Source organism: Providencia sp. UF-224 (assembly GCF_058245955.1).
Window position 1 is genome coordinate 1 of record NZ_JBSICC010000022.1, and the last position, 57671, is coordinate 57671.

At 42.2% G+C, this 57671-nt stretch carries 47 protein-coding genes (1 of these 47 running past the window's edge); 21 read left to right on the forward strand and 26 right to left on the reverse strand.

Annotated features, from left to right (window positions below; translation table 11 throughout):
- Window positions 1–154: 154 nt before the first annotated feature.
- The 8 genes from AC4IFO_RS17195 (at window position 155) to AC4IFO_RS17230 (ending at window position 6976) form a co-directional block, all read left to right on the forward strand.
- Window positions 155–457, forward strand: a complete 303-nt coding sequence (locus AC4IFO_RS17195; RefSeq protein ID WP_490736215.1) for a type II toxin-antitoxin system RelE/ParE family toxin — start codon at window positions 155–157, stop codon at window positions 455–457.
- Complete coding sequence (locus tag AC4IFO_RS17200; RefSeq protein WP_490736217.1) at window positions 454–738, forward strand: addiction module antidote protein; 285 nt, start codon at window positions 454–456, stop codon at window positions 736–738. Before AC4IFO_RS17195 ends, AC4IFO_RS17200 begins: the two co-directional genes overlap by 4 nt.
- 79 nt (window positions 739–817) lie before the next feature.
- Entirely contained in the window at window positions 818–1399 is a 582-nt protein-coding gene (locus AC4IFO_RS17205) for a HutD/Ves family protein (RefSeq protein WP_490736219.1), read from the forward strand.
- Between the two features lie 226 nt (window positions 1400–1625).
- Window positions 1626–2378, forward strand: a complete 753-nt coding sequence (loiP, locus tag AC4IFO_RS17210; RefSeq protein WP_490736221.1) for a metalloprotease LoiP — start codon at window positions 1626–1628, stop codon at window positions 2376–2378.
- A 217-nt stretch (window positions 2379–2595) separates the two neighbouring features.
- Window positions 2596–3237, forward strand: a complete 642-nt coding sequence (locus AC4IFO_RS17215; protein WP_490736223.1) for a lysophospholipid acyltransferase family protein — start codon at window positions 2596–2598, stop codon at window positions 3235–3237.
- Window positions 3234–4178: a phosphatidate cytidylyltransferase gene (locus AC4IFO_RS17220; RefSeq protein ID WP_490736225.1), complete on the forward strand. Its 945-nt coding sequence runs from the start codon at window positions 3234–3236 to the stop codon at window positions 4176–4178. The genes AC4IFO_RS17215 and AC4IFO_RS17220 overlap by 4 nt, the downstream gene beginning before the upstream one ends.
- A 395-nt stretch (window positions 4179–4573) precedes the next feature.
- Entirely contained in the window at window positions 4574–5551 is a 978-nt protein-coding gene (gene pfkA / locus AC4IFO_RS17225; protein ID WP_490736227.1) for a 6-phosphofructokinase, read from the forward strand.
- A gap of 411 nt (window positions 5552–5962) precedes the next feature.
- Entirely contained in the window at window positions 5963–6976 is a 1014-nt protein-coding gene (locus AC4IFO_RS17230; protein ID WP_490736229.1) for a sulfate ABC transporter substrate-binding protein, read from the forward strand.
- A gap of 140 nt (window positions 6977–7116) precedes the next feature.
- Here AC4IFO_RS17230 and AC4IFO_RS17235 read toward each other — a convergent pair whose 3' ends face one another.
- The 5 genes from AC4IFO_RS17235 to AC4IFO_RS17255 form a co-directional block, all read right to left on the reverse strand.
- Window positions 7117–8073 carry an OmpG family monomeric porin gene (locus AC4IFO_RS17235; protein WP_490736231.1) on the reverse strand — a complete coding sequence of 319 codons (957 nt, stop codon included), beginning with the start codon at window positions 8071–8073 and terminating at the stop codon, window positions 7117–7119.
- Window positions 8074–8186: 113 nt separating this feature from the next.
- Window positions 8187–10067, reverse strand: coding sequence for a glycoside hydrolase family 3 protein (locus AC4IFO_RS17240; protein WP_490736233.1), 1881 nt, complete (start codon window positions 10065–10067; stop codon window positions 8187–8189).
- Window positions 10068–10492: 425 nt separating this feature from the next.
- Complete coding sequence (locus AC4IFO_RS17245) at window positions 10493–11437, reverse strand: autotransporter outer membrane beta-barrel domain-containing protein (RefSeq protein WP_490736235.1); 945 nt, start codon at window positions 11435–11437, stop codon at window positions 10493–10495.
- A 305-nt stretch (window positions 11438–11742) separates the two neighbouring features.
- Window positions 11743–12513 carry a triose-phosphate isomerase gene (tpiA, locus tag AC4IFO_RS17250; RefSeq protein WP_219245045.1) on the reverse strand — a complete coding sequence of 257 codons (771 nt, stop codon included), beginning with the start codon at window positions 12511–12513 and terminating at the stop codon, window positions 11743–11745.
- Between the two features lie 178 nt (window positions 12514–12691).
- Window positions 12692–13306 carry a DUF1454 family protein gene (locus AC4IFO_RS17255; RefSeq protein WP_490736238.1) on the reverse strand — a complete coding sequence of 205 codons (615 nt, stop codon included), beginning with the start codon at window positions 13304–13306 and terminating at the stop codon, window positions 12692–12694.
- Window positions 13307–13357: 51 nt separating this feature from the next.
- Here AC4IFO_RS17255 and AC4IFO_RS17260 point away from each other — a divergent pair, with 51 nt between their 5' ends.
- Entirely contained in the window at window positions 13358–13777 is a 420-nt protein-coding gene (locus AC4IFO_RS17260) for a DUF805 domain-containing protein (protein ID WP_490736240.1), read from the forward strand.
- 46 nt (window positions 13778–13823) lie between these two features.
- On the opposite strand, the gene fpr is transcribed toward AC4IFO_RS17260, so the two are convergent.
- A complete protein-coding gene (fpr, locus tag AC4IFO_RS17265) occupies window positions 13824–14570 on the reverse strand; it encodes a ferredoxin--NADP(+) reductase (RefSeq protein ID WP_490736242.1) in 747 nt (248 codons plus the stop codon).
- 438 nt (window positions 14571–15008) lie between these two features.
- Here fpr and emrD point away from each other — a divergent pair, with 438 nt between their 5' ends.
- Complete coding sequence (emrD, locus tag AC4IFO_RS17270) at window positions 15009–16193, forward strand: multidrug efflux MFS transporter EmrD (protein WP_490736244.1); 1185 nt, start codon at window positions 15009–15011, stop codon at window positions 16191–16193.
- Window positions 16194–16229: 36 nt separating this feature from the next.
- On the opposite strand, the gene AC4IFO_RS17275 is transcribed toward emrD, so the two are convergent.
- The 4 genes from AC4IFO_RS17275 to AC4IFO_RS17290 all read right to left on the reverse strand — a co-directional run bounded on the left by AC4IFO_RS17275 (window position 16230) and on the right by AC4IFO_RS17290 (window position 22521).
- Entirely contained in the window at window positions 16230–17474 is a 1245-nt protein-coding gene (locus AC4IFO_RS17275; RefSeq protein WP_490736246.1) for a hypothetical protein, read from the reverse strand.
- Window positions 17456–19933: a hypothetical protein gene (locus AC4IFO_RS17280; RefSeq protein WP_490736248.1), complete on the reverse strand. Its 2478-nt coding sequence runs from the start codon at window positions 19931–19933 to the stop codon at window positions 17456–17458. Before AC4IFO_RS17280 ends, AC4IFO_RS17275 begins: the two co-directional genes overlap by 19 nt.
- A 197-nt stretch (window positions 19934–20130) precedes the next feature.
- Window positions 20131–21657: a glycerol kinase GlpK gene (glpK, locus tag AC4IFO_RS17285; protein WP_490736250.1), complete on the reverse strand. Its 1527-nt coding sequence runs from the start codon at window positions 21655–21657 to the stop codon at window positions 20131–20133.
- Between the two features lie 3 nt (window positions 21658–21660).
- Window positions 21661–22521, reverse strand: coding sequence for an MIP/aquaporin family protein (locus AC4IFO_RS17290; RefSeq protein WP_206085966.1), 861 nt, complete (start codon window positions 22519–22521; stop codon window positions 21661–21663).
- Between the two features lie 310 nt (window positions 22522–22831).
- Here AC4IFO_RS17290 and zapB point away from each other — a divergent pair, with 310 nt between their 5' ends.
- Window positions 22832–23071, forward strand: coding sequence for a cell division protein ZapB (gene zapB / locus AC4IFO_RS17295; RefSeq protein WP_004265299.1), 240 nt, complete (start codon window positions 22832–22834; stop codon window positions 23069–23071).
- Between the two features lie 359 nt (window positions 23072–23430).
- On the opposite strand, the gene rraA is transcribed toward zapB, so the two are convergent.
- The 7 genes from rraA to priA form a co-directional block, all read right to left on the reverse strand.
- A complete protein-coding gene (gene rraA, locus AC4IFO_RS17300; RefSeq protein ID WP_273804800.1) occupies window positions 23431–23952 on the reverse strand; it encodes a ribonuclease E activity regulator RraA in 522 nt (173 codons plus the stop codon).
- Window positions 23953–24072: 120 nt separating this feature from the next.
- Entirely contained in the window at window positions 24073–24996 is a 924-nt protein-coding gene (locus tag AC4IFO_RS17305; protein WP_219245037.1) for a 1,4-dihydroxy-2-naphthoate polyprenyltransferase, read from the reverse strand.
- Between the two features lie 186 nt (window positions 24997–25182).
- The gene (gene hslU / locus AC4IFO_RS17310) at window positions 25183–26517 is read right to left on the reverse strand and encodes an ATP-dependent protease ATPase subunit HslU (protein WP_353244369.1); all 1335 of its coding nucleotides are present in this window, start codon (window positions 26515–26517) and stop codon (window positions 25183–25185) included.
- An 11-nt stretch (window positions 26518–26528) separates the two neighbouring features.
- Window positions 26529–27059 carry an ATP-dependent protease subunit HslV gene (gene hslV / locus AC4IFO_RS17315; protein WP_004265304.1) on the reverse strand — a complete coding sequence of 177 codons (531 nt, stop codon included), beginning with the start codon at window positions 27057–27059 and terminating at the stop codon, window positions 26529–26531.
- A 166-nt stretch (window positions 27060–27225) separates the two neighbouring features.
- Window positions 27226–28041, reverse strand: coding sequence for a cell division protein FtsN (gene ftsN, locus AC4IFO_RS17320; RefSeq protein ID WP_490736254.1), 816 nt, complete (start codon window positions 28039–28041; stop codon window positions 27226–27228).
- Window positions 28042–28114: 73 nt separating this feature from the next.
- Entirely contained in the window at window positions 28115–29143 is a 1029-nt protein-coding gene (gene cytR, locus AC4IFO_RS17325; RefSeq protein WP_219245034.1) for a DNA-binding transcriptional regulator CytR, read from the reverse strand.
- A 349-nt stretch (window positions 29144–29492) separates the two neighbouring features.
- A complete protein-coding gene (priA, locus tag AC4IFO_RS17330) occupies window positions 29493–31691 on the reverse strand; it encodes a primosomal protein N' (RefSeq protein ID WP_490736256.1) in 2199 nt (732 codons plus the stop codon).
- Between the two features lie 218 nt (window positions 31692–31909).
- Between priA and rpmE the strand changes: the two genes are divergently transcribed.
- Window positions 31910–32125: a 50S ribosomal protein L31 gene (gene rpmE, locus AC4IFO_RS17335; protein ID WP_430263186.1), complete on the forward strand. Its 216-nt coding sequence runs from the start codon at window positions 31910–31912 to the stop codon at window positions 32123–32125.
- Window positions 32126–32232: 107 nt separating this feature from the next.
- On the opposite strand, the gene AC4IFO_RS17340 is transcribed toward rpmE, so the two are convergent.
- The 3 genes from AC4IFO_RS17340 to metJ form a co-directional block, all read right to left on the reverse strand.
- Window positions 32233–34404: an autotransporter domain-containing protein gene (locus AC4IFO_RS17340; RefSeq protein WP_490736259.1), complete on the reverse strand. Its 2172-nt coding sequence runs from the start codon at window positions 34402–34404 to the stop codon at window positions 32233–32235.
- 544 nt (window positions 34405–34948) lie between these two features.
- Complete coding sequence (locus AC4IFO_RS17345) at window positions 34949–35692, reverse strand: hypothetical protein (RefSeq protein WP_490736261.1); 744 nt, start codon at window positions 35690–35692, stop codon at window positions 34949–34951.
- A 210-nt stretch (window positions 35693–35902) separates the two neighbouring features.
- Entirely contained in the window at window positions 35903–36220 is a 318-nt protein-coding gene (gene metJ, locus AC4IFO_RS17350) for a met regulon transcriptional regulator MetJ (protein WP_004265315.1), read from the reverse strand.
- A gap of 315 nt (window positions 36221–36535) precedes the next feature.
- On the opposite strand from metJ, the gene metB reads away from it, so the two are divergent.
- The 3 genes from metB to ppc all read left to right on the forward strand — a co-directional run bounded on the left by metB (window position 36536) and on the right by ppc (window position 43192).
- Complete coding sequence (metB, locus tag AC4IFO_RS17355) at window positions 36536–37696, forward strand: cystathionine gamma-synthase (RefSeq protein ID WP_490736263.1); 1161 nt, start codon at window positions 36536–36538, stop codon at window positions 37694–37696.
- 11 nt (window positions 37697–37707) lie between these two features.
- Window positions 37708–40149, forward strand: a complete 2442-nt coding sequence (locus tag AC4IFO_RS17360) for a bifunctional aspartate kinase/homoserine dehydrogenase II (protein WP_490736265.1) — start codon at window positions 37708–37710, stop codon at window positions 40147–40149.
- A 403-nt stretch (window positions 40150–40552) separates the two neighbouring features.
- Window positions 40553–43192: a phosphoenolpyruvate carboxylase gene (ppc, locus tag AC4IFO_RS17365; RefSeq protein WP_490736267.1), complete on the forward strand. Its 2640-nt coding sequence runs from the start codon at window positions 40553–40555 to the stop codon at window positions 43190–43192.
- Between the two features lie 247 nt (window positions 43193–43439).
- Here ppc and gadC read toward each other — a convergent pair whose 3' ends face one another.
- Both gadC and gad read right to left on the reverse strand, forming a co-directional pair.
- Complete coding sequence (gadC, locus tag AC4IFO_RS17370; protein WP_490736269.1) at window positions 43440–44987, reverse strand: glutamate/gamma-aminobutyrate antiporter; 1548 nt, start codon at window positions 44985–44987, stop codon at window positions 43440–43442.
- Between the two features lie 101 nt (window positions 44988–45088).
- Window positions 45089–46489, reverse strand: coding sequence for a glutamate decarboxylase (gene gad / locus AC4IFO_RS17375; RefSeq protein WP_490736271.1), 1401 nt, complete (start codon window positions 46487–46489; stop codon window positions 45089–45091).
- A 667-nt stretch (window positions 46490–47156) separates the two neighbouring features.
- Here gad and AC4IFO_RS17380 point away from each other — a divergent pair.
- Window positions 47157–47438, forward strand: coding sequence for a hypothetical protein (locus tag AC4IFO_RS17380; RefSeq protein WP_490736273.1), 282 nt, complete (start codon window positions 47157–47159; stop codon window positions 47436–47438).
- Between the two features lie 231 nt (window positions 47439–47669).
- Here the strand turns inward: AC4IFO_RS17380 and metF are convergent, their stop codons facing one another.
- Together metF and argE are read right to left on the reverse strand one after the other, a co-directional pair.
- Window positions 47670–48554, reverse strand: coding sequence for a methylenetetrahydrofolate reductase (gene metF / locus AC4IFO_RS17385; RefSeq protein ID WP_490736275.1), 885 nt, complete (start codon window positions 48552–48554; stop codon window positions 47670–47672).
- A gap of 232 nt (window positions 48555–48786) precedes the next feature.
- Window positions 48787–49941 carry an acetylornithine deacetylase gene (gene argE / locus AC4IFO_RS17390; protein ID WP_490726793.1) on the reverse strand — a complete coding sequence of 385 codons (1155 nt, stop codon included), beginning with the start codon at window positions 49939–49941 and terminating at the stop codon, window positions 48787–48789.
- Between the two features lie 102 nt (window positions 49942–50043).
- On the opposite strand from argE, the gene argC reads away from it, so the two are divergent.
- The 4 genes from argC (at window position 50044) to argH (ending at window position 54558) form a co-directional block, all read left to right on the forward strand.
- Window positions 50044–51048 (forward strand): N-acetyl-gamma-glutamyl-phosphate reductase, encoded by a 1005-nt coding sequence (gene argC, locus AC4IFO_RS17395; RefSeq protein WP_490736277.1) that lies wholly within the window; start codon window positions 50044–50046, stop codon window positions 51046–51048.
- Between the two features lie 12 nt (window positions 51049–51060).
- The gene (argB, locus tag AC4IFO_RS17400) at window positions 51061–51837 is read left to right on the forward strand and encodes an acetylglutamate kinase (RefSeq protein ID WP_490736279.1); all 777 of its coding nucleotides are present in this window, start codon (window positions 51061–51063) and stop codon (window positions 51835–51837) included.
- A gap of 44 nt (window positions 51838–51881) precedes the next feature.
- Window positions 51882–53102, forward strand: coding sequence for an argininosuccinate synthase (locus tag AC4IFO_RS17405; protein ID WP_490736281.1), 1221 nt, complete (start codon window positions 51882–51884; stop codon window positions 53100–53102).
- 79 nt (window positions 53103–53181) lie between these two features.
- The gene (argH, locus tag AC4IFO_RS17410) at window positions 53182–54558 is read left to right on the forward strand and encodes an argininosuccinate lyase (protein WP_490736283.1); all 1377 of its coding nucleotides are present in this window, start codon (window positions 53182–53184) and stop codon (window positions 54556–54558) included.
- 66 nt (window positions 54559–54624) lie between these two features.
- Here the strand turns inward: argH and AC4IFO_RS17415 are convergent, their stop codons facing one another.
- A complete protein-coding gene (locus AC4IFO_RS17415) occupies window positions 54625–54972 on the reverse strand; it encodes a YmdA family protein (protein WP_490736285.1) in 348 nt (115 codons plus the stop codon).
- A 79-nt stretch (window positions 54973–55051) separates the two neighbouring features.
- On the reverse strand, window positions 55052–55384 hold the full coding sequence (locus AC4IFO_RS17420) for a YmdA family protein (protein WP_490736287.1): 333 nt from the start codon (window positions 55382–55384) through the stop codon (window positions 55052–55054).
- Between the two features lie 1517 nt (window positions 55385–56901).
- Here AC4IFO_RS17420 and oxyR point away from each other — a divergent pair.
- Window positions 56902–57671: the 5' portion of a DNA-binding transcriptional regulator OxyR gene (gene oxyR, locus AC4IFO_RS17425; RefSeq protein WP_219245017.1), read on the forward strand. 136 nt of this gene lie beyond the right edge of the window; the window shows 770 of its 906 coding nt (coding positions 1–770); its start codon is at window positions 56902–56904; its stop codon lies off the right edge, out of view.

The following is a 57671-nucleotide window of genomic DNA, read 5'->3' on the forward strand; positions in this document are numbered from 1 at the left end:
ACTATAAAACGCCCAATGAAGTTCATCGGGCGTTTTATGACTGAAAAGTTGTCAACCTATATCAGGACTAGTCATAAATAGGTTGGATGTTAACTATAGTTGACAATTTATTGAGGGCGATTAAGATACAGGTATCAAGACAAGGAGACGTCTTATGATAACAGTATTAACGACCGATCTATTCGACAACTGGATACGGGATCTCGAGGATTTAAGGGCGAAAACCAAGATTCAAGTGAGAATTCGGCGACTAAAAAATGGAAATTTTGGCGATATTGAACCGATTGGTGATGGCTTTTCAGAGCTGAGGATACATGAGGGGCAAGGGTATCGTGTTTATTTAAAACAGAAAAATAACGTTATGGTTATTTTGCTCTCCGGTGGGAGCAAAGGTACCCAGCAAAAAGATATCATCAAAGCCAAACAGGTCTTTAGTCAAATTGAAGGTGAATTATGACCGTTAAATTAAAAGAATATGATATTGCTGAGCATTTAAATAGCGAAGAAGAAATCCAATTGTATCTTAATGAGATCTTGGAGGAAGGTGATCCTGCTTTAGTATTATCAGCCCTCGGGGATATAGCAAAAGCTCGAAATATGAGTCAACTAGCTAAAGAGGTAGGGATGAGCCGTGAAGGTTTATATAAAGCATTGTCAGGTCAAGGTAATCCTACATTCAATACAATAATAAAAATAGTTAACTCTCTTGGTTTGAAGCTACAATTTAAAAGTATTTAACACTCTATTTTTATTGAAATAAATGTTTATTATTTCAATACCTTGCTATTACCTCTCTACTAAAAAATAGGATAACGTTATGGTTCACGTGTTAACCGCTCAGGATTATCGCAGTATGCCTTGGAAAAATGGACAAGGCGTCACGTTAGAAGTGGCGAGAAGCCATGGCGAAGGGCTTGATGATTTTGACTGGAGAGTCTCTATTGCAGACGTGAAAGCAGCGGGGCCTTTTTCTCATTTTTTAAATCGCCAACGTATTATTGGTGTGCTGGAAGGGGAAGGAATGGTTTTGCATGTGGATGACCAGAATCCAGTGACGTTACGGCAAAAAGCGTTTTTTGCCTTTAAGGGTGAAAGTCATGTGCATGCAGAACTGGTCAAAGACGCTATTCGTGATTTCAATTTGATTTATAACTCTGAAAAATATTCAGCACGCTTGCAGTGGATTTGTTCATCGTCAGGCACTTCATGGATTAGCGATGCAGCCCAGATTATCATTTTCAATACTGCGCCAAGTCTGAGTATGAAAGTGAACTCGCAACCATTTGTTTTAAATCATTTTGAAACGTTGTTAGTGAGGGATAATATCCAGCCGCTGCAATTTTCAACTACTCTGCCTACAGAACAGGATTTTTGCATAATAGAGTTATTTATTAAATAGTTAGATTTTTAATGCTATTTATCGGGGTAATTTTGCAATATTTTTAATATCAATTCGTTTTTAAGATGGAATATTGCTCTGTCGATTACGCGATTTCAGTAAAAATGTTATCAAATTCATAGAACACGTAATTATGGCTTTATTCCTATTGTTATTTTCCTCAGAATTTATAGTCTTTAGCGTCACTAAAAAAATAATAACGGTATTTTTAAAGGAAAAATATTCTATGAAAATGAAAGCGCTTGTAGCAGTTGCTGTTTCTGCTGTGATTTTGACAGGTTGTAAAAATATTGACCAAGGAATGCTGACGAACTCTGGGATGCAATTATTCCAAGCAGCAACACTGAGTGATTCAGATGTTAAGCAATTAAGCGACCAATCTTGTAAAGAGATGGATGCACAGAACAAAATTGCACCTGCATCAAGCAAATATTCCAAACGTTTAGATAAAATCGCTAAAGCTCTGGGTAACGAAGTTGATGGTACCCCAGTTAACTATAAAGTTTACATGACTAACGATGTGAACGCATGGGCGATGGCAAACGGTTGTGTACGTGTATACAGCGGTTTGATGGATGTGATGAACGACAACGAAGTTGAAGGCGTACTGGGCCATGAAATGGGTCACGTTGCATTAGGCCATACTCGTAAAGCAATGCAAGTTGCTTATGCAGCTGTTGCAGCGCGTACAGCGGCAGCATCAGCGGGTGGCGTAGTTGAACAACTGAGCGCTTCTCAAGTTGCTGCGCTGGGTGAAAAACTGATCAACTCTCAGTTCTCTCAACATCAAGAAAGCGAAGCGGATAACTTCTCTTATGACTTACTGAAAAAACGCGGTGTGAAAACTGACGGTTTAGTCACTGGTTTTGAGAAATTAGCAAAAATGGGTAGCCAAGAGACAAGCATGTTTGACTCTCACCCGCCTTCAAGTGAACGTGCACAAAACATCCGTGACCGTATTGCAGCTGACAAAAAATAATTTTTAATTATTTTTGATAATAAGGTGTAACAGTGTAAATAGGCACTGTTGCACCTATCGTTTATTTCTTACCAATATTCCTATTTCAGCGTTAGAAATCGGAACTTACCCCGTTGTGCTTCCCTCAATCACTCACTATCTTATTCCTTAAACAAGATTCAGGTTTTTTCAGAGTGTTGCAGTTTTACGTTTGATAAAACGCTAGCAAGGAAAAATGATGGAAAAAGTACAGAAAATTTCCCTTCTTGCGAAGGGGATGGGAATGCTGTTATCGGGTACTTGCCGTTTATTAACAGGAGTTCGTACTCGTTGGGTTGGTTGCCAGCCTGCCATAACTCCGCGTATTTATTATGCTAATCATTCAAGTCATCTTGATGGGTTGGTTATTTGGTCTGGGTTACCGCCGCTGATGCGCCACTTTGTTCACCCTGTCGCAGCGAAAGACTATTGGGATAAAACACCCTTTCGCCGTTATTTAGTGAATAACGTTTTTCGTGCTGTTCTTGTGGATAGAAAAGGGGACAAACCTGCGCAAGGTAATATCTTGGAGCCTCTTGAATCCGTTTTAGCCGCTAAACATTCATTGATATTTTTCCCTGAGGGAACTCGCGGTAATGGCGAGGAGCTAAGCCAATTTAAGAGTGGCCTGTACCATTTAGCTAAAAAATACCCCGATGTTGAAGTCGTCCCTATTTACCTAGAAAACCTTAACCGTGTATTGCCTAAAGGGTCAAAATTAGTCGTGCCGGTTATTTGCTCTGCGGTCGTCGGTAAACCTATCGCTCCTTTAACTGAAAATGAAAATAAAACTGAATTTTTACAACGCGCGAAAGAAGCATTAGAGGAGTTGATACCATGAGCCTGTGGGACAGCGAATTAGCTTTATTATTATCCGGTGTATTTGGGATATTGGTTTTTGCGAGTGTAGTGGGTGGAATTTTGGCCTACCGTTACTCTGGTGATAAAAGTAATCCAACGATTGATAACCTGAATGCTCGTATTCGGGCATGGTGGGTGATGTGTATCATCTGTGTATTAGCGGTCGTACTTGGCAATATTGCAGTTGTTATTTTATTTGCGTTGATATCCTTCTTTGCACTGCGCGAGTTTATTACGTTAACGCCAACGCGGCGAAGTGATCATGAAGCGCTGTTTTGGTGTTTCTTTGTTTTCATACCGTTGCAGTACCTTCTTGTCGGCATCGAGTGGTATGGGATGTTTTCAATTTTTGTGCCTGTATTTGTTTTTCTCTTTTTACCTACACGTATTGCACTTGCTGGGGACACTTTCCACTTTCTTGAACGTACCGCAAAAATTCAATGGGGAATGTTGGTAACAGTTTTCTGTTTAAGCCATGTTCCAGCACTGTTGATGCTGAAGATTGAGGGTTACGAAGGGGAGGGTGTGAAATTATTGCTCTTCTTAATTATCGTGACGCAAATTTCGGATGTATTACAGTATGTATTTGGCAAACTAATGGGTAAACGGCCAATTGTTCCAAAATTAAGCCCAAACAAGACGGTTGAAGGCTTTGTCGGCGGTGTTTTATCATCGGTGCTGATTGGGATTTGCTTGTACTGGGTCACTCCATTCAGTTGGTGGGTGGCTGGCTTAATGTCACTGGCGATCACTATTATGGGGTTTGTGGGCGGGCTATGTATGTCAGCCATTAAGCGAGATAGCGGAATTAAAGATTTTGGCGCAATCATTGAAGGCCATGGCGGAATGCTAGACCGAATAGATTCACTGTGTTTTGCTGCACCCATTTTTTTCCATTTAACGCGTTATTATTACACTTAACGGCGTTTAACTTTCGTTTTTGTTCGTTCACTAAGATAAGGCACCAAATGGTGCTTTTCTTTTGCTTTGTGGCTACAGCACGCAATGAATTAAAGTGGTATTATCTGTACTTAATTTGTGTTTCAAACTAAGGCACCTGTAGTGTATTGTTGCTTTAATTTATTTAGAACCTCTTTTTAGAGGGGAAAAGTTTACCTATTGAGGTCATTGACTAGAATTATGTAAACTGGATCACAATAAAACACAAAAGCTTGATGGAAAGCAGATGCATAATCTTAACTTTGCCGTATTATGCCATTTGTTGAATCAATTCAGCTTTGGGTTTTAAGCGAGTTATGTGCGGTCGAGCGGTTTTTATAGATTTGCAATTTTATGTTCATTAATCAGAGGTCATCATGGTCAAGCAGATTAAAAGAATTGGGGTTTTAACGAGTGGTGGCGACGCACCAGGCATGAACGCAGCAATTCGCGGCGTAGTACGTGCTGCTTTAGGTGAAGGCTTAGAGGTGATGGGTATTTTTGATGGATACCTCGGGCTATATGAAAACCGCATGAAACAATTAGACCGATACAGCGTATCGGATATGATTAACCGCGGTGGCACCTTTTTAGGCTCAGCTCGTTTCCCACAATTCCGTGATGAAGAAGTGCGTGCAATTGCCTTTGAAAATCTGAAGAACAACCATATTGATGCGCTAGTTGTAATCGGTGGTGATGGCTCTTATTTGGGAGCGAAAGCGCTAACAGAAGCGGGCTTTCCTTGTATAGGTCTACCTGGCACAATCGATAATGATGTTGCAGGAACGGACTATACAATCGGTTATTTTACCGCTCTTGAAACCGTTGTTGAAGCGATTGACCGCTTGCGCGATACCTCTACATCCCATAAACGAATTTCTATCGTCGAGGTTATGGGGCGTTACTGTGGTGACCTGACACTGTCTGCGGCGATTGCAGGTGGTTGTGAATTTTTAGTGTTACCAGAACAAGAAATGCCATTCGACCGTGAAGAATTATTATCTGAAATTAAACAAGGTATTGAAAAAGGCAAACGCCATGCGATTGTTGCCATTACCGAGCATGTTTGTGACGTTGATGAGTTAGCTAAATATATTGAGCAAGAAACCAAACACGAAACTCGAGCCACAGTGCTAGGCCACATTCAACGCGGGGGGTCACCTGTCGCGTATGATCGTATTTTAGCATCACGTATGGGAGCCTACTCAATTCAATTATTGCTTGAAGGCTACGGTGGTCGTTGTGTGGGGATCCAAAATGAAAAATTGGTTCACCATGACATTATTGATGCGGTAATGAATATGAAGCGTGTCTTTAAGAAGGATTGGTTTGAGACAGCTAAGAAACTTTACTAGCATCTTCTTCATATTCCAAACTGTAGGGGTGTTGGCTACGCTCACTAACCCTAGTCACATACTTATGTATGTTCCTAGGGATTAGCTTTGCTTCCTGCCTACCTACAACTTGAACTATTTAGAAGATGGATCTTCGTCATACTTTGAGCTGTGACGTTGTTGGCTGCTCTCGGCTACTCGGGTCACATACTTATGTATGTGACTCAAGCTATCCTCGTTTGCTGCCTAGTTACAACTCAAATTATTTAGAAGATGGATATTTGTCCATTAACCCAATCCTAGTCACAACTAAACCTCCCTCTTGCCTGTTCATATATTCCCCATAAGCATAAGTTTTTCTTTTTAATTATTTCCAGTAACTGATGCTATCTGTCAGCCTCATCCTATCGACAATTTGATGAGGAATCGATGATGGCAAGTTCATGGCAGGTCAAAAAATCGCAACTAACAACGGCATTGTTATTGGTATTGGCAACAGGGGCTTGGGCGAAAAATATTCAATTGTTGAATGTGTCTTATGATCCTACGCGTGAGTTCTACCAACAGTACAATCAGGCGTTCAGTGATTACTGGAATAAAAAAACAGGGGATACCGTTACAGTACGTCAATCCCATGGGGGCTCTGGTAAGCAAGCTATTTCAGTTATCAATGGGTTAGAGGCGGATGTTGTTACGTTAGCCTTAGCATATGATGTGGATGCGATAGCGCAAAGCGACCGCATAGATAAAAACTGGATAGAAAAACTTCCTGATAACTCAGCCCCTTATACATCAACGATTGTCTTTTTAGTGCGTAAAGATAATCCGAAGAATATTCGAGACTGGGATGATTTAATTCGCAAAGACGTCTCCGTGGTGACGCCTAATCCAAAAACATCAGGCGGTGCACGCTGGAATTATTTAGCTGCGTGGGGCTATGCATTAAATAAAAATCAGCAAGACCCTGAAAAAGCGAAGCAATTTGTAAAGCAACTTTACCAAAATGTCGAAGTGTTAGACTCGGGAGCTCGAGGAGCAACAAATAGTTTTGTTGAACGTGGGATTGGTGATGTTTTGATCGCGTGGGAAAATGAAGCACTACTTGCTATCAATGAATTAGGCGAAAATGGTCAATTTGAAGTCGTGACACCAAGTATTTCCATATTGGCAGAGCCGACAGTGGCAGTCGTCGATAAAACGGTTGATAAACGTGACCGCAGAGAAGTTGCAGAAGCTTATCTAACACACCTTTATTCGCCAGAAGGGCAAGAAATTGCCGCTAAAAATTATTATCGGCCACGAGATAGTGAAGTCGCAAAAAAATATCAGCAACAATTCCCTGAGTTGAAGTTGCTAACAGTTGATAAAGATTTTGGGGGCTGGCAAGCCGCGCAAGCAACGCATTTTGCGAATGGAGGGGTGTTTGACGAGATAATCCAACGCTGATACTCGTCATATTTCAATTTGTAGAGGTGTTGGCTTCGCTTACTAACCCTAGTCACATACTGGTGTATGCTCCTAGGGTCGAGCAAGCAAACAAACTTCCCTAACCTGTTAGAAGTAGGCTAGGGGAGTGATTTATCAGTTTACTGCCATTGGTATTTAACACCTAATTGGCCCAGGTAGAAGGTTTGACGATTATTGCTACCGGAAGTAATACCTGCATTTTTTTCATTTTCCCATGTACTTGGCTCAACAGCAAAGCCTCCCCATAAGGTCAGTTTCGGTGTTAGGTTGTAGAAAACTTGAGTTCCAACTCGATAACCCTCTTTCACTTTTTGAGTCGTGCGTTTGTTGCTGTCATAGTTATGTTCGTTTAAATAGTAACGAAAATAAGGCATGACACTCCAATCTTGATTAAGTGTAATTGGGAAATAGCCACGAATTTGGTTTTGTTCCCATGTTTTGTTGAAATCTTTATCCCATGTCCAGTCAGTATACATATAGACTTTTGCTGTCGCTGAATCATTGATTTTATAAACTAAACCGTGTTCAGATTCCCACTCGTAGCTATTTGGCGCGTGAAAATTATCATAGTGATACACCGCATCCCAGAAGTTAAAGGCCCATTTATTTGTAATATTGTAAGTACCACTCGGCATCAACCAGAACATGGTATTGGATGGTCGGGCCTGAGTTCCAGGGGCTGAGTCATTAGATTCTTTTCGATAAGTGACATTCAGATTGAATTGGCCAATATCACTGGCATACATTTTTCGAGTCGCACCAATTTGTGTACGGTTACGAATAAATGAGTCTTTAGATGTCGAAAAGTCGTGGTTATAGCTTCTTAATGATTCTTTGTGTTCAAGGAAGAAGCTCCACTTTGATTCAGGATTAACTAAAAAGAGTTGCCCCACCATGGTTGTTTTGTCATAAACTTTGCGACCACTGGTGTTATGGTGCCCTTCAAATTTCTCTAATTCCATATAAACGTTAGATGATATGCGCCAGTAATCATTTGTGGCGGGTTCTGCGGCGAAAGCGGTGATACTTAGTCCAGATAGCGTAACAAGAAGTAAACCATTCAATGAAGTTTTCATTTTAACCCTTTAATTTTTATCTATTTTTGTTTTTTTATGCCTTCGTGAAGGCGTAAGTATCTCGCCTTTACTCTGTGGTGACATAAAGGCTAATTAATTGATGATTAAAGTCATTACTGTGCAGTGTGGTAAGTTTCACCATGGCCATAAGGGAAGAGAATTTTGTTCCCTTGTGGATTTTTGATATTGACGGGTAATAAGCCTTTAGGTGGATTTAGTGGCTGAGAGTGGCTATCGGCAAACAAGGTACGCAGTCCACTACGAATGTTGGTTTCCAATGAGTTACGGTTATTATTAGTAATATCAAACCCAGTGATCCCGTAAATCGCGATATTTGCTTTGACGCCGTTTAAATACGCGATGTCGTAAGGGTTACGAGAGGAAATCACGACCAACGGTGTCTTGGTTTTATTTGCTGCATCAATGATGAACTGGGCATTTGTGGGGGTATCTTTTAGGTTATAGGTTGTGAGTAAAATTAAATCTTGATTGGCAATGAGTTGCTCAGCATCACTTTTTGACAGTGTATTTTCATTCAGCTTTACAATGTGCTCATTACTTTTGATGTTAACGCCTGTTTCAGCGGCGATATCATGTAAGTGTTTTTCGATAAGCGTATTACGTGGTTTTTCGTCAGAAATGACTAAAATACGATTTTGTGGTTTCAATATGTAAGGCAGTACGTTGTCATTTTTGATCAATGTGACAGCTTGCTCTGAAACCATATTTTCAAGGTCTTTATGACTTTTAGACGCAACAACGTGTTCAGCTACATTGATATCAACTGGCTGTGCGGTAATTTGTTGCTGAAGTTTTTTCAGAACGACACGTTTTGCTGACTCATCAATTCGTTTTTGTAGTTCTGGATTTTTCGCAGCTTGTACCTCTAAATAACGGTACATGTTATCAAGACGTGTGACTGCTTCTGTATCCCACATTTTGATCGGCATTAGCACAATATCGGAGCCCGCAAGCAGCGAGGTTTCTACTGCCCAATTAATATCGAAATTATCCGCAATGGCACCCATGTCCATCGCATCCGTCACTATCAGCCCCTCAAATTTGAGTTCATCACGTAAGATGCCATGTAAAATAGGTTTTGATAATGTTGCCGGTATACCTACTTTTTTGCCTGTTAGCGTGGTGATTTTATTATCATCAAGGGCAGGAACAATAATGTGCGCGGTCATCACCGCATCAGAACCATGAGCAAGAGCATATCTAAACGGCGCTAATTCGGTAGAACGCCAAGTTTTGGCATCAGAGTTTACAATAGGTAAATCAACATGAGAATCAGAGGAAACATTACCATGACCAGGGAAATGTTTAAGAGAAGTCAATAGGTTATATTTATGGATCCCTTTGATGTAGTTAGTGGATAAGGTTTCAACTAACTCTTTGTTGTCAGAGTATGAGCGAACACCGATTACTGGATTATTTTGGTTATTATTGACATCGACAACAGGGCCAAAGTTGATATTGAACCCAAGGCTGGCGAGCTCATATCCATGGATCATTCCCGTCAGTTCGGCGAGTGCTGGGTTGCGAGTTGCGCCCAGCGCCATGTTTCCCGGCATCTCAGTACCAACTCGTAGGCGAGTGACATATCCGCCTTCTTGGTCGGTACCGATGAAAAGAGGTAAGTTGCTACGTGATGACTGCAACTGATTGATTAATTTAATGGTTTGTGGTGTATCAATAAGGTTTTCACGAAATAGGATGACAGACCCGAGATGATATTGGGAAATAACTTTAGCAACCTCATCATTCATGGCAAGAAATGCAGCAGGTTCTCCATTGCTGTCCTTGTTCCAATATCTAAAGTCCAGCATAAATAACTGACCAATTTTTTCCGCTTCTGACATCTTGTTAACGATTTCATCAGCAGATTTTTGTTTATCTTTCCATAGCTCATTGAGCTGAGCTTGAGTTATTGGATCAGCCATGGATAACGCGCTAAAAAGGCAAGCGGTGAGTAGGGTAAGCTTTTTCATATTATTCTCTCTAAGTTATTTTTCGAGGAATAATAAGTACCCGGGTTTATTTATGATGTGAGTAGAATCACAGTTGGTGGTATTCTTGATTTGTGAATAATAAGAATACAAGATAAATACGGACTTATAAATACCTGATTTATTTGCATGATATTAAAGGATAATTAAAACGGAATGGTTTGATTTGAACTGGAATAATTTCATTTTGGTATTATTTGGTTATGTGATCGATTACTTAAATATAGTTAAACAATATTTTTTATTTAAATTAATATTTTTTCTTTGATTTAATTTTACCCAATTTCAATATTGTCATATTTGATGTTGTTAAAATATAAAACGATAGTACAAAACAAAATAAGTCACATCTTGCTGCGTGTGACTTATTTTTTTTAGAAAAATAACTGAAGCTAATCAATTGACGTTTACCAAAGGTATTTTACACCAATTTTTCCAATATAAAGCGTCTGCTTATTACTATTGCCGGATGTCGCACCGTTCTCTTTTGGGTTTTTCCATGTTGAAGGTTCATAGGCAACACCTCCCCATAGCGTTAAGGATGGGGTGGCTTGGTATTCGACGTTGGTGCCTAGGCGAAAACCGTTATTAATTTTTTGAACAAGATAGAAATGTTTATCATAAGTATCTTCTTGTATCGCGTAGCGAATATAAGGTGTGATATGCCAATTGGACTTTAAGGTAAAAGGCAAATAAGCACGAATTTGTGATTGTAGGAATCGAGTGCTGAAATTTTTATCCCATGCTTTGTCGTAATAAAAAGTCAGCTTTGCTTTTAAATTGTCTGAGTGTTGGTAAGTCGCTCCAAATTCAGTTTCTGCTTCATGGCTATTATTATTAAAATAATTACTGTAATAATAATAAGAAAGCCAAAAATTAAAGGACCATTTATCATTAAAATAATAGTTACCCGCTGGTGTTAGCGCATATAAGCTACTGGAGGAGCGAACTTTTGTTTCTGGTGGGGAGTCATTGGATTCTTTTCGATACCGTGCACCAATTTCGAGGTCAGTTTTCGGCGTTTTAATAAATTGTTTTGTGATATCGAGCTGAGTACGGCTACGAAGGTAGGAATCACGTGAGGCACTGAAGTTACGCCCATGGTTTCTCATGGATTCACGGTGTTCTAAATTAAATCGCCATAGAGACTCTGGGTTTGTTAGGGCTAATTGGCCCACGGTACTTAGCTTATCGTAGACTTTATTTTTATATGCATCTCGCTGCCCTTGGTATTCTTCTATTTCCATATAGACATTGGTTTTAATGCGCCAAAAGTCATTATTTATTTCGGGAAAGCAAATAGTCGGGAATATAATTATGATGCTATATATTAAACTAATTATATATTTCATTTTTATCCTTTGGAGTAATCTTTATTAAGTTTTACTGATTTGTTAGGCAGGATAAATTTGTATTAAACTTTGCGTGGTGTCTATTGTTATTATTTGATAGAGGATAACCTGAATGGGTGAAAATAATATTTATAAATTTGAATTTTAAGGTTTTTATTTTGTTTTTATTTTTGTGATATTATGGGGCTCTCAATCGTTTGATTTTAAATTTGATATTAATTCAAGTTATATTTATTTAATTACATCGATAATTAAATAAAAAACCGCCAATAAATGGCGGCTAATTATAAAAAAGTAAAATAAGTTTATTTTGCTTTTTTTGCTTCCGCAGCGGCTTTAACAATCACAGCAAATGCATCAGCTTTCAAAGATGCACCACCAACTAGCGCACCGTCGATGTCTGGCTGTGTAAACAGTTCAGCAGCATTGCTTGCATTCACTGAGCCACCGTATTGAATGATGACTTGTTCAGCAATTGCAGCATCTTTCTTCGCAATATGGGTACGAATGAATTTGTGGATAGCTTGTGCTTGTGCTGGTGTTGCAGATTTACCTGTACCGATAGCCCAAATTGGTTCGTATGCGATGACGGCGCCTTGGAATGCTTGCGCACCTTGGGAGTTCAACACTGCATCGATTTGACGAGCGCAAACTTCTTCAGTTTTACCCGCTTCGTTTTCAGCTTCGGTTTCACCAATACACAGAACAGGAATTAAGCCTTGTTCTTTAAGTACAGCAAATTTTTGAGCAACAAATTCATCGCTTTCTTTGTGATAAGTACGGCGCTCAGAGTGGCCAATAATGATGTATTTTGCGCCAACATCTTTCAGCATTTCAGCTGATGTTTCGCCAGTGAATGCGCCAGACAGATTGACGTCAACGTTTTGTGCACCTAATGCAATGCGGCTGCCCGCCAGAGCATGTTTTGCTTGAGTCAGGTAGATTGCTGGTGGTGCGATAGCTACATCACAGCCATCAACGCTGCTCAGTTCGTTACGCAGACCAGCGATCAGGTCATTGACCATATGGGTGCTGCCGTTTAATTTCCAGTTACCCATTACCAATGGATGTCGCATGTTATTTCCTCCAACCAGAGAGTTTGAATGATTAATCAATAAGTTATTCATTGCGCATTAATGTTGCCGGCGCAACGTGACAGTTTTGTCGCCATTCACCTTAAGTATTATAAGAACATTAAGGCATAATAGCTTTGCTTTTCATCATGCTTGTTCTTAGAGCGTGATCACAGTCTGTTTAGGGTGTTTGTTGTTCTAGCTTAATCGGTTCAACAGCAAAAGTAAGCACATTATTGTCACTTTTTACTAAAATATATCGCAGGCCGCCTAATCGAGCCTCTTCCGCATGAGTTGGGTTTTGATCCGCCATAAATTTATTTAAGGCAGTGGTCAGCTCAGGGGCTTTATCTAAAGAAACATCTGGAGCGAATTGATGGATAATCGCAAGGGTATAGCGCTCCATTAATTGACGATTTTCTTGGGCTTCTTGTGCGTTATCTGTTGGGAGCAAGGTGATTTGTAAGCTTTTTATTTTTTCGCTACCGCGCTCAAGCACTGCAGAAGAATAGATTTGTTGGTTGATACGTGATGCCGCACGAATATAAGGTGCGGCAATATCTTGGCTCGCAATGACTTTATATTCATGAAGATATAAATCTTTATAGGCTTGGTTAAACTGATTGCGTAATTCAGGGATGGTGAGATCAAAAGAAGCGGCGTCGGGGGCTAAGTAAGCCACTTCAAAGTCAGTATCAGGCAAGGTCGGCACTTTTTGCGCGATTGCCAAAGGTGGCGCACTGAGTACAAAAATGGTTATGATGGCGGATATCGAACGAATTAAGGTTTGAGTCATTTTTTTGCCACTCATTCTTTGGGTTTTCACATTGTATCAGGATTATAGGTAATGACATTACAACAATGGGCTTTTTCCTTCAAAGGTCGTATAGGCCGTCGGCCATTTTGGGCGGGTATTGCTGCCAGCTTTATTTTAGTGACCGTGATTGTCCTGCTACAGAATACATTTTTATTACCTGAAATGGTTACATTATTTCTTTTTGTCCTTTTGCTTTATCCTTTAGCGGCTATTTTTTCAAAGCGCTTACACGATAGAGGAAAATCAGGTGGGTGGTTCGCATTAGTTATATTGGCATTTGCGTTGTATTCCATGGATGTCAGCCAGTTTGACCCTGTTTGGCAGTGGGGGATTGGGCGGTTTTTGCCCTTATTTATATCGATGATTATGCTACTGGATTGTGGTGTTTTTGTGGGAATGGATAGCGCAAATAAATACGGTGAAAAAACAGAGCCGGTGAATTATTTATAAGAGTGCAAACTACCCTGAAATGACTCAGGGTAGTGTTTAGCTCTATTTACCAGTATTGTTCGCTGGAAATATGACCCGGTTTGCGACGTAAATGCTTAATCATACCGTGACTATTTTTTAGCATATCCCGTGTGTCACGCACCATTTCAGGGTTACCACATAGCATTACATGGCACGTTTCTGGTGAAAGGGATAAACCAACGGCATTTTCGAGCGCATGGCTTTCGATGAGGGCGGGAACTCGGCCATGCAAAGATGTTTGTGTTTGTTCACGGCTGACTACTGTGACAATTTTTACTTTCCCTTGGTATTGTTGTTCAAGTTTTTGCATTAATGGCAGATAGCTCAAGTCTTTTTCATATCGAACAGCATGTAATAAAACGATTTTTTCAAAACGTTCGAGGTCTTTGCCTTCTTGTAGGATAGATAAGAATGGGCCAATAGCAGTTCCTGTCGAAAGCATCCATAAATTTTTGCACTCTGGAATTTCATCTAAGACAAAGAAACCAGCAGCTTCATCGGTTATTTGCAATGTATCGTTAGGTTTCAGTTGCGCTAATTTAGGGCTAAGCTTGCCCTCGGGAACAATGACAAAATAAAACTCAAGTCGGTTATCGCTGGGGGCATTCACATAAGAATAGGCGCGTTGAACTCGTTCTCCCTCAATTTCAAGGCCAAGTTTTGCATACTGTCCTGCGGTAAAAGGCTTAATGGGGGCGTCGATGACAAGGCTAAACAATGTATCCGTCCAAAACTTGGCTTCAATCACTTTCCCAGTTACCCAATTTGCCATAAATCCACCTCTTATTATTCCAAAATCAATCCTACTAAGTGGGTGATGTTTCACCTTAATTAGTTAGGGCATCGCTCATTAGGATTTAATACTAAAGCAGTTCACTATTTATGCTTATCGATAACGTGTTCCAGTGATTTATTCTTAATAATAGTTATTTCTTAATTTTAATGTACAGTTATGTTGACAGGTGTGGCGAATATGGCTGCCATTGATATATAAACTAAAATGTCGAGCTACTTAGAAAAAGTCGTAAATTTTGCTATCTTAATCACATTAGAGCAAAACGCATTATTTGCTGTTTATCTGAGTCAGCGCTAATACGTAAAACAACATTTAAATATTCGTCATTAAATTCCAACATTCGGTTTGTATTATTAATCGTTAATAATACAAAGTTGCTGTGTGTCTGGAGTTTTTGCTGTATCCGAGAGAAAAATGAGAAAGCTGGAACATTTCAATCTGTTAATAATGCTTATTGCATTGGCGGCTGTCGGCCAAATGACACAAACTATTTATGTCCCTGTAATTGCTGAAATTGCAGTCTACTTTAATGAGCCTTCTGGAGCTGTTCAGAAGGTGATGGCGGCATACTTATTTTCATATGGTTTTTCGCAATTATTATATGGCCCACTATCTGACCAAATTGGTCGTAGACCCGTTATTTTAGCAGGGCTAACCATTTTCTTATTTTCGACAATAGTGGCGATTTTTGCGCCAACTTTAAATACGCTCACTATCGCAAGCGGTATGCAAGGGCTTGGCACTGGTGTTGCGGGTGTAATGGCGAGAACCATGCCCCGAGATTTATATAAAGGCACCGCATTACGCTATGCAAATAGTTTATTAAATATGGGGGTGCTAGTTAGCCCATTATTAGCGCCGATGTTCGGTGGAATATTGGCACACTTTTTTGGCTGGCATGCTTGTTATATTTTCCTGTTTATCCTCGGTGGGAGTGTGTTATTTAGCATGTACCGATGGCTACCAGAAACACGCCCAGTATCACCAGAAAAACGTAAGATGCTGGCGTCATACCGTGAATTGCTCTCTAATGGCGCTTTTTTATCTTACTTAGCTATGTTAATTGGTGCGCTGGCGGGGATTGCCGTTTTTGAAGCGAGTAGCGGTGTTTTAATGGGCGGCGTATTAGGCCTCAGTAGCATCACCGTCAGTATCTTATTTATATTACCAATTCCTGCGGCTTTTTTTGGAGCGTGGTATGCAGGGCGTGAAGGAAAAACGTTTTACAACTTGATGTGGCAATCCGTATTAATTTGTTTGCTGGCAGGTTTAATGATGTGGATACCGAGTTGGTTTGGCATCATGAATACGTGGACGTTGTTAGTCCCTGCAGCGGTATTTTTCTTTGGCGCAGGTATGTTATTTCCCCTCGCCACCACAGGGGCAATGGAGCCATTCCCGTATTTAGCCGGCGCGGCAGGCGCGTTGGTAGGCGGCTTACAAAATGTCGGTTCTGGTGTGGCAACATGGGTTTCCTCATTAATGCCACAGCACGGGCAATTTAGCCTTGGTTTACTAATGTTTTTAATGTCGGCCTTAGTGCTTTTATGTTGGTTGCCATTGGCTCGCCGTATGGGGCATTCAGAAAGAACGGTTTGATATTGAAAAATTAGGCGGAGCTCTCCGCCTAATGGGTTATCGAATAGGCGCACTGATTAAGCGTGATTCGGGTGTGGGTATGTAGGATGGTGAAACTACCATATGTGTTTCCTGTTCTGGAAACGCAGATATAAGCTCAGCTTGATTGGCGTGCGAGTTAAAAACAACAGGGCGGTCATAGTTTAAAAACGTTTTATCTTCCGCTAGGTGAGCGCTTTTATCTTGTACAAGCCAAATTTCCCTTGCTTGAATACCATCTTGTAAATGCTGATCGACATGGATAACAATATCAGTGCATTCTAATTCCGGTGTGCTGTCAATAGTTCCTCTTACTGTTAATGTCATTCCTTCACGTGAAAAATACCAATTTTCTAACGGTGCCCTCTCTTGTTGTTCGCCATCATTATCAACCATTCGCAATGTTACCCAATATCGGTATTCCCCGTTTGGCAATGATAAGTTAGTAATATCAATCTTCTGGTGGATATTCATGTCGGATATTAATTGTTGTTCAGCACGGACAGCAATGGATTCAATTTCCTGTGATGTTTCTATTTGCTTATCGAGGTGATTTATTGGAGTGAATGATTGGGAGGTATAAACGCTATCTTTTTGACCAAATGGGTCGGATAAAGAAAAATAGTGTTGATGAAGTTTGCCATTTGCTACCCAAGTCGCCTTTAGCGCACTCAGGGGCGTGATTTCTTGCGTATTGATTTTCCCTGTTGAAATATCGACTACGTTTTCCTCTGTGCTTGCCCAAAAGAGTGCATTGCCTTGCCAATAATTATCAAGAATGAGTGTATCTGGTAATTCATCGATATGACTATTGGCAAACACTCTATTTGCCAATGAAGAAGGGGTGGTATATTGGGCTATCTCTTGCCCCAGTTCTTTGTGTGGATTGAGTTGGTATAACGCGAATTTAACCAGCTCACCTTTATCGGCAATATTTAAGCTAATATCATTCTCGTGCACTTTTACTTGGAATTTTTCTGTGATTAAGCCACTCGGTGTTGCATAAGTCACTACAATTGCATGGCTATGATAGGGGAAATAAGCACGACCTGTGCCAGTTTCTAAATTATGGTAATCAGCGGGTAGATTGCCTACTGTGCGGTCAACCATCAGCGTATTATAAGGATGAGGAATACCTTCATTGATTGCGAGCTGACCGCGCAGCCAGTATATAGGCACATCTCGCTGATGAGGCCATTCATCGATATTTTCTTGCGGATAATATTGGGCGAAATTACCTTGTCTTAAGGTTTCCCACTGCATTTCCGATTCATGCCAGCGTTGGTAAAAACCGTCTCCCGCAAAACCACATCCTCAGTATCTTCCCCTTTAATACGATTAGGTTGCCAGCGTGTTTTTTGGCTTAAAAACTGCTGAATGCGCCGATTAAAATAATCGGAGTGTGGCAAAAAGGCATTATATTGCTCGCTAGTGAAATAAGTATGTGTGGCGTACATCGTTGGCTTAAGGTTGGGAATATCACCTGAGGATTTATAAGTAACATAGTGCTGCCGATGTTGGTTATAGGCAGGGTTTGGACCATGCGTTGTGGGGTTATAGGGGTATGCTGTATCTTTAATATTGGTATGGGGCAAGCCAAACCCATGACCAAAAATTTCATGCCATAACGTCGTTGGTTCATGTAACCCGCCCCCTGCATGTGGTATCGCTAAACCGAGAGTATGGTAATAGAGCGAAGCGGTTAACGGTTGAATCGCCGTATAGTGGTAAATTGAATCGGTGCGATTTGCATGGTGAAATTGTGAACTGTTTAAATATGCCCAACTGATTTGCGAGTCGAGGTGATGAGGGATGTTTTCTGGGGCATCGTATTTCGGGTGAATTAAGCTTTTTGCATCATAATAAGGGGTAATGTAAGGGTGCACGCTGGGGTTTCGTGTGGTTGCGGGGAAGCTATACAGGGTGAGTTGCTTAATTGGCAATATCGCCACTGCTTCTTGCCCCCAGCTCAGTGGTGAATAGGCATAAATTCCATGCCCCTGTTGATATAGGCTATGGTTATCAACATAGGCGGTGATATGGCTATCTAATGTGACATTAGGTGAGATAAAACCATCTGAGCTGGTTTCTTGAGTCGTAATGGGTTGGTCGTTTATGACTATCTGAATAGAAACGCCAGGTTGTACCCATTCCCCCTTTATTGGTGCAGTAAAGCTTTGAGCGTGCTGGTGGTAGGCTAAAGGATTCGAAGTATTAGGGAGTGGCGTTAATTGAGAGGGTAGGTTATCAGGCCCCGTCAGAATGATTTGCTCTAATATTTCATTTTTTCTATTGCTGACAATGGCCACTAAATCAGGAGAACTCGCTGAATAGGGATGCGTGATATCCACTTTGAGCAGTGCCCAGCGGTTAGCCGTAAGGCTAAAATAAGGGTCATTTGGTGACTGCAAGTGAGTTTGTGCCAGTTGAATACTATGAACATACATATCATCAGGTGTAGGGTGATAACGCCGTTTGGGAGCTTTGTAAATCGGATCTGAAATGGTAAAAGTTCGCTTCCCAGGAATAACAACTTGGGGGGCTTCATTCGTTTGTAGATGAATAGAAATCGGCTCGGATTGATAACCATCATGGCTAATCGCGACAACGTCAAACTGATCTGCATTTGATCTCAATAGGGCTTCATGGGGGATATAGATCCACTCTCCAGTTTGTTGATCGATGACCACATCACCAAATTTAGCCTGCTCAAGAATTTGATATCGCAAAACATTATCATGTTGAGCCAATTTCCCTGTTACGGCGCCAATAATCAGCTGATTGGGAAGTTGGTGGGGGTTTTCAGCCACTAAAATCGGTAGTACTTGCTCCCCTTGTTGCTGTTTCAACTGAAATTGAGAAAAAACAACCTGCTTTCCTGTCATCTTCAGCATGTTATTTTGATATCTCACGGTGATGGGGCTTTGTTGTAACGCTGCCATCTCTTGATTAACTCTTGATTCAATTGCTTGAGCTATAGCATCCCATGATAAGTGGTGATCAAGGGCAATATCGTGCTGAGAGATAAGCGGATTACCATCAACATCATGAATGATGATTGAAAAATATTGCGTATCTCCCAATAGCTCATCGGTTAATTTCAGTGAGTTGATTGAGTTAGGGGGAAGTGTGATGGTTTGTTGAAAACCGCGATATTTCGTTGATGACAGTTGAATGTTATGGGGCTCAACAGGGGTTAATTCAGCGATTAATTTCTGTATCGATGGCGATGTTTCTTTTTGGCGGTCTTTAATAATTAATACGCTACCCCCTGTTAATTGCAGGTAGTGGCGAACCAGCTCAACCTGTTTGTCATTGGCGCTTTGCGATAAAACAACGGTGTCATAGTGGCGATGCCATTGGCCGCTGGGTAGCAGCAAATCGGCAATTTGCTCTTGAGGGTGGGGTTCACCTTCACGCCATTCATGGGGTGAATTAAAACTCTCAACAAACAGGCCTTGTTGTGGGTGAAAATTAAAACCAGAAAATGATTCTTCAGATAGGGTGCTCAGTATAAAGTGATGCTTAGTTTCTCCAATCATTCTCGGCTTATCTATTAGCCAGCTAAATAGGTCATATGATTTCTTTACGCTTTGAGATGCTGAGGGGGCTTTTTGTAATGAAGTCAACCATGGCGAACCCGTATCTAACACTGCGACTCTGCCTTTATTCCGATACAGTCCTAACTGTAATACATCCTGTTGTTTTTTTGGGTTATCCATAACCTTTCCTATTGTTAAAACTTGTCACTTTATGAGTGTATAGCGCAACGATTTTAAACAAGGAAATAGAGCCTTTCTAATTTATTATTAGTCTGATTATTGTGTTTCTATTTATTAGCGAATTGATTTTATGGAAATAAAAAAGGCGGCACCGAAGCACCACCTTTGTGACAACGAGATAAATTTTCAATCAATAATTACGCTTTATCTTCCCACTCTTGGGCACGTGCGACCGCTTTTTTCCAGCCTTCGTATTTGAAATTACGTTCAGTCGTTTCAATGCCCGGCTTAAAGACGCGTTCAATGGTCGCTTTGCTTTGCAGCTCATCGAGGTTATTCCAGAAACCCACCGCTAAACCAGCAAGGTAGGCGGCGCCCAGCGCAGTACTTTCACGCACTTCAGGGCGTTCAACTGGTGTGCCTAGAATGTCAGATTGGAACTGCATCAAGAAATTGTTTGCTACGGCGCCACCATCAACACGCAGTGCTTTTAAGCGTTCGCCAGAGTCGGCTTGCATCGCATCGAGCACATCACGAGTTTGGTAAGCGATAGACTCCAACGTTGCGCGGATGATGTGGTTACGGTTAGCGCCGCGTGTTAATCCGAAAATCGCTCCTCGGGCGTACGGGTCCCAATATGGTGCGCCTAAACCAGTGAAAGCAGGCACAACATACACGCCGTTACTGTCTTTGACTTTGGTAGCGAAATATTCAGAGTCTGTGGCTTCATCAACCAGTTTTAATTCATCACGCAGCCACTGGATAGATGCACCGCCAACGAACACCGCGCCTTCTAGGGCATAGTTCACTTCCCCTTTTGGCCCGCAAGCGATAGTGGTTAACAGACCATGGTTAGAACGAACCGCAGTTTCCCCTGTATTTAGCAGTAAGAAGCAGCCTGTTCCATAGGTGTTTTTCGCCATACCTGGTTTTACGCACAGTTGTCCATACAGTGCTGCTTGTTGGTCACCCGCCATACCTGAAATAGGAATACGTGTTCCACCTTTACCCCCAATGTTGGTTTGGCCATACACTTCAGACGACGGGCGAACTTCAGGCAACATAGCTCGTGGGATATTCAACGCTTTGAGGATTTTATCATCCCACTCTAAGTTGCGGATATTAAACAACATAGTACGAGACGCGTTAGTGTAGTCGGTCACATGTATGCGGCCTTGGGTCATTTTCCAGACTAGCCATGTATCGACGGTACCAAACAGTAATTCGCCTTTTTCAGCTCGTTCGCGAGCACCTTCGACGTGGTCTAAAATCCACTTAACTTTCGTTCCTGAAAAATAGGGGTCAACCACAAGGCCAGTATTTTGGCGAATATACTCTTCTAAATCTTTTTCATTTTGTTTGAGGTGGGTACAGAAATCCGCGGTACGGCGGCACTGCCACACAATGGCATTATAAATCGGTTTACCTGTCGCTTTTTCCCAAACAATGGTGGTTTCACGTTGGTTGGTGATACCAATCCCTGCAACTTCATCGGTACGAATATCCGCTTTGGCTAATACTTCAACCAGTGTTGAACTTTGTGATGCCCAAATTTCCATTGGGTCGTGTTCTACCCAGCCCGGCTTAGGATAAATTTGGGTGAATTCACGCTGTGAAATGCTCACAATATTCGCATCGTGGTCGAGTACGACAGCTCGAGAACTGGTTGTGCCTTGATCAAGTGCAACGATATATTTTTTTTCAATGGTGGTTTCAGTTGTCATAATTTAAGCCTGTTCCGAGGATTTTGGATTTTTGACGGATAATTTTTCTGCTTTGGTCTCTTCTTCACATACCATGCACGGTAAGTGGCGACCGATTAATTTGCGATAACCGAAGGCTCCTAGCAGACCACCGACAATCGGTGCTGTCAATGGGACAAGGAAATAAGGGATATCGCGGCCACCTGTAAAGGCGATGTCACCCCATCCAGCGAGATAAGCGACAACTTTAGGGCCGAAATCACGCGCTGGGTTGAGGGCGAAGCCTGTCAATGGGCCGAATGAACCGCCAATAACCGCGATTAAGATACCAATTAATAGTGGGGCGAGAGGGCCACGGGGTACACCATTGCCATCGTCAGTTAAGCCTAAGATTAAGCAAACGAGAATGGCGGCGATGACGACTTCAATAAAGAATGCGTGGAAGACACTAATTTGCGGAGCAGGGTAAGTCGAAAATACCCCTGCGGTGAATAAACTTTCTTGCGTACCACGGATAATGTGGTGAACTTGTTCGTAATCGAAAAAAACAGGGGAGTACATGGCGTAAACCAATGCAGCAGCACAAAAACCGCCTAGCATTTGCGCAATGATATATGGCACAACTTTGCGCTTATCAAAGCAAGCAAATAGCCACAAAGCAAGGGTTACAGCGGGGTTAAGGTGAGCGCCTGAGATACCTGCGGTGAGGTAAACGGCTAAAGCGACGCCAAACCCCCAGATAACACTAATTTCCCAGAGGCCAAGCTGCGCCCCTGCTATTCTTACGGCGGCAACGCAGCCTAAACCAAAAAATACCAGTAATGCAGTCCCTAAAAACTCCGAGATGCACTGACCAGTGAGTGATGTTGAGGTCATTTGGCTCATATGTTCTATCCTACGAAAATGAAAATGAAAATTATTGTAATGTTTTTTTAAGTTAAGATTTTCTAATCGAAAACCCTTGGCTGTAAATTTATCGTTAAAGAACATAAACGAGAAATATCGAAATTGAAAAATGCGTGTTACATCACTAAAGCGAACAAAAACAAACAAAAATAGTGATGGAATCGACCTTTGTGATGTGATCCGACCAGTGTTTTTGCAACAACAATATGCGGAATCAGATGGATGGCGCTGGACACAGAGGATCATGCTACTTACAATCGTGTTAAAGCTGATAAGGGAGACCAGAAACATGTCATTTGAAGTATTTGAGAAACTCGAATCCAAAGTTCAACAAGCGATTGATACAATCACCCTGTTACAGATGGAAATCGACGAATTAAAAGATAAAAACGGCGCATTGAGCCAAGAATTAGAAACTGCAAAATCAGGGACCGATTCATTAGTGCGTGAAAATGAGCAACTGAAACAAGAGCAACAAGCTTGGCAGGAGAGGTTGCGGACTTTGCTAGGTAAGATGGAAGAAGTGTAATTTCTCGTCATACTTCGCGTTGTAGGGGTGTTGGCTTCGTCTCTTCGCCCTAGTCACATACTTATGTATGCTCCTAGGGTCTTATCGACTTGCCGCCTACCTACAACACGAATTATTTAGAGAAATGTTTGTTATACCTCACGTTGAAGAGCGCTGGCTTCGTTTGGATACCCGAATCACATACTCGTGTATGCTCATCGGGATATCCTTCACTTGCCGCCTACCTGTGACTCGAATTATTTTGGAGTAAGTTTTCTGAGAGATGTGAAAAGTGAGTGAAAAAACAGAAAGCGGAAGACAGAACAAAAAAGAAAAAGGCAGATGTTGGAATCTGCCTTTTTTATTGAATTTGATGGGGCTTATTCGTCAATCTCTTCGTCAAATTCACTCTCTGTCGTTTCTTGGGTGAGGGGTTCTTCAGACAAAATCATACCGGTATTATCCGCATACAGATAATCACCCGAGAAGAACGTAACGCCACCAAAGTTAACGCGGATATCGCTTTCGCCGATACCTTCATCAGGGCAGCCCGCTGGCATCGCAGCGATGGCTTGAATGCCAAGGTCGAGTTCCATCAGAGCATCAACTTGACGCACGGCACCATAAACCACAATGCCTTCCCAATGGTTATCAACAGCTAACCTTGCCACTTCGGCATCGATTAACGCTTTACGGACAGAACCGCCACCATCAACGAGTAGAATACGGCCAGCGCCTTCTTCTTCCAGCAAATCATACAGGAGGCCGTTATCTTCAAAGCACTTCACTGTAATGATTTGACCGCCAAATGAAGTACGTCCACCAAAGTTGGAGAAAAGAGGTTCTACCACGTTAACGCTTTCTTGGTATATATCGCAGAGTTCGGAAGTATCATATTTCATAGGATTTAGGTCTTTTTTTGCTGCAAGAGAATACCAGTATATCCCTTTTGATCCGCACTTGGCAAAATTCCCCGCCTAAAAATAGGCGGAAAAAGTCAAAAAATGGTCAAATAACGCAGGTTATTTACTCATTACCACGCCAATAGCGAATAAAACGTTCGTCACAAGGGCGGCTTTAACCATGTTCTCAAGAAGAGGGCGCATCCCTTCTGGGGTCGGATCGGTTAGAACGCGACGGAGGTGATTGAGCAGTACTGGAACTGCCAATAAGAATAACCAACCACTCCACCCTGATAGGTAGATAAGTTTAAATAACACTAAACACAAGATGGCAACGATGATAATAATTGCATGGTAAATACGTGCACCTTGTGGCCCTAAACGCACCGCTAAGGTGTTTTTCCCTGCTTTGATATCATTTTCAATATCACGCATATTGTTGATATTTAATACGGCGACAGAAAGCAGTCCACATGCTGTTGCAGGCAGTACGGTGATGATGTTGAATGTATTGGCTTGCAAATAATAGGTGCCAATAACACTTAGCCAACCAAAGAAAATTAAAACAGAGATGTCGCCTAACCCCAGATAGCCATAGGGTTTTTTGCCCACGGTATAGGTAATCGCAGCAACAATCGCCACGAGGCCTAGCGCAAGAAAGCCAAAGGCATCTTCGGGCTTTTCGCAGGCGACAATAATCAACAATAAGCCAGATAAGCAGGCGGCGGTGATATTAAGTTTCAGCGCTTTTTTCATATCCGCTTGGGTAATCACCCCTTTTTGCATTCCACGTAGTGGCCCAATGCGCTCAGCGGTATCTGACCCTTTCACAGCATCGCCGTAATCATTCGCAAGGTTCGATAAAATTTGCAATAAGCCTGCTGTAATCAGCGCAAGCAGGGCGACAGGCCATTTAAAGTTACCTGTTAGATAGGTGAGTGCAGAGCCAGTGACAATGGCGATAACCCCGAGAGGTAGGGTTTTAGGGCGAAGACTTTCAATCCAAGCTTGTTTACGACTTATTGTTGTGGATGTCGGCTGCATGCAGTTACCTATAATTCAAACTCTTTGAGATGCGTTTTTATCAATGTAATAACCTACTGCATGAAGGAATATCTGGGTATATTCAATGCAATGGGCTGAATATTTCATAGAAAAAAGTGCAGCGATAAAAGCTGCACTTTAGTCGATGTATATTAAGGATACATGAAAACCTGATAATTAATAAGATTATAAAATAAATCTGCTCAAGTCTTCGTCCGCAACTAGCTCATCTAAGTGCTGTTTCACGTATTGCGCATCAATTTGGATGGTCTGGCCATTACGGTCGCTCGCATCAAAAGAGATGTCTTCCATTAAACGCTCAAGCACTGTATGCAGGCGGCGTGCACCGATGTTTTCGGTAGACTCATTGACCTGCCATGCCGATTCCGCAATTTTACGGATACCGTCAGTTGTGAACTCAATATTCACGCCTTCAGTCGCCATCAGCGCTTTATATTGTTCCGTTAAAGAGGCATTTGGCTCCGTTAAGATACGCACAAAATCTTCAGTGGTCAGTGCTTGTAACTCAACACGAATTGGCAAACGGCCTTGCAATTCAGGAATTAAATCCGACGGGCTAGAGACTTGGAACGCACCAGAGGCAATAAACAGGATATGGTCAGTTTTTACCATACCGTGTTTAGTGGAAATAGTACAACCCTCGATAAGTGGCAGTAAGTCACGCTGTACCCCTTCACGAGAAACATCAGGCCCTGAGCTTTGCCCACCGCGTTTACAGATTTTGTCGAACTCATCGATAAACACGATACCGTTTTGCTCAACGGCTTCGATAGCTTGTTCTTTTAACTCTTCTGGGTTAACGAGCTTGGCCGCTTCTTCTTCCACCAGCAGTTTGAATGCCTCTTTGATTTTCATCTTACGAGGTTTCTGTTTTTGTCCTGCGAGGTTTTGGAACATTGATTGCAGCTGGTTGGTCATCTCTTCCATGCCGGGAGGTGCCATAATTTCAACGCCCATTGGCGATGCAGCGACTTCAATCTCAATTTCTTTATCGTCTAACTGACCTTCACGTAATTTTTTACGGAAAGTTTGGCGTGCTGGCGAATGCTCGTCTGTTGGTTCAGATTGGCCCCAGTTGTTTTTCGCGGGTGGAATTAATACATCCAGAATGCGCTCTTCCGCCATTTCTTCCGCGCGATAGCGGTTTTTTTCAATGGATTGCAGACGCACCATTTTCACTGCGGAGTCAGTTAAATCACGGATAATGGAGTCGACTTCTTTACCCACATAACCGACTTCAGTAAATTTGGTTGCTTCAACTTTGATAAATGGCGCATTGGCTAATTTTGCAAGGCGGCGGGCAATTTCAGTTTTACCGACCCCTGTTGGGCCAATCATCAGAATATTTTTCGGTGTAACTTCATGGCGTAACACTTCGTTTAACTGCATACGGCGCCAGCGGTTACGCAGGGCTATCGCAACAGAACGTTTAGCTTTGTTTTGGCCAATAATATGATTGTCGAGTTCGCTGACAATTTCGCGTGGAGTCATTTCGGACATGCTAACAATCCTTATGATTTTGAAGAAATTTCTTCAAAGTTGACATTATGGTTGGTGTAAATACAGATATCACCCGCAATGGCGAGTGCTTTTTCCGCGATTTCTTTCGCGCTTAAATCTGTATTTTCTAACAGTGCACGTGCGGCAGATTGTGCATAAGGACCACCTGAACCGATAGCGATCAAATCGTTTTCTGGCTGAACGACGTCACCATTACCAGTAATGATGAGGGAGGTATGTTCATCCGCTACGGCAAGCAGTGCTTCCAGCTTGCGTAGCATACGGTCTGTGCGCCAATCTTTAGCGAGTTCTACGGCCGCTTTGGTTAAATGGCCTTGGTGCAGTTCGAGTTTGCGTTCGAACAGTTCAAAAAGCGTGAATGCGTCTGCGGTGCCACCGGCAAATCCGGCAATGACTTTATCATTATAGAGACGGCGAACTTTGCGGACATTGCCTTTCATGACGGTATTACCCATCGTCGCCTGTCCATCACCACCAATTACGACCTGGCCATTACGGCGAACACTTACGATTGTTGTCATGAGTTAGCCCCTGGTTTTATTACAAAAAAATGCAGTTGAGTTTTATTTTCGAGAGACAAAACCCAAGTGATAGTTGTTGATTAGCTATCACTTGGACTAGGTTGAAGATAAAAACAACCGCTCATGAGTGCGTTAAAACAGTAGATGGGGTGGGGGATGGGGTTTTTCAACCCCCTGATGCACGAAGAATACAACCGGAAACGCCAACACCTGCTGCGCGGTCGCGCATTTTCTCTGCGGTTGACTTGGAATAAGGGCCAAGAACAATGCGATGCCAGCCACCACCTTCGGTCACTCTGCTTTCAATCCCAGCAAACGCTAATGTTGCACGAACAGACTCCGCTTGGTCGGCAGTACGGAATGAGCCACATTGTACCAACATGTTTTGCATGTTATTGGCAGGTTTTGGCTCCGCGGGTGTCGCTGGCTGTACTGGGGCAATTGGCGCGGCAGGGCGAGTTTCTGGTTTCGGTTCAGTATTCACAATGGGTTTGCGTTGAACAGGTTCAATCGGTTGAGCTGGCTCATTAATGATCACTTGCGAACGTGGAACAGGCTTGCCATTGGACGGAACCTCTTGCAGGTTTGTCACGGGTTGGCGCCTATCGGAGTCCATTTGCTCTAATAGCTGGCGTTGTTCAGGGGTTAAATCTGAAGGGCGCAGAATATTATTACCCGAGCTAGGTTGCTGGGTACTTGGCAAATCAACGCCGCGGCGTTCTAATTCTTTAATATAGCGCCAGCGTTCTTCAGGTTTAGGAGGAAGCGTGCTACCCGCAGGTGCTGAAGGCGTGGCAACTTGCGGCTGCGGCGCATCCTTTTTATTGTGGGTGATATAAAACAGGCCGCCAACAAATAGCACAACAATCGCGACTGCAACAACCAATGTGGTCATTGGTAGCCCTTGTGCTTTTTTTGATTTCCCTTTGCCTTTTTTACGGGCGGCTGACCGCCCTCGAGCTACATAATCTTTTTGTGCCACGCTATTAATTCACTAGTTATCAATTGTTAGCCATCATTTGGATTAACATGTTACTTAACCTGAACAATTTTGACTAGCTTTTAGGCGCTTTTGTGCTCTCTCTGATGATTAAATCAGAATCTAGGAGACGCGAACCCGGTGTTACGTTGTTGCCATGGATCTGTTCGAGCAATAATTGCATTGCATGATGACCAATTTCTGCGCGAGGTTGGTTCACGGTAGTTAATGCAGGCAACGTATATTTTGCTTGCTCTAGATTATCGAAGCCGACAAACGATAAATCATCCGGTAGGGTTAAGCCCATTTTTTTGGCTTGCCACATTGCGCCAATCGCCATGATATCACTTTGGCAAAAAATCGCAGTGGGTGGCTCAGGGAGTGATAACAGCGACTTCACCGCTTCAGCACCGCCTTCATGGGTAAAATCACCGCGAATAATATATTCTTCCCGCAGTTTTTCCCCTGTTCTCAGCATCGCTTTTTTGTAGCCTTCTAAACGGTATTGGCTCAGTGGCATATGCGATGGGCCTGCAATACAGGCGATCAGCTTGTGGCCTTGTTTTTGCAGGTAATGCGTCGCATTAAATGCCGCGGTTAAGTTATCGATATGCACCGTAGGCAGTTTTAATTCAGGGGCAAACTCATTCGCCATCACAATTGGTGGGAGGTTTTTTTGCTCTTCCGTCGAAATATCGAACGGGATATTAGAACCGAGCAACACCATGCCATCAATTTGTTTAGTAATAATCAGATTAATAAAGGCATTTTCTTGTTTTTCTTGGTGCTTACAGTCACCAATCAACACAAAATAACCTTCTTGCGCGGCAATTTCTTCAATGCCACAGACCACATCACTAAAAAATGGGTCACGGATATTGGGAACGAGTACAAGAATCGTTTTTGATTCATTGCGTTTATAGCTTCTTGCTAAGTTGTGAGGATAGTAGCCAACATCCATAACCGCTTGTTCGACTTTCTGGCGGGTCTGTAGGGAGACCTTTTCAGGGTTCATTAATGTTCTGGAGACCGTCGCTGTCGAAACGCCCGCGGCACTAGCAACATCTTTCATTGTTGCCGTGTTATTGTGTTTTTTACTTTCCACAACGCCTTCCTTAGATTGATTTAATCGTTTGCTTTTTTGAATGGCGCAAGCACGTCATTATTTATGATTAGAAGTTATTCTAATTAGATTCTCAATAATATCTGTTACCTAGTTTGCATAAAAAGTGTGACACGCATCATTTTTTAGAGCTGCTTCGCAAATTTCAAAAATAATTTAAGGGATTAAAAGATAAGTGAATCTCAAGTTGGTCGAAATTCACACAAAACAGGGCGTTTTATACAAAAAAAAGATAGTTCACAATATCAACAAACTGGAAGCGGAAAAGCGAAAGATTACTTATTGGACACTAAGGGTAAAATAAAATTTACCCTTTAAATTCGGTAATGCTTTAGCCATCCGTTGGGTCGACATCCACATTCCATTTTACTTTGCGGCTTTCTGGCTGTTTGAGAATTTCAGGTAATAATTGCGCCATAAAGTGTTGTAAGTAAGGGCGTGATGGGTGCTGTAGCAGGAGCTGCCAGCGGAAACGACCACCCCGTTTTGCTTGAATCGACGGAGATGGCCCTAAAATCCACAGTTTTGTATCACTTTGTGGGTGCTCAGTGATGTACTGACGGACATTTTGTAAGAATTGCCGCGAGTCTTGGTTATTGTGATCTTCAGAGCGGATCAAAATATGGTTGGTGTAAGGCGGGAGCATTGCCACATGGCGCTCTTCCATTGCTTCTTGAGTAAATGCATCATAACCACTTTCCAATAACGTCAGCAGCAAAGGGTGCTCGGGGTGGTGCGTTTGTAAAAAGACTTCCCCTTGCTTGCCTGCACGACCGGCACGTCCTGAAACCTGTACATATAGCTGAGCAAAACGCTCCGCGGCGCGAAAATCACTGGAAAACAACGCACCATCGACGTCCAGTAATGCCACTAAAGTGACATCGGGGAAATGGTGCCCTTTCGCTAACATTTGCGTGCCAATCAAAATACGTGCACCGCCTTCGTGTACTTGGTTTAAGTGCTGCTCAAGTTCCCCTTTTCGGCTGGTCGTGTCACGGTCAATACGTGTGACAGGGGTATCTGGGAACAGCTCGGATATGCCTTCTTCAAGCTGTTCTGTTCCCATCCCAACAGGCACTAAATGTGTTGAACCACATTGTGGGCATTGCCGAGGCACTGGGCGCTGGCTATCACAGTGGTGGCAGCGTAGCTGGTGGAAGTTTTGGTGCAACGTATAGTAATGGTCGCAGCGTTGGCACTCGGCAATCCAGCCGCATTCATGGCAAATCAAAGCGGGGGAATAACCACGGCGATTTAAAAACAAAATCACCTGATTATTTTGTGCTAGATGCTCTTTGATGTGCTGGATAAGTAAGTGTGAAAGACCAAATTTCAGTGGTTGGCCTTTTAAATCAATTAAATGCTGCGTTGCAGGACGAGCATTCCCCGCACGAATGGTCAGATTAAGCTGGCGGTATTTTTGCTGCTTCACATTGAGCAAGGTTTCGAGTGAAGGGGTTGCGGTACCCATCACAATGGGGATGTTATTTTTTTTCGCGCGAAAAACGGCTAAGTCCCGTGCGTGGTAACGCCAGCCATCTTGCTGTTTATATGAACTGTCGTGCTCTTCATCGATAATAATAATGCCAAGGTTGGCAAAGGGGGTAAAAAGAGCAGAACGCGTGCCAATAATGATGGCTGTTTGGCCTAACTTAGCGCGTAACCAGACGGCTAAACGCTCGCTATCATTAAGTGCTGAATGCAGCACATCCACAGGGGCGTTAAACCGTTCGCGGAATCGGTTAATGGTTTGTGGTGTTAAACCAATTTCAGGTACTAAAACAAGCGCTTGTTTTCCTTGCGCCAGCACATTCTCGAGCACACTCAAATAAACTTCCGTTTTCCCTGAGCCGGTGATCCCCGCCAGTAGCCAAGGTGAAAACTCATCGTCTTGAGCGCGTATTGCCCCGACAGCCGTGGCTTGTTCGCTATTTAGACGTAACCGTTCACCACAGACTTCAAAAGTTGGCTGCCATTTTTCGGCGCTTGGCTGTACAGGGTGCAACTCGATATAATCTTTCTTTTTAAGGGATTGCAGGGCGCTTTCACTGATTTCAAGCTCACTGACTTGATGACGATAAACTGCGCGGCGCTTGAGCAACGCTAACGCTTGTTGCTGTTTGGGCGATCGCTTAAATTCATTGAGATCGGCTGCGATCCCCGTTTCAGTCACTTGCCATTGCCAGATTGGCGTAAACTCAGCCGCTTTTCCTTGGCGCAGTAAAGTCGGTAAGGCATGAAAGAGCACTTCACCTATTGGGTAATGGTAATATTGAGAAGACCATAATAAGAGTTGCCACACATCATCAGGAAACAGCGTTTGCGTGTCGAGAACCAGTTCGATGGTTTTAAGCTGGTCTTCTGCAAATTCGCTTTTATCACTATGTTTGACCACGATCCCAAGGGCTTGGCGTTTACCAAATGGCACCATCACGCGGCTCCCCACGACAGGAAGCGGCATGTTATCTGGGAGTCGATAATCAAAAGTGCGGTTCAAAGGAACAGGTAAAGCCACCTGAACGACGATCATAACTGGATTTCCGTCTGTTTTTTGTTCGATGTTAAGCGCGATAGCCAACTAGAATATCACAAAATTTACGCGTTTTTCATTGCGTGGCAAATAGAATTTCTGTATGATCCGCCGCCTTTGGTACTTAATTTTACCAATACATTAAATTCAATCAACACGACGTGTGGTGTCCGGCGTTAGGGCTGGAATGGCGACACGGCCTTATTAGAGGTTCTCCCATGAAAAAAGGTATTCACCCTAAATACGAAGAAATTACTGCAACTTGTTCTTGCGGTAATGTAATGAAAATTAATTCAACTGCTGGTCACTCGCTGAACCTGGACGTTTGTGGTAACTGCCACCCGTTCTACACTGGTAAACAGCGTGATGTTGCGACTGGTGGTCGTGTTGATCGCTTTAACCAACGTTTCAGCATCCCAGGTTCTAAGAAATAATCGAACTTGTGAAATGCGAAAAAAAGGGAAACTGAGTTTCCCTTTTTTAATGCCTGAAATATGACTAAAAGTGTTATTCGCCCTTCGCCATATATTGTGGTCTGTTCCTACCAGTGATAAGAATAACTTAAACCAACATTAACACTGTCATGTTTGTAGTCAGTTTGTTGCCACCCAACCATTGTACGAACGGTTGAATTTTTAGTGACATTAACATTGAGTCCAGCAGAAACATAAGGGTTCACAGTGCGTTCAGCTCCTTTATCATAGGCGTATGCACCGATGTAAGGAATATAACCTGTGAATGCATCTCGGTCGCTATTCAATTTGATATCTGTACCAATTTTGCCATCTAATTGGAATATCTCATTGATATTATGTTTGATATTCATACCCAGCTGTACATCAGTACGTTTGTTGCCCATACGGCCATATTCTGCGGCAAACTCTGCACTTTTATGCTCTGTATAGCTACTACGGCTCATCTTTTTATGGGATAGCGCGATTTCAGGTATGAATTGTGTTTGAGGTGTCACAGATATACCATAGCCAACACTCAGGCGGGCTTGGTAGCCTTTGATAGTGGCATTTCCTTCTCCCGCTTCTGTATTCGTTAGTGTATCACGTGTAATGTTGACACCCTGGTTTAAATAAGAAGCAGATAAATCAGCGTATAAGCCATCATTATTACGGTTTTGTTGGTAGCGGGTAAATAAGCCAACTGCAGGCCGATTATTGCTTCGAGTGTCATAGTTATCTGCTAAAGTTGTGCTATGAGCAAAATTAACGGCAGCGCCTACTGTCCAGTTTTCTGCTGGTAAACGTAACGCACTATACAGGCCTGTGGCGATGCGGTGGCTATCGCTTAAGCTGTCATATTGGGAAAAAAGGCCAACGCAGTAGTCACTTTCGCCTAATTGGCAACGGCTATTGCTTAACGTATTTAAGCTGCTTTGATAAAGGTCGAGGACTTTAAATCCTCGATTTGCTGTACGGGACATAGCTTGGCTTGAATTGGTCGCATCTACAGTGACAACACTCGGATCAGTCTTTGAGCCTTTTATTTTCCAAAGGGTAGCGTGAATATCTCCTTCATCCGTATTGGCCGCGCCAACAATAATGAGGCCATCGGCAGAAGTGGCATATGCTGTTGATGAGCCACTGTTATCGGACGCTAATGTCCCTAAGCCAACCATGCCTGTTTTCTCTGACCAACGATAGGCTTGATTATCACCGCTATCAGTATTTGCTTCTCCAACAATAATAGTGCCGTCTTCAGTCATGTCTAAGGCGGTGGAGAACCCTGAGCCGTTTTTATCTAAAGATCCTAGCCCAACCATGCCTGTTTTTTCTGTCCAACGAAATGCTTGCCGCCCTTGACCACGGTCTGTATCTGCATCACCAACAATAACGGAACCATCTTTTGAGACAAAATCAGCATCAGAATAACCACTTTTATCGGCTCTAAGCGTACCAAGGCCAATCATTCCCGAACCTTCTGTCCATCTAAAAGCATTACTTGCACCGTTATCAACGTCTGATGAGCCTGTGATCACTTGGCCATTTGCAGAGGCGCCATTAGCGGCTGAGTTACCAGAACCATCGGATTTAAGAGTGCCTAAATTCGTCATGCCTGTTTTTTCTGTCCAGCGGAAGGCATTCATTGCTCCGTGGTCGGTGGAAGAATCTCCTACAATTGTTGAACCGTCGGCTGAAATGCCATTAGAATCAGACCTCCCTGCGTTGCCTGTTTCAAGTGTGCCTAAATTCCGCATACCAGTACTTTCTGTCCAAACAAATGCAGATGCACTGTTTATTCCTGTTGATACTTGGCCAGTAATAACTTTGCCATCATTAGAAATAGATTGAGCATAAGAATGCCCATTTGGGTTTAAGCTTTCCATTCCGTTCTTTTCTGTCCAACGAAATGCTTGGCCAAATCCATTATCTGTTTCTGAATAGCCTATAATCACAGAGCCATCTTTTGACATACCATTGGTTGTTGCTGCACCACTATTATCAGATTTTAGTGTGCCTAAATTAACCATGCCACTTTTTTCAGTCCAACGAAAAATATTATCTCTTTGAGTATTGGTTGAAATTGTTCCAAGGATAACTTTACCATCGGCAGATATATGAACTGCTTCAGAATTAAGCCCTTTTCGATTATCTAAGCTTATTTTCTTTTCTATTTCTAGAGGTTTATTTGTTGCATAACTTTGAGCTGTTAATATTGAAATACCAATAGCAACTAGCACACTGATTTTATTTTTTTTCATAATATTTCGCATAATAAAAAGAAGTAGATTAAAGTAATTAGTTACTAAGGTTATTATCGTTAAAATAAACGAGTAAATAACGTGATAACTATTTTGTTATTATAATCCAACATAAATCAAATTTGCTGTTATACCTTGATTCTTTTTAGAAATAAAAAGAATGAGCTAAAATTATTGGTGAGATAATATATTTTAATGAGTATATAAAAGAAAAAAGTTAGATATAGGTGTTTTATCTTAACTTTGAGGTTTGTTTTCAATATTGAGATTATGTAAATAAGAAAAATATTAAATTAATTTTTTCGATAATGACTATTTTCTGATGAGTATGTAACACGTAACACAATGAAAAAATACGCATTAAATTTAATGAGCATAATAAGTGCTCGTTTTTTACGAAAAAATAAATATATTTAAGGATCATGTAATTGAAAAGTGTGAATTATTGATATTAAAACTTAAATTTGTGAGTAAATTTAAATTTTAATACCAATAATGCTTAGTGAGTTCATTAATTTAAGACACTAAGCATTCAGTATAATCATCAACGCTTACGGCACGGTGCTGGTGCGTATTGCGTATCTGCTGGGAACGGGTTGGCTTCACAATCGGGTAATTCTTCACGGACTTCAAAGAGTGCGAAACCAATAACACCAATATTCCGTTCATCGCCTTGGGCATTTTGGTTCACATAGGATTCTTCAGGGGCGGCAAAGCGGAATGCAGCAACTTGGTCTTGGCTTTTACGAAAACCTTCAATAGTGACTTCACTTCTTGGGCGAATTAAATATCCGCTATTTTGATAAGAACCCGCGCGGCCATTTAATACATCAATCCCATCGACGCTTGTTACGACCTCATAAATGCGATTTCTATCGGTATTTTTGATGGTTAATTGATACCGTTGGCCTTCTTGTGCAGGCAAAATATATTGACCTTGGTTATTACGGTACATCGGCATCTTACGGCCACGTTCATTTGTCACCTGAATTTCGATAGGGGATAACGCGATATAATTCATGGTTTGAATATTATTCGGAACGCGTTCGCCACGGTAATAGATAGCGGCAGTATCAAAAGGAGTATTGGTTAAGCGTGTGGCATTAACGGTGGTGACCGCAGAATTGACATCCTCCCCCCATTTTGTCCCAAGCTTTTTCGCTGAAGCTTGAGATTCTGCAACATCTTTATAGTCTTGGGACTCTACATATGGGCGATTCCCACACCCTGCAGTGACCATCATTACGCCGCTTAGTAGTCCTATTAAAGCCAGATTGTATTTATTCATTGCGCGACCCTTCGTGATTTTAATTATTAGCTATAGATATGGATTAATAGCCAAAAGTGTAGAGTGTGCGAGTGAATAAAGCCTGAGGGGGATTCTGAATTAAACATAATTCAGAGGAATCTAGCGGGTTTTTTGTCTAGATAGAGGCACTACGCCACGGGGATGGTGGCGTAGTACGGATTTTGGAATGCGTAAGTCTCGTCGTAAGAATTAATATTCCCACGTTTCTGGGTCGATACCCAATTCGCGCATAATTTCTTTTGCGGCTTCAGGGATCTCGTCATTGCGCTCTTTACGCAGATCTTCATCATTTGGCAGTGGTTGGCCGGTGAATGCATGTAAAAATGCTTCACACAGTAATTCACTGTTAGTGGCATGACGTAAGTTGTTAATCTGACGACGAGTACGTTCGTCAGTTAAAATTTTGAGTACCTTCAACGGAATAGATACTGTAATTTTTTTTACTTGCTCACTCTTTTTGCCATGTTCAGCATACGGACTGACATATTCACCATTCCATTCAGCCATGAGATACCTTGGATATTTTCAGTAATAATAAAAAATAATATGCATATTCTTTTTCATAGAAACTTATTCTAAGCTCTAAATCGAAAAAAACGGCATATATGTTAGGCGCGACTTAACGTAGTTTATCACAAAATGTTATGTAAAATTAACGAGCTAAGTCCACTTATGCGATTGACTATCAATTTACACATAATTATTAGGGCTGATTATTCCATTACTTGATATAAACGTAAAGAGGTTTAGACGTCTAGATATGTTGACGTCTAAACATCCGATGGGTATGATTTGATCTATCACTGTTCAGGAGAAGCGTTTATGACTTACAAGCCGTCAACCATCGCAATTCATAATGGATTAAATGAAGACCAACAATTTGGTTGCGTAGTGCCTCCCATTTATTTATCTAGCACTTATAATTTTACTGACTTTAATGAGCCCCGCGCCCATGATTATTCACGCCGTGGTAACCCCGGTCGTGATATTGTGCAAAAAACATTGGCGCAACTGGAAGGCGGCAGCGGTGCGGTGATGACAAACAGCGGTATGTCGGCGCTTCACCTGATTTGCACTGTGTTTTTACGTCCGGGGGATTTATTAGTCGCCCCTCATGATTGTTACGGTGGTAGTTATCGTTTATTTAACAGCCAACATGAGCGCGGGGCATACCAAGTTCAATTTGTTGATCAAAGTGATGAGGTGGCGTTAAAAGCGGCGCTGGCGAAAAAACCAAAATTAGTCCTCATCGAAACGCCAAGTAACCCGTTATTAAGAATTTTTGATATCCAGCAAATTGCTCAATTAGCCCACGAAGCGGGGGCATTAGTAGTGGTGGACAATACGTTTTTGAGTCCAGTACTTCAGCAGCCTATTTCACTCGGTGCCGATTTTGTGGTGCATTCGTGTACAAAATACCTTAATGGTCACTCAGATATTGTGGCAGGGGTAGTGGTTGCAAAAGAGGAGAAATGGGCAATAGAATTAGCCTGGTGGGCCAATAATATTGGTGTAACAGGTGGGGCGTTTGATAGCTATTTATTATTAAGGGGTATTCGAACCTTGTCCCCGCGTATTTTACAGCAACAACAAAATGCGCATGAAATCGTAAAATATCTTAAAGCTCAGCCTTTGGTCAAAAAATTGTATTATCCTGCATTGAAAGATCATCCGGGCCATGAAATTGCACTCAAACAGCAAAAAGGGTTTGGGGCGATGCTAAGTTTTGAATTTGCAGGTGATGAGGCTCAACTACGCCATTTCTTGCGTGCACTAAAGCTGTTTACATTAGCCGAATCATTGGGTGGGGTCGAAACCTTGATTTCACATACAGCAACAATGACCCATGCAGGGATGTCAGCACAGGCGCGTTTCGAGGCTGGCATTACAGACAGTTTATTGCGTATTTCAGTCGGGATTGAAGATGCGCAGGATTTAATTGCAGATTTAGACCAAGCATTTAAGGTTGCGGCACAACGTTAGCGGAGTTTTTGATGAGTGTACTAACAGCGGTTGAGGTGGCACCTTGTCACCGTCAGTTACATAAGTTTGGGGGAAGTAGTCTCGCGGATGCAAAGTGTTACCAGCGAGTTGCGACTATTATGGCAAATTATAGCCAACCCGGTGATTTAATGGTGGTTTCCGCAGCTGGCAGTACAACTAATCAATTGATTAATTGGCTAAAGCTGAGCCAAAGTGATCGCATATCAGCCCATCAGGCACAGCAGTCTTTACGTCGTTACCAACTGGATTTAATCGAAAGCCTTCTTCCTGAAAAACAAGCAGCAGTATTGAGCCAGCTATTTATTGAAGATTTAGAACGTTTAAGCGCATTGCTTGACCAACCGATTAACGATGCAACGTATGCCGAAGTTGTTGGGCATGGTGAAATTTGGTCAGCGCGTTTGATGTCAGAAGTGTTAGCACAAACAGCGATGCCAAGTGCATGGTTGGATGCACGTTTATTTCTACGTGCAGAGCGTGCCGCGCAGCCACAAGTTGATGAAATACAGTCTCGTTATTTGCTACAGCAACAGTTAACGCAATTGCCTAATCGCCGTATTGTTGTGACTGGGTTTATTTCACGTAATCAACAGGGTGAAACTGTTCTTTTGGGGCGTAATGGGAGTGACTATTCCGCGACTCAAGTGGGTGCACTGGCTGATGTGGCGAAAGTAACCATTTGGAGTGACGTTGCTGGGGTGTACAGTGCGGATCCCCGTAAAGTGAAAGATGCGTGTTTGCTGCCTTTATTACGTCTTGATGAAGCAAGTGAATTAGCGCGACTTGCAGCCCCTGTTCTGCATACGCGCACGTTACAGCCTGTATCGGTGAGTAATATCGATTTGCAACTCAGATGCAGTTACCAGCCAGAACAAGGTTCCACAAAAATTGAGCGTGTTTTGGCGTCTGGTGCAGGGGCAAAAATTGTCACCAGTCATGATGATGTGTGCTTAATTGAGTTACGTATTGCGGCCAGTCGTGATTTCAAACAAATCTGCAAAGATGTGGATTTATTGCTCAAACGTGTTCAGTTACGCCCACTTGCGCGGGGAATTCATGATGACCGTGCGCTAATTCAGCTTTGTTATACCTCTGAAATTGTTGAAAGTGCGCTAAATGTGCTTGAAGAAGCGGCTTTACCGGGGTCGTTATCCTTACGGGAAGGCTTTTCTTTAGTCGCTTTAGTTGGTGCGGGTGTGTGTAAAAAGCCGCTACATAGCCACCGTTTCTATGAAGAGCTTAAAGGCCAACCGGTCGAATTTATTTGGCACTCTGAAGATGCCATTAGCCTAGTTGCCGTGCTGCGCACTAACCAAACTGAGCACCTGATCCAAGGCATGCACCAAAGCTTATTCCGCGCCGAAAAGCGCATTGGCTTAGTGTTGTTTGGTAAAGGGAATATTGGGGCGCGCTGGTTAGAGCTTTTTGCCGCAGAACAACACAATATCTCTGCTCGCAGTGACTTTGATTTTGTGTTGGCAGGCGTGGTGGATAGTCGCCGTAGTTTATTGAATTATCAAGGTATCGACCCAAGTCGTGCATTAGCGTTTTTTGATGATGAAGCCGTCGAACATGAAGATGATAACTTGTTCCTGTGGATGCGTTCACACCCTTATGATGACTTAGTGGTTCTCGATGTCACTGCTAGTGAAGCATTGGCGGAGAGCTATGTGGATTTTGCAAGTTACGGTTTCCATGTGATCAGCGCCAATAAAATCGCTGGGGCGGCACAAACAGAGCAATATCGCCAAATTCGTGATGCCTTCTCAAAAACAGGCCGTCACTGGTTGTATAACGCAACGGTGGGGGCAGGGTTACCCATCAACTATACTGTGCGCGATTTAAAAGAAAGTGGTGATGGGATCTTAGCCATTAGCGGTATTTTCTCGGGCACATTGTCTTGGCTATTTTTGCAATTTGATGGCTCAGTACCCTTTAGCGAACTTGTCGAGCAGGCATGGCAACAGGGCTTAACGGAGCCTGACCCACGCATTGACCTTTCAGGGCAAGACGTGATGCGCAAGCTGATTATTCTAGCGCGTGAGGCCGGTTATGATATCGAACCCGATGAAGTGCGTGTTGAATCACTTGTGCCGAAACAAGCACAGACAGGCTCTTTAGATGAGTTTTTCGAAAATAGTGCAATCATCAATGAGCAAATGCAGCAACGCTTAGAAGCGGCGCAAGAGCTCGGGTTAGTGCTGCGTTATGTTGCGCGGTTTGATGCGGTGAAAGGGAAAGCGAAAGTGGGCGTGGAAGCGGTAAAACCCGACCACCCACTGGCCTCATTATTACCGGGGGATAACGTTTTTGCTATCGAAAGTCGCTGGTACCGTGATAACCCATTAGTGATCCGTGGCCCAGGAGCGGGGCGCGATGTCACCGCTGGGGCAATTCAGTCAGATTTAAACCGACTTTCCCAATTGTTGTAGTGATTTTTTGCGTGTATTGGTGCTCTTATTTTTATACAGAGCGCCAATACATCATGAAATTTTTTAATTCTCGCCCTTTTTTCCCTCTTTTTATTCTGATGATTTAATTCTTCAACATTATTCATGTCTTAAAAGTGCTGAATCGACGATATATTGCGCTGAAACAATACTTAAATAAGAAAAATTAATAAAAATAAGGCTGTAATTAAATTTCAGAAAAATCCCCCAAAGCCATTTTTTTCTGATATGAATATACACTCAAGGGTAAATTTAGCGGGCTGCATCACAAAACGACAACTCTAACGCAGCCGACTGAAATTTTGTTACAGGAAACAGGTCGCAGTCTGTTAACCGTGCTTAGTGCGGGGATGCATTCTGCCAGAAGCACAAGGTCAGGAGTCTCATGAATCAGCAATATTCCGCAATGCGCAGTAATGTCAGTATGCTGGGTAAGCTACTCGGCGATACCATCAAGGAAGCACTAGGCGAGGACATACTTGATAAAGTTGAATCCATTCGTAAGCTTTCCAAATCCTCCCGTGCAGGTAATGAAGTTCAGCGCCAAAAGTTGCTGATGACATTGCAAAACCTCTCGAATGATGAATTGCTTCCCGTTGCAAGGGCATTTAACCAATTTTTAAACCTGACTAACGTGGCTGAGCAATACCACAGTATTTCTCCACACGGTGAAGCTGCAAGCAACCCAGTGGCATTGAAAAAATTATTCAGCCGCTTAAAAGACAAAAGCTTTACCGATAACGATATTCAAAAAGCGGTGGAGCAGCTATCCATTGAGCTAGTGTTAACCGCGCACCCCACTGAAATTGCGCGCCGTACACTGATCCACAAACTGGTTGAGGTAAATAATTGTTTATCGCAACTCGACCACGACGATATTGCTGATTACGAACGCAATAATATTATGCGTCGTCTGCGCCAATTAGTGGCTCAATCATGGCATACGGATGAAATCCGTAAAATTCGCCCAACGCCAATTGATGAAGCAAAATGGGGCTTTGCGGTTGTTGAAAACTCGTTGTGGGAAGGTGTCCCTGCATTTTTACGTGAGTTTAATGAGCAACTGGAAGAGTCTATCGGGGCTGTTCTCCCTGTCGAAGCCAACCCAATCCGCTTTACATCATGGATGGGCGGCGACCGCGACGGTAACCCAAATGTGACAGCTGATGTCACTCGTCACGTGTTGCTATTAAGCCGTTGGAAAGCTGCCGATTTATTCCTGAAAGATATTCAGGTGCTGGTGTCTGAGCTGTCCATGACAGAGGCTACACCTGAACTGCGTGCTTTAGCAGGTGGGGATGATGTCGACGAGCCATATCGCCAAATAGCGAAAAACCTGCGTAGCCAATTATTCTCTACTTTAGAATATTTAGAGCGCCGCGTGAAAGGCGAACAAGTTCTGCCACCCGCAGACCTGTTAACGGATAACGCCCAGTTATGGGACCCACTATACGCTTGTTATCAATCATTAATTGCCTGCAATATGAAAATTATTGCCAATGGCCAGTTGCTGGATACCTTACGCCGCATTCGCAGCTTTGGTTTACAACTGGTACGCATTGATGTGCGCCAAGAGAGTACGCGTCATACGGATGCAATTGCAGAACTCACTCAATATTTAGGGTTGGGTGACTATGCACAGTGGTCTGAAGAGGAAAAACAACAATTCCTGTTAACGGAATTGCAGTCCCGTCGCCCATTGATCCCACAAGATTGGCAGCCAAGCGCAGAAACTCAAGAAGTGTTTGAAACCTGCCGTGTGATCGCGAAAGCGAAAAATGACTCTATCGCAGCGTACGTCATTTCAATGGCAAAAGTGCCTTCAGATGTTTTAGCGGTAAAATTATTGCTCAAAGAAGCAGGCGCCTCCATTCGCCTGCCTGTTGCACCGTTATTTGAAACCCTTGAGGACTTAAATAACGCCGAAAGCGTCATGACAAAACTGTTAAGCATTGAATGGTATCGTGAGCTTATCGACGACCGCCAAATGGTAATGATTGGCTACTCAGACTCCGCGAAAGATGCGGGTGTGATGGCAGCATCATGGGCACAATACCGTGCGCAAGATGCGTTAATCAAACTGTGTGAAAAAGAGGGCGTGACGCTGACATTATTCCACGGCCGTGGCGGTACAATCGGTCGTGGCGGTGCGCCAGCACATTCTGCGTTACTGTCCCAACCACCGGGAAGCTTAAAAGGTGGTTTACGTGTGACTGAGCAAGGGGAAATGATCCGCTTTAAGTTCGGTCTACCACAAGTCACTATTAGCAGCCTTGCGCTGTATGCAAGTGCGATTTTAGAAGCGAATTTATTACCACCACCAGAGCCAAAAAATGAGTGGAAATCTGTTATGGATTCGCTGTCTGATGTGTCTTGCGCGATGTACCGTGATTATGTGCGTGAGCAACCGGACTTTGTCCCGTATTTCCGTGCGGCAACACCAGAGCAAGAGCTTGCTAAATTACCATTAGGTTCACGCCCTGCTAAACGTCGCCCAACGGGTGGTGTGGAAACCTTGCGTGCCATTCCATGGATTTTTGCATGGACACAAAACCGCTTAATGCTGCCAGCATGGTTAGGTGCTGGAGCTGCACTGAAACATGTTATTGAGCAAGAAGGCAAACAATCGGTGCTTGATGAAATGTGGCAGCAGTGGCCGTTCTTTAATACGCGCATTGCGATGTTAGAGATGGTGTATGCCAAGGCTGACCTGTGGCTGGCGGAATATTATGATCACCGTTTAGTAGAAGAGCGTTTATGGCCATTGGGTCAAAAACTGCGTGACCAGTTATCGGATGATATTAAAAGCGTGCTGGCGGTGTCGAAAGATGAAGCGTTAATGGCAGATTTGCCATGGATTGCAGAATCTATCGCTCTGCGTAACGTATATACCGACCCACTTAACGTGTTGCAGGCAGAATTATTGCACCGTTCTCGCCAACAGGAGCACCCAGATCCGCGTGTTGAACAAGCCCTGATGGTGACCATTGCGGGTGTGGCGGCAGGGATGCGTAATACGGGTTAGTTTCTTATTGAATTATAAGCAGTAACATGGTTTTATCAGGCCTAAGTAAACCACCCGCAAGCGGGTGGGTCAGACTGCTGACAAACCGATTAGGTTTGGCTGCAGGTTGGATAGGTTTTGAAAATAGACGAGGAAAATCAATTCTTTGATTTTCAGCTGATAACACAAAGCAGGAAAAACCACGCTTTTATCCTGCTTTGTCAACAACCTCACCACCCGCAAGCGGGTGGTTTTTTATATCAGCCTATTATTTCGGATTGTTCTTTTGGCTATCATGATGAATTAAATGATAGGTAGAACGAGCTCTAGGGTGGATAAAAAAGTGATTTTTTGGGGCGTTATGCGCCTTAATATGCACCAGTGAGACAGGGATGGTTTTACCTTGTTTACTGTGGAATGCGTAAATAACAAATGGCAACAAGAAAATAATCACAAAGCTCACTGCAAGTAGCGTGACATACGTATTATCACTTGTTCCACTCGGTAGCGAACTTGGCGGGAAGAATGAAACGACGAATGCCAAGATGGAAATAATTAAGCCAACGACAGCCACTAGGACTTTAAAGCTTTTCCCACCCGGAATATTGAATGCACGTTTTTTCTCAGGTTGTTTACACACTAAATGGATATAACCTAAGAACAGCATAAAATAGCTACATAAGTAGATAACAACGGTCAAGGCCAAGGCAATTAAGAAGGACATATTACCGCCGCCACCTGTGTTAGTGAGTACAACGATGGCAATCGTGGTAATAAGTAATTGAGAAATCACTAAGGTGACAGGTACCCCATTTTTATTCACTTTTGCAAAACTTTGCGGCAGGATGCCTTTTTGAGCAGCCACATACATCCCTCTTGAAGGTCCAACAATCCATGACGCGATTTCAGCTAATACTCCAAGCAACAGCAATGCTGCGATGATCCGTACTGCCCACTCAAGTGTTGAGTTAAAGTGAGTCACCAGAACGTTAAAGGTTTGTACAACGCCTGCGGAGAGGTTGATCTCACTATTTGGGATCACCGCTGCGACAGATAAGCCCCCTATCGAACTTAAACAAATGGCGGCAATCATCAGTAGAAACATCGCTGCGGGATAGTCTCTACCCGGGTTTTTCATTTCATTAACGTGGGTTGCTGACGCCTCTACACCCATATAACTTAAGATAAAGGCGACAAAAACAACCAATGTCCCTATTTTAGTAAAATCAGGGAAAAAAGTGGAGGTACTGATTTCAATCGCAAGCGGTGCTCCACTGGCTAAATAGCTAACAGCTAAAAACACTAAAATGAGTGCAGGGAGTAAAATACCGGCGAAAAAACCGACTTTTGCAATCGTGGCAGTATATTTTGTCCCACCGAATTGTGTGAAGGCCAAAACCCATAGAATAACCAGTGCACCTATTGTTTTAGTCACAGGATCGGTGTTGAGTTCAGGCCAATTAAGAATGTATGACAGTGCCCCTAACACAAAATACAGCATGGGAATAAAGCCGATTGCAATTTGCAGGTAGCCAAAGGAAATAGCCGCAAATCCCCAGCGTTCCCCGAGGGTGTTTGAAACCCAAGCAAAAACACCACCTTCCTCCCAACCTTCAACTGTCGCCATCTCAGCCGCACAAAGTGCGACAGGAATAAACCACAGCAATCCACCCAATAATAAGAAAAATACCAAACTAAAACCTGAGGTTGCGAATGTCGGGTATTCGTAGACTGCCATTACCATAGAAGCAGTAATTGCAAAGAAGCCTAACAATGTCAGCTGTTTTGCGGCTGGAGCTGTCGTTGTTGTTGCCATACGAGTTCTCCTTAAATCCAGATATAATCTGCCTGTTTAGCGCAGATCCGAATAGAAGCCAAAGAACCTGAAGTTCTTTGGCTTAATAGACAAAAAATACATTAACTGTGGTTGAAGCCGCCGCCTTCTTCTTCAGTGAGTGGTTTATTGACAGGGTGTTTATCAAAATAACCGAGGGTTCGTTTAAAGTCATCGATAAGCAGTGCGGCTAAGTCTAGGCTCACACCATGACGTACTAAAATACGTTGAACGACTAAGTCTTCACGATTTGCAGGCATTGAATAGGCGGGAACTTGCCAACCACGGCTACGTAGTTTATCGGCAATGTCGTATAAGGAATAGTTGCTGGTGGCTGCACCTTTTTTGAGCTTCCAAGCAAGTGCAGGGATCCCTTGTTGGCTGTCACCATCAAAAATCATTTCAAATGGCCCTAATTTCTCTATTTCACGTGCGAGGAATTGTGCGGTTGCATAACAGGCATTATGAATTTTTGCGTAACCTTCGCGACCCAGCCTGAGGAAATTATAGTATTGCGCAATAATTTGCCCGCCAGGGCGAGAGAAGTTAAGTGCGAAGGTTGGCATGTTGCCACCTAAGTAGTTCACGTTAAAAATCAATTCTTCAGGTAAGTCTTTTGCTTCACGCCAGATTACCCAGCCAGCACCAAGTGGTGCTAAGCCAAATTTATGGCCTGAAGAGTTAATGGATTTTACGCGAGGTAAACGAAAATCCCATTCTAAATCTGGCGCACAAAATGGCGCTAAGAAACCACCACTTGCACCGTCAACGTGAATAGGAATATCAAGCCCCGTTTCTTTTTGCAGTTTATCGAGTGCATCATGAACGGCTTTTACTGGCTCATATTGGCAGGTAAATGTGACTCCTAAAGTTGGCACAACCCCAATGGTATTTTCATCAACCCGTTTTAAGACCTCTTCAGGGCTCATAATGAGACGCTCGCCTTCCAATGGTATCTCTCGGAGCTCCACATCGAAGTAGCGAGCAAATTTATGCCAACATACTTGAACGGGTCCGCAAATCATATTTGGTTTATCGGTTGGTTTACCTTGCGCAGCACGCTTCTTACGCCATTGCCATTTTAGTGCCAAGCCACCCAACATTGCGGCCTCTGAAGAGCCAATCGTTGAGCACCCAAGGGTATTTTCTACATCAGGTGAATGCCAAAGGTCGGCCAACATGCGTACACAACGGTTTTCTATTTCGGCTGTTTGAGGGTATTCGTCTTTATCTATCATGTTTTTATCAATAGATAAGTCCATGAGATCTCGAATCTCATCATCCACCCATGTTTGACAAAACGTGGCGAGGTTTTGACGCGAATTACCGTCTAACATTAATTCATCACGCACTGCGTTAAATACATTACGCGGGTCTTGTTCTTTTAATGGGAATTTATTCTTCGGTAAAGATTTGGATAATTCGAGTGATGCATAAATATCATCTATCCCACTATGTTTTGAATTTGAAACGTTATTACTCATATCTAAAACCCCTCAATAACTATGTGGTGATTATTTCATGTTGGTTTTTGAGCTCAATATTAAATATACGCCAATTTTCGGTTATACCCAAAGATATAAATTTAAAAAATAAAATAAATTTGAATTCTCACTTGAGGGGTAATTAGGTATCGATATGTTTAATATAAGTTTTTAACTAATGTGAAAATTATTAAATATCATTTTCTTTACTTCGTTAATAGGCACTTTGTGAAATTTAATGCTGTCATGTTTAATGAATTAAGCTTTGTTATCCATTTTTTTACCTATTTTGTGATTTTTGTTTTATTTGTGTTGGTGCTGTGGCTCTGAGAGATTATCCGCTATAGTTTATGTATATATAAAATTTCATTCATGTTAAATGTTGTAATGATATTTAAATGATGGTTTTCATGATATTAAAAGTTATTTAAATTTATTTAAAATGATAACTATCAAATATGAGGTATCTAAATGAAATGTCATTTTTTGATTATTATTGGAATGTTTCATTATTATTATTTTTATTCAATGTGATGGGATTTAACGCTTATCGTTGTATGGTTTATTCTCTATTTTGAAAAATGTAGGCTGTGTATAATCTGATAATGATTGTTTATAACACAATGTTCTTATAACTATCAAAAATAGATTGTTTATTAAGGGGGGGATGTTAACAAGTGATGCCCACTATCATGCTTTTGCTTGTACTTCATTGGCAATCACTGATCAACACAAACATGTTTATCATGGAAGGACATTAGAGTTTTCATCAGATGAGCCTGAATCAATTTTGGCTTGTTACCCCAAATCACATGTCTTTCAGAGAAAAGCACCGGATGGGGTGTGGGCTTTGTCACAATATGCAATGGCAGAGTTAAAAAAACAATCCCTAAAAATGTATCAGTGGATCCGTTATTGGGAGAGGATGACATCTTCAAACTGTATTTAACGGAGCTCTCTGTCTGGACGGTACTGACCGATCTTCAAAGGGGAATATTGTTATTTCGGGGTTATAACAACCTTAACTATCAAAAGTTCACGTTAGAGCAGTTTGTCAATGAAAAAGAGCCTGTATTCATTCAGGTAAATATCCCAGACTCAGTTCTGGTTTAACGCTTTCATTATTTAAAGGTAATTCGGTGATAAAACAGCAGTTATATGTTTTATCACCGTGAATTGATTAAGGCCTAACCCCTAAAGTATGGCAGATGGCATAGGTGAGCTCAGAACGGTTCAGTGTGTAAAAATGAAAATCTTTCACACCTTCGCGGCTGAGGATCTTCACCATGTCCATGGCGATGGATGCCCCAACAAGGTTACGGCTTTCTGGGTCATCATCTAACCCTTCATACATTTTACTCATCCAAGCTGGAATGCGTACATTAGTCAGTTTGGCAAAACGCTCTAGTTGACGGAAGTTGGAAACGGGTAAAATACCCGGCACAATTTCCACATCGATACCTGTGGCCACACAGCGGTCACGAAAGCGCAAATAGCTTTCGACATCAAAGAAAAATTGGGTAATCGCACGGTTAGCGCCTGCTTCAATTTTCTTTCTCAGGTTGATTAAGTCAGCTTGCGCGCTTTTGGCTTCAGGGTGAACCTCAGGGTAAGCCGCCACAGAAATATCAAAATCGGCTTCACTTTTTAATAATTCAACCAAATCTGTCGCATACATATCGGGCTTATGGCTGCTATCAGGGAAATCACCCCGTAAGGCAACAATATGGCGAATACCATTATTCCAATAATCACGAGCGATAGATTTTAATTCATCTTTGCTGGCATCAATGCAGGTTAAGTGTGGCGCAGCCACTAATCCCGTTTTGTCTTTGATATCTTTAATGATGCTATGGGTTCTGTCCCGTTCGCCTGAGTTAGCACCATAGGTGACAGAGACAAATTTCGGTTTCAGGTTTTTGAGCCGATCGATGGATTTCCAAAGTGTCTGCTCCATCTCTTCACTGCGAGGTGGGAAAAATTCAAACGAAACATTAATTTGGCCATCTAATTCAGCTAAATTTTGATTTAGCGCTTCGCGCTGATTTGCGTGAAAAAAACTCATACCCTGTAACCTCGCAATTTTGCAGACTAACTATTATCTTTGTTAATTATTATATCCATGTATGCATCTATACGTTTAGACGTCTAAATAGAAATTACCAGATCGGTATCAATAGTCAATACTTAAATTAAATTATGAGGCTGATGTTTTTTCAGTCAGAACAGGAAAAAAATTCATGATAAAAAAACGCGACCCTTTTCAGCGTCGCGTTGATGTGAGTAGCTAGTTTGATTTATTCCGTGAAGCAGAAATGCTCAATCATTTGGCTAATTAACTGGCGGGTAGGCTCAATAAAGCGCATATCGATAAACTCATCGGGTTGATGGGCTTGTTCAATAGAGCCGGGGCCCAGAACTAAAGTTGGGCAAAGTTCTTGAATAAACGGCGCTTCGGTGCAGTAATTCACCGTATCGGCTTTTTGACCCAGCAACTGTTCTATCACCGCCACCATTTTGTGATCTGTCGGGCATTCATAACCTGGTATCGGTGGATGCATTGACTCAATGGCTAAGCGACCCGGCCATTTTGCCCGAACAGGTTCCAGGGCATCATTCAGTAGCTCATCCAAATCTTGCAATGTCAGCCCTGGTAATGGGCGAATATCCATATGTAATTCACAGCAACCACAAATACGGTTTGCCGCATCACCGCCATGAATATGACCGAAGTTCATGGTGGGATAAGGGATCACGAAAGCCGGGTTATTAAAACGCTCTTTCAATGTGTTACGCAGCGTCATTAAATGAGAAATCGACTCATGCATCAGCTCAATGGCATTGACACCACGCTCCGGGTCACTTGAATGCCCCGATTGCCCCGTAATGCGGATAGCGTTAGATAAATGGCCTTTATGTGCGCGTATTGGTTGTAATGAGGTCGGCTCACCGATAATGGCAAAGTCAGGGCGCAATGCAGTGTTCGCCGCAAAATAACGGGCTCCCGCCATCGAAGTTTCTTCATCTGCAGTCGCAAGGATATGCAGTGGGCGCTTGAGCTTCGCAAGATCCATATCACGCAGCGCATCGACAATAAAAGCAAAGAAGCCTTTCATGTCTGCGGTACCGAGGCCATAAAGCTTGCCATCGTGTTCTGTCAGCTCGAAAGGGTTTTTGCTCCAGCGGCCATCATCAAAAGGCACAGTGTCGGTATGGCCACATAACATCAGGCCACCATTACCCTCGCCAATGGAAGCTAGCAGATTATATTTATCACGTGTTTCCGGTACGGGTTGAATATTGACCGAAAACCCCAGCGTCTCTAACCACCCACCAAGGAGTTCCACAAGGGCTTTATTGCTCTGATCCAAATGAGAATCAGTCGCACTAATCGATGGAGTGGCAATTAATTGACGATAAATCTCAATAAATGCAGGTAATTTAATATTCACTGTTGACAGCCTTAATCCATAATAGTATCAATATTCATGCACTTTATTTGAATAAAAATACACATTAAACTGTTTGGGTCACGAGTACAAGGTAGAAAGCATATGTTGAACACACTCATTATCGGGGCCAGTGGCTATACTGGAGCAGAATTAGCCGCTTATTTGCAACGTCACCCTGAAATTAACCTTCAAGGGTTGATGGTATCGAAGCAAAGTGCCGATGCAAATAAACGTTTTTCTGATTTATATCCCCAGTATAAAGGCATCATTGACCTTCCTGTCCTGCCACTCACTGACGTGGCAGAGGCAGCAAAAGGCATTGATGTTGTTTTCCTCGCCACGGCACATGAAGTGAGCCACGACATCGCCCCACAATTCCTTGAAGCGGGTTGTGTGGTGTTCGATTTATCGGGTGCTTACCGCGTTCAAGATCCTGCGTTCTACACCCAATACTATGGCTTTGAACATACAAATACCGAATGGTTAATGCAAGCAGTTTACGGTTTAGCGGAATGGCAAGCGGATAAAATTCGCCAAGCCCAGTTAATCGCGGTACCGGGCTGTTATCCAACCGTTTCGCAACTTGCGTTAAAACCGTTAATTGAAGCTAAGTTACTGGATAACAGCATGTGGCCTGTTATCAATGCAACCAGTGGTGTGTCAGGGGCAGGGCGCAAGGCTTCAATGACAAACAGTTTCTGTGAAGTGAGCTTACAGCCGTATGGTATTTTCACTCACCGCCATCAGCCTGAAATCTCAACGCATTTGGGGCAAGAGGTGATTTTTACGCCGCATCTGGGCAACTTCTCAAGAGGGATCCTCGCCACTATCACCTGTAAGGTAAAAGCGGGCGTCACAGCAGAGAAAATTGGCGAAACGTTTAAAGAAGCCTATCAAAACAAACCCTTGGTGCGTTTATATGATAAAGGTGTTCCTGCATTGAAATCTGTCGTCGGCACGCCATTTTGTGATATCGGTTATGTATTGAAAGGGGAACACCTGATTTTAGTCGGTACAGAAGATAACCTACTAAAAGGTGCCGCGGCACAAGCTGTACAGTGCATGAATATTCGTTTTGGTTTCAATGAAACCCAGTCATTACTTTAATAAGGACAAGCCATGCAACCCTTAGTGATTAAATTGGGCGGTGTGTTACTGGATAGTACTGAAGCGTTAGAAAAACTGTTTACCGCTATTCAAACTTATCGCCAAGCACATCAACGCGAGCTGGTGATTGTCCATGGTGGTGGTTGTTTAGTGGATGAATTAATGCAGAAGTTGCAACTTCCCGTTGTGAAGAAGCAGGGGCTGCGGGTTACACCGGCGGATCAAATCGACATTATTACGGGGGCTTTAGCTGGGACGGCAAATAAAACCTTACTGGCATGGAGCATCAAACACCAATTACCCGCAGTGGGGTTATCACTTGGTGATGGGCAAAGTGCGGTTGTTACACAGTTGAATGACGAGCTCGGTCATGTTGGGAATGCAAAACCGGGTGATGCCAAGCTATTGAAATTGCTTCTCGGCGCGGGATATTTGCCCATCATCAGTTCTATTGGTGTCACCGCACAAGGTGAGCTAATGAATGTGAACGCAGACCAAGCCGCAACCGCTGTAGCCCAAGCACTCAATGCCGATCTGGTTTTATTGTCGGATGTGAGTGGCATCTTAGATGGCAAAGGCCAAAAAATTGATGAGATGACGACGCAAAAAGCGCAAAAACTCATCGACCAAGGAATTATTACAGATGGAATGATTGTGAAGGTGAATGCTGCGTTAGACGCTGCTAACGCACTGCAACGCTCCGTCGATATTGCAAGTTGGCGTCACGCTGAACAACTTCCTGAGCTGTTTAATGGAACAGCAATCGGAACTCGGATCTTGGCATCGTAATTGAGCCATACACATAATAAATTAATTGAGCGGATAGGTACGTTATGAAAAAGGGCATTAAAAAGATTGTATTAGCATACTCAGGTGGTCTGGATACATCGGCAATTATTCCATGGTTGAAAGAAAACTATGACGGTTGTGAAGTGGTTGCATTCGTTGCCGATGTGGGACAAGACAGAGAAGATTTAGTCGGTGTTGAGAAAAAAGCACTGCAATCTGGCGCATCAGAATGCTACGTCGTTGATTTACGTGAAGAGTTCATCAAGGAATACATCTATCCAGTATTAAAAACGGGCGCATTATATGAAGGTAGCTATTTATTAGGTACATCAATGGCTCGCCCAATTATTGCGAAAGCACAAGTTGAAATCGCATTAAAAGTCGGTGCTGACGCAGTTGCTCATGGCGCAACAGGTAAAGGAAATGACCAAGTACGCTTCGAAAGCACCTATACGGCGTTAGCACCACAACTGCAAGTGGTTGCACCATGGCGTGAGTGGGATTTACGTTCCCGTGAAGCGCTGCTCGATTACCTGAAAGAGCGTAATATTCCGACAACCGCCAGCCTTGAAAAAATTTATAGCCGTGATGAAAACGCATGGCATATTTCCACCGAAGGTGGCGTATTAGAAAGCACATGGAATGCAGCCAACCAAGATTGTTGGGTATGGACTGTCGATCCGCAAGATGCGCCAGATGAAGCAGAGCTAGTGACTGTCGGTGTAAAACACGGCGAAGTGGTCTCTGTTAACGGTAACACATTGTCTCCATTAGGTTGTTTGGAAGCACTGAACACATTAGGTGCGAAACACGGGGTCGGCCGTATCGATATCGTTGAAAACCGTTTAGTGGGCATGAAATCTCGTGGTTGCTATGAAACCCCGGGAGGTACCATCATGATGGCTGCGCTACGTGGGATTGAGCAATTAGTATTAGACCGTGATAGCTACAAATGGCGTGAGCAGTTAGGCTTAGAAATGTCATACGTTGTTTATGATGGCCGTTGGTTCGCTCCATTACGTCATTCATTACAAGCTGCGGCAGAATCCTTAGCACAAGATGTGACGGGCGAAGTGGTACTGAAACTGTATAAAGGCCAAGTGACAGCGATTCAGAAAAAAGCGGATAAGAGCTTGTATTCTGAAGAGTTCGCAACGTTTGGTGAAGATGAAGTTTACGACCACAGCCATGCTGGTGGCTTTATCCGTCTTTATTCCCTGTCTTCACGTATTCGTGCGTTGAAAGAACAAAACAAAGCAAAATAAAGTCAATCGTAGTAACCCGGCAGCTAATATTGCTGTCGGGCGTTAAACACTTATTTTATCAATCAGGTAGGGATTTGTTATGGCACTTTGGGGTGGACGTTTTAGTCAGCAGGCCGATCAGCGGTTTAAACAGTTTAATGATTCATTGCGTTTCGATTATCGCTTGGCGCAACAAGATATTATCGGTTCAGTCGCATGGTCAAAATCATTGGTCACGGTAGGTGTGTTGACAGATAGCGAACAACAATCTTTAGAACAGGCACTAAATGCACTGTTAAAAGAAGTGCAAGATAACCCTGAAATTATTTTGCAAAGCGATGCGGAAGATATTCACAGTTGGGTTGAAGGCAAACTGATTGATAAAGTTGGTGATTTGGGCAAAAAACTGCACACAGGCCGTAGCCGTAATGACCAAGTGGCAACAGACTTAAAATTGTGGTGTAAAGACCAAGTTGCATTATTGCTTGAAGCGGTCACTGAGCTACAAAAAGCGTTAGTGGTTACCGCTGAAAATAATCAAGATGCTGTCATGCCAGGTTATACCCATTTACAACGTGCTCAGCCAGTAACGTTTGCTCATTGGTGTTTGGCATACAGTGAAATGCTAGCGCGTGATGAAAGTCGTTTAAAAGATACGCTAAAACGTTTGGATGTTAGCCCGTTAGGTTGTGGGGCATTGGCGGGAACCGCGTATGATATCGACCGTGAACAACTCGCCTCTTGGCTTGGCTTTGCCTCTGCCACTCGCAACAGTCTAGATACAGTTTCCGATAGAGACCACGTACTTGAATTATTATCTGACGCCAGCATTGGCATGGTACATTTATCGCGCTTTGCGGAAGATTTAATTTTCTTCAATAGCGGTGAAGCTGGTTTCGTTGAGTTATCTGACAAAGTTACGTCAGGTTCTTCCTTAATGCCACAAAAGAAAAACCCCGATGCATTAGAACTGATCCGCGGCAAATGTGGGCGAGTTCAAGGTGCATTAACAGGTATGATGATGACCTTAAAAGGGTTACCGCTTGCTTACAACAAAGATATGCAAGAAGACAAAGAAGGCCTATTTGATGCGATGGATACATGGTTAGATTGCATGCATATGGCCGTGTTAGTTCTTGATGGTATTCAAATTCGTCGACCACGTTGCGAAGAAGCCGCAAAACAAGGCTATGCAAATGCAACCGAGCTGGCGGATTATTTAGTGGCCAAAGGCGTTCCATTCCGCGAAGCGCATCATATTGTGGGTGAAGCGGTTGTCGCGGCAATAGCGCAAGGTAAGGCTTTAGAGGAAATGGCATTAAGCGATCTGCAAAAATTCAGTGATACTATTCAGTTGGATGTGTATGAAATTCTCTCGTTGCAATCATGTTTAGATAAGCGATTAGCAAAAGGTGGAGTGTCTCAGAAGCAGGTGGCGAGTGCCATTGAGGAAGCAAAAATACGGTTAGGTTTCTAAGCGGTAATTTGTGGACGAAAAATGGGGGGTAGCATGACTACCCCAATTCCCATAACGCTGTTCTTATTAAATATATTTAACGGTTAACATTCCTAATTGTTTCTCCTCATTAACCCAGTTGTATGAATATTCATGTCTGCCTTCATTAATAACGTTCCAACCATTTTTTTGAGTCATATTATTTAACTCAATCTTTGTGGTGGACGATCCTGTATTATCATTCAAACAGTGCAATTTAATTTGCGTGTCAGTAATATCATTGGTGCAGGTTGGATGAACCACTGCGCCAGAGAAATTAATCGTGCCAGCTTCTTGATTCTGAACTGCATTAGCACTGAATACACTGGCAGCTGAAATTAATAATAAAGCCATGATTGAACGATTAAATACTTTTTCAGTTATTGATTTTTGCATAATGGAATTCCAGAACTGAATTTGATAAAAATCAGTTAGTTATATTAAGTTTTATTTAAATGAATTGGTTATTTAATTATTACGCATGTTGTACAGATAATAATGCGTGGCCTTTTTCTTCATTGGTCCATTTAAATTGGTAGATGCTACGGTTCTCATCTAATTTTTTCCATTCAGTTGATTTTTTTTCTTTAGAAAAATCAATTTTACTTGTTTCCATTTTATTCGTTTCTTTATTAAAGCAATTTAAGTTGGTTTTGTTGTCATTAATATCATAAGTACATGGTGAAGCAACAATAGCAGCTTTAAAGTTAATGGTTGTTTGGTTTTCTTTAGCTTGAACATTTGCAGTGAATAATGAAGTAGCAACTAAAGTTAACGCTAATACTGATGTGATATTTTTAATAGTCATGATATTTATTCCTAATTTAAAGTTTATATAATTTGGTTGATTTCAATTTGTTCATGTCTTGCTATGGGAAGAATTATAAAACAAAAAACTCTCAAAAGGTGTAAATCTAAAAACTCAAATGTGTGAAAATATAATGAAAATATAGGTTATATTGAATCTCTGTGACTTACTGATAAATTGCCGTTTTGTTTACTATATTCTGTTAATTTGTGTTTTTCGGTGTTAAATGTTCTATTGGTGATATTTTAAGTTGCTTTTCGATGGTTTAATCTGCTGTTTGATTTTCGATAGTTACAGTTATTGAGCCCATACTTATATATAAATCAGCAAGGTAATATTGAGATTTTTAATTAACTTTCAAACAGAAACTTACAAAGTTTAATAATAAATGAAAATAAATATAACAAAATGTTTCAGAAAAAGGGCTGAACAATCTCATTTTTAAACTTTTAGAGAGTAAAGTTGCCTTATTTTTCGAGTTAATCCGCAAAAAATCATATTATGAGTAATATAAATGTTTCAGTATGGTGCCTAATTATATTGAAGTTACCCAAATAGCTGTTTGACACCTTTCTTTTTTCTTGCAACCCCGATGAATTGTTGTTCATCTTAGGAAGCGTTCCTATTGTTTTCTTCTTATATAGAAGAAAGCTAAGTGGATCGTTTCTTTAACTACGCTAGATTGCCGATGTCTATTACACTTTTTTGTCGTTATTGGTTTTTAGCAATACGATTTGCATGCTTTGCTAATTTAGTGCTCTTCAATACTCTATTCTGTCATCACTAGCATGTTGTATAAGGTATCGACAGTATGGCGGCATTCTTTAATCACATAATGGGATACTTTTAACTTAGGAAGGGCAAAGTGTAGTAATAGAATCCATAGTATTTAGCCCTCCGTATCATCATCACTGATGAAAACTGTCCAGAAGCCAGGTGACTATATAAAACTATTAATTTGAATTGGTTTTTTCAGTATTTGTTGCTTTGGTATTATTAATATAGGGTGCTATTTTAAAATTATCCACAGTAAAAGTGTGTGTAATTATGTATGAAATTTTAAAGATTTTTATACATAACGTTATGTTTACTATACGAAAATATAAAAACTATATAATGTATCTAAACGTCTTTGTGGTATTTTTTCTTTTAGAATTTCACTGTCATATCTATGTACTAGTTTGTAGTTCACTAAAAATTAAATAATTAAATCTATCTGCCTGTTTTAGTCTTAAATTGACTTGTTATGGGGATTTCATATCGGGTTAAATATGATAAATAAAATTTAATATTGTTTATTTTTGGTTCGCTTTTCGTGAATAAAATCAGAGGGAATTAATGATGCATTTTGTTTCTAAATATTACAATTTGTTTCATTACGAGGGGGTGTTTATGCAAAAATGGGATGAAAGACCCCATTTTGTAATATATCAATAGATAAAACAAACTAATATCGATATAGTGATTGGTATTATCTATCTTTGGTCTGACAAAGAATTCACGAAAGGAAAAGAAATATGAATATTCGAGATTTAGAGTACCTCGTTGCACTCGCCGAACATAAACACTTTAGACGCGCCGCGGATTCTTGTCATGTCAGCCAACCAACATTAAGTGGTCAAATTCGTAAGTTAGAAGAAGAACTCGGTGTTATGTTATTGGAAAGAACCAGTCGTAAAGTTCTTTTTACCCAACAAGGGTTATTACTTGTTGAACAGGCTCGAACTATTTTGCGGGAAATAAAGGTACTGCAAGAAATGGCTGCTCTCCAAGGGGAAAGCATGTCTGGTCCATTGCATATTGGTTTAATACCAACAGTTGCCCCTTATTTATTACCTCACATCATTCCACAACTACACCAAGCTCATCCAAAATTAGAAATCTATTTACATGAAGCGCAAACTCAGCAGCTATTAGCGCAATTAGATAGCGGTAAATTAGATTGTGCAATTTTAGCGGATGTAAAAGAAACAGCACCGTTTATTGTTGTGCCTTTATTTGAAGAGCCAATGAAACTCGCTATTTATGAAAGCCACCCATGGCATGACCGAGACACTATTGAAATGGGTGAGCTATCAGGCGAAAAATTATTAATGTTAGAAGATGGCCATTGTTTACGTGACCAAGCGATGGGATTCTGTTTCCAAGCGGGCGCAAAAGAAGACACACATTTTAGAGCGACAAGTCTAGAAACGCTACGAAATATGGTTGCGGCAGGAAGTGGAATTACGCTGTTACCTGATTTGGCTGTACCAAATGAAGCGTGCCGTGATGGAGTGTGCTATTT

What these genes read in the sequence shown, in the direction of transcription:
- AC4IFO_RS17195 (WP_490736215.1), top strand. Translation starts at nt 155, where the DNA reads ATGATAACAGTATTAACGACCGATCTATTCGACAACTGGATACGGGAT.
- AC4IFO_RS17200 (WP_490736217.1), top strand. Translation starts at nt 454, where the DNA reads ATGACCGTTAAATTAAAAGAATATGATATTGCTGAGCATTTAAATAGC.
- AC4IFO_RS17205 (WP_490736219.1), top strand. Translation starts at nt 818, where the DNA reads ATGGTTCACGTGTTAACCGCTCAGGATTATCGCAGTATGCCTTGGAAA.
- loiP (WP_490736221.1), top strand. Translation starts at nt 1,626, where the DNA reads ATGAAAATGAAAGCGCTTGTAGCAGTTGCTGTTTCTGCTGTGATTTTG.
- AC4IFO_RS17215 (WP_490736223.1), top strand. Translation starts at nt 2,596, where the DNA reads ATGGAAAAAGTACAGAAAATTTCCCTTCTTGCGAAGGGGATGGGAATG.
- AC4IFO_RS17220 (WP_490736225.1), top strand. Translation starts at nt 3,234, where the DNA reads ATGAGCCTGTGGGACAGCGAATTAGCTTTATTATTATCCGGTGTATTT.
- pfkA (WP_490736227.1), top strand. Translation starts at nt 4,574, where the DNA reads ATGGTCAAGCAGATTAAAAGAATTGGGGTTTTAACGAGTGGTGGCGAC.
- AC4IFO_RS17230 (WP_490736229.1), top strand. Translation starts at nt 5,963, where the DNA reads ATGGCAAGTTCATGGCAGGTCAAAAAATCGCAACTAACAACGGCATTG.
- AC4IFO_RS17235 (WP_490736231.1), bottom strand. Translation starts at nt 8,073, where the DNA reads ATGAAAACTTCATTGAATGGTTTACTTCTTGTTACGCTATCTGGACTA.
- AC4IFO_RS17240 (WP_490736233.1), bottom strand. Translation starts at nt 10,067, where the DNA reads ATGAAAAAGCTTACCCTACTCACCGCTTGCCTTTTTAGCGCGTTATCC.
- AC4IFO_RS17245 (WP_490736235.1), bottom strand. Translation starts at nt 11,437, where the DNA reads ATGAAATATATAATTAGTTTAATATATAGCATCATAATTATATTCCCG.
- tpiA (WP_219245045.1), bottom strand. Translation starts at nt 12,513, where the DNA reads ATGCGACATCCATTGGTAATGGGTAACTGGAAATTAAACGGCAGCACC.
- AC4IFO_RS17255 (WP_490736238.1), bottom strand. Translation starts at nt 13,306, where the DNA reads ATGACTCAAACCTTAATTCGTTCGATATCCGCCATCATAACCATTTTT.
- AC4IFO_RS17260 (WP_490736240.1), top strand. Translation starts at nt 13,358, where the DNA reads ATGACATTACAACAATGGGCTTTTTCCTTCAAAGGTCGTATAGGCCGT.
- fpr (WP_490736242.1), bottom strand. Translation starts at nt 14,570, where the DNA reads ATGGCAAATTGGGTAACTGGGAAAGTGATTGAAGCCAAGTTTTGGACG.
- emrD (WP_490736244.1), top strand. Translation starts at nt 15,009, where the DNA reads ATGAGAAAGCTGGAACATTTCAATCTGTTAATAATGCTTATTGCATTG.
- AC4IFO_RS17275 (WP_490736246.1), bottom strand. Translation starts at nt 17,474, where the DNA reads ATGCAGTGGGAAACCTTAAGACAAGGTAATTTCGCCCAATATTATCCG.
- AC4IFO_RS17280 (WP_490736248.1), bottom strand. Translation starts at nt 19,933, where the DNA reads ATGGATAACCCAAAAAAACAACAGGATGTATTACAGTTAGGACTGTAT.
- glpK (WP_490736250.1), bottom strand. Translation starts at nt 21,657, where the DNA reads ATGACAACTGAAACCACCATTGAAAAAAAATATATCGTTGCACTTGAT.
- AC4IFO_RS17290 (WP_206085966.1), bottom strand. Translation starts at nt 22,521, where the DNA reads ATGAGCCAAATGACCTCAACATCACTCACTGGTCAGTGCATCTCGGAG.
- zapB (WP_004265299.1), top strand. Translation starts at nt 22,832, where the DNA reads ATGTCATTTGAAGTATTTGAGAAACTCGAATCCAAAGTTCAACAAGCG.
- rraA (WP_273804800.1), bottom strand. Translation starts at nt 23,952, where the DNA reads ATGAAATATGATACTTCCGAACTCTGCGATATATACCAAGAAAGCGTT.
- AC4IFO_RS17305 (WP_219245037.1), bottom strand. Translation starts at nt 24,996, where the DNA reads ATGCAGCCGACATCCACAACAATAAGTCGTAAACAAGCTTGGATTGAA.
- hslU (WP_353244369.1), bottom strand. Translation starts at nt 26,517, where the DNA reads ATGTCCGAAATGACTCCACGCGAAATTGTCAGCGAACTCGACAATCAT.
- hslV (WP_004265304.1), bottom strand. Translation starts at nt 27,059, where the DNA reads ATGACAACAATCGTAAGTGTTCGCCGTAATGGCCAGGTCGTAATTGGT.
- priA (WP_490736256.1), bottom strand. Translation starts at nt 31,691, where the DNA reads ATGATCGTCGTTCAGGTGGCTTTACCTGTTCCTTTGAACCGCACTTTT.
- rpmE (WP_430263186.1), top strand. Translation starts at nt 31,910, where the DNA reads ATGAAAAAAGGTATTCACCCTAAATACGAAGAAATTACTGCAACTTGT.
- AC4IFO_RS17340 (WP_490736259.1), bottom strand. Translation starts at nt 34,404, where the DNA reads ATGAAAAAAAATAAAATCAGTGTGCTAGTTGCTATTGGTATTTCAATA.
- AC4IFO_RS17345 (WP_490736261.1), bottom strand. Translation starts at nt 35,692, where the DNA reads ATGAATAAATACAATCTGGCTTTAATAGGACTACTAAGCGGCGTAATG.
- metJ (WP_004265315.1), bottom strand. Translation starts at nt 36,220, where the DNA reads ATGGCTGAATGGAATGGTGAATATGTCAGTCCGTATGCTGAACATGGC.
- metB (WP_490736263.1), top strand. Translation starts at nt 36,536, where the DNA reads ATGACTTACAAGCCGTCAACCATCGCAATTCATAATGGATTAAATGAA.
- AC4IFO_RS17360 (WP_490736265.1), top strand. Translation starts at nt 37,708, where the DNA reads ATGAGTGTACTAACAGCGGTTGAGGTGGCACCTTGTCACCGTCAGTTA.
- ppc (WP_490736267.1), top strand. Translation starts at nt 40,553, where the DNA reads ATGAATCAGCAATATTCCGCAATGCGCAGTAATGTCAGTATGCTGGGT.
- gadC (WP_490736269.1), bottom strand. Translation starts at nt 44,987, where the DNA reads ATGGCAACAACAACGACAGCTCCAGCCGCAAAACAGCTGACATTGTTA.
- gad (WP_490736271.1), bottom strand. Translation starts at nt 46,489, where the DNA reads ATGAGTAATAACGTTTCAAATTCAAAACATAGTGGGATAGATGATATT.
- AC4IFO_RS17380 (WP_490736273.1), top strand. Translation starts at nt 47,157, where the DNA reads ATGTTAACAAGTGATGCCCACTATCATGCTTTTGCTTGTACTTCATTG.
- metF (WP_490736275.1), bottom strand. Translation starts at nt 48,554, where the DNA reads ATGAGTTTTTTTCACGCAAATCAGCGCGAAGCGCTAAATCAAAATTTA.
- argC (WP_490736277.1), top strand. Translation starts at nt 50,044, where the DNA reads ATGTTGAACACACTCATTATCGGGGCCAGTGGCTATACTGGAGCAGAA.
- argB (WP_490736279.1), top strand. Translation starts at nt 51,061, where the DNA reads ATGCAACCCTTAGTGATTAAATTGGGCGGTGTGTTACTGGATAGTACT.
- AC4IFO_RS17405 (WP_490736281.1), top strand. Translation starts at nt 51,882, where the DNA reads ATGAAAAAGGGCATTAAAAAGATTGTATTAGCATACTCAGGTGGTCTG.
- argH (WP_490736283.1), top strand. Translation starts at nt 53,182, where the DNA reads ATGGCACTTTGGGGTGGACGTTTTAGTCAGCAGGCCGATCAGCGGTTT.
- AC4IFO_RS17415 (WP_490736285.1), bottom strand. Translation starts at nt 54,972, where the DNA reads ATGCAAAAATCAATAACTGAAAAAGTATTTAATCGTTCAATCATGGCT.
- AC4IFO_RS17420 (WP_490736287.1), bottom strand. Translation starts at nt 55,384, where the DNA reads ATGACTATTAAAAATATCACATCAGTATTAGCGTTAACTTTAGTTGCT.